51 protein-coding genes (1 of these 51 only partly in view) are annotated in these 54317 nt (G+C 68.6%); 27 read left to right on the top strand and 24 right to left on the bottom strand.

Features of this window, described 5'->3' with window-relative positions; genetic code table 11:
• Positions 1-738 carry the 5' portion of an IclR family transcriptional regulator gene (locus F3J18_RS04055; RefSeq protein ID WP_238145870.1) on the bottom strand. It extends 213 nt beyond the left edge of the window, so 738 of the gene's 951 nt are visible here — the first part of the coding sequence; it begins with the start codon at positions 736-738; the stop codon falls past the left edge of the window.
• A 275-nt stretch (positions 739-1013) separates the two neighbouring features.
• On the opposite strand from F3J18_RS04055, the gene F3J18_RS04060 reads away from it, so the two are divergent.
• Entirely contained in the window at positions 1014-2108 is a 1095-nt protein-coding gene (locus F3J18_RS04060) for a porin (RefSeq protein ID WP_103691792.1), read from the top strand.
• Between the two features lie 94 nt (positions 2109-2202).
• Here the strand turns inward: F3J18_RS04060 and F3J18_RS04065 are convergent, their stop codons facing one another.
• The 3 genes from F3J18_RS04065 to F3J18_RS04075 all read right to left on the bottom strand — a co-directional run bounded on the left by F3J18_RS04065 (position 2203) and on the right by F3J18_RS04075 (position 7728).
• Positions 2203-3684 carry an aminotransferase class V-fold PLP-dependent enzyme gene (locus tag F3J18_RS04065; RefSeq protein ID WP_166911472.1) on the bottom strand — a complete coding sequence of 494 codons (1482 nt, stop codon included), beginning with the start codon at positions 3682-3684 and terminating at the stop codon, positions 2203-2205.
• Between the two features lie 265 nt (positions 3685-3949).
• The gene (locus F3J18_RS04070; protein ID WP_013689664.1) at positions 3950-4240 is read right to left on the bottom strand and encodes a DUF1330 domain-containing protein; all 291 of its coding nucleotides are present in this window, start codon (positions 4238-4240) and stop codon (positions 3950-3952) included.
• 128 nt (positions 4241-4368) lie between these two features.
• Positions 4369-7728 (bottom strand): DEAD/DEAH box helicase, encoded by a 3360-nt coding sequence (locus tag F3J18_RS04075; protein ID WP_166911474.1) that lies wholly within the window; start codon positions 7726-7728, stop codon positions 4369-4371.
• Between the two features lie 336 nt (positions 7729-8064).
• On the opposite strand from F3J18_RS04075, the gene F3J18_RS04080 reads away from it, so the two are divergent.
• The 6 genes from F3J18_RS04080 (at position 8065) to F3J18_RS04105 (ending at position 12640) form a co-directional block, all read left to right on the top strand.
• Complete coding sequence (locus tag F3J18_RS04080) at positions 8065-9015, top strand: choline ABC transporter substrate-binding protein (RefSeq protein WP_166911476.1); 951 nt, start codon at positions 8065-8067, stop codon at positions 9013-9015.
• A 71-nt stretch (positions 9016-9086) separates the two neighbouring features.
• A complete protein-coding gene (locus F3J18_RS04085) occupies positions 9087-10016 on the top strand; it encodes a 3-keto-5-aminohexanoate cleavage protein (RefSeq protein ID WP_025100823.1) in 930 nt (309 codons plus the stop codon).
• 68 nt (positions 10017-10084) lie between these two features.
• Complete coding sequence (locus F3J18_RS04090) at positions 10085-11050, top strand: L-carnitine dehydrogenase (RefSeq protein WP_025100824.1); 966 nt, start codon at positions 10085-10087, stop codon at positions 11048-11050.
• Positions 11051-11052: 2 nt separating this feature from the next.
• Positions 11053-11553, top strand: a complete 501-nt coding sequence (locus tag F3J18_RS04095) for a thioesterase family protein (RefSeq protein WP_166911478.1) — start codon at positions 11053-11055, stop codon at positions 11551-11553.
• 14 nt (positions 11554-11567) lie between these two features.
• Entirely contained in the window at positions 11568-12509 is a 942-nt protein-coding gene (locus tag F3J18_RS04100; RefSeq protein WP_166911480.1) for an alpha/beta hydrolase, read from the top strand.
• A complete protein-coding gene (locus tag F3J18_RS04105; protein ID WP_161783312.1) occupies positions 12491-12640 on the top strand; it encodes a hypothetical protein in 150 nt (49 codons plus the stop codon). The genes F3J18_RS04100 and F3J18_RS04105 overlap by 19 nt, the downstream gene beginning before the upstream one ends.
• 37 nt (positions 12641-12677) lie before the next feature.
• On the opposite strand, the gene F3J18_RS04110 is transcribed toward F3J18_RS04105, so the two are convergent.
• The 8 genes from F3J18_RS04110 to F3J18_RS04145 all read right to left on the bottom strand — a co-directional run bounded on the left by F3J18_RS04110 (position 12678) and on the right by F3J18_RS04145 (position 19889).
• Complete coding sequence (locus F3J18_RS04110) at positions 12678-13592, bottom strand: hypothetical protein (RefSeq protein WP_166911482.1); 915 nt, start codon at positions 13590-13592, stop codon at positions 12678-12680.
• 271 nt (positions 13593-13863) lie between these two features.
• Positions 13864-14079, bottom strand: a complete 216-nt coding sequence (locus tag F3J18_RS04115; RefSeq protein ID WP_166911484.1) for a hypothetical protein — start codon at positions 14077-14079, stop codon at positions 13864-13866.
• A gap of 291 nt (positions 14080-14370) precedes the next feature.
• Positions 14371-14676, bottom strand: a complete 306-nt coding sequence (locus F3J18_RS04120; protein WP_013689671.1) for a DUF4148 domain-containing protein — start codon at positions 14674-14676, stop codon at positions 14371-14373.
• 400 nt (positions 14677-15076) lie between these two features.
• Positions 15077-15367 (bottom strand): DUF3331 domain-containing protein, encoded by a 291-nt coding sequence (locus F3J18_RS04125; protein ID WP_013689672.1) that lies wholly within the window; start codon positions 15365-15367, stop codon positions 15077-15079.
• Between the two features lie 311 nt (positions 15368-15678).
• The gene (locus F3J18_RS04130; RefSeq protein WP_152554501.1) at positions 15679-15930 is read right to left on the bottom strand and encodes a hypothetical protein; all 252 of its coding nucleotides are present in this window, start codon (positions 15928-15930) and stop codon (positions 15679-15681) included.
• Positions 15931-16249: 319 nt separating this feature from the next.
• Positions 16250-17503: an FAD-binding oxidoreductase gene (locus tag F3J18_RS04135; RefSeq protein WP_166911486.1), complete on the bottom strand. Its 1254-nt coding sequence runs from the start codon at positions 17501-17503 to the stop codon at positions 16250-16252.
• Positions 17504-17550: 47 nt separating this feature from the next.
• A complete protein-coding gene (locus tag F3J18_RS04140) occupies positions 17551-17868 on the bottom strand; it encodes a 2Fe-2S iron-sulfur cluster-binding protein (RefSeq protein WP_025100831.1) in 318 nt (105 codons plus the stop codon).
• Positions 17869-17936: 68 nt separating this feature from the next.
• A complete protein-coding gene (locus tag F3J18_RS04145) occupies positions 17937-19889 on the bottom strand; it encodes a sigma-54-dependent Fis family transcriptional regulator (protein WP_166911488.1) in 1953 nt (650 codons plus the stop codon).
• 501 nt (positions 19890-20390) lie between these two features.
• On the opposite strand from F3J18_RS04145, the gene F3J18_RS04150 reads away from it, so the two are divergent.
• Positions 20391-20678, top strand: coding sequence for a DUF1488 domain-containing protein (locus F3J18_RS04150; RefSeq protein WP_025100833.1), 288 nt, complete (start codon positions 20391-20393; stop codon positions 20676-20678).
• Between the two features lie 110 nt (positions 20679-20788).
• Here F3J18_RS04150 and F3J18_RS04155 read toward each other — a convergent pair whose 3' ends face one another.
• Positions 20789-21451 (bottom strand): transglycosylase SLT domain-containing protein, encoded by a 663-nt coding sequence (locus tag F3J18_RS04155; protein WP_025100834.1) that lies wholly within the window; start codon positions 21449-21451, stop codon positions 20789-20791.
• Between the two features lie 161 nt (positions 21452-21612).
• Positions 21613-22914 (bottom strand): NCS2 family permease, encoded by a 1302-nt coding sequence (locus F3J18_RS04160; protein WP_025100835.1) that lies wholly within the window; start codon positions 22912-22914, stop codon positions 21613-21615.
• Positions 22915-23370: 456 nt separating this feature from the next.
• Here F3J18_RS04160 and F3J18_RS04165 point away from each other — a divergent pair, with 456 nt between their 5' ends.
• A complete protein-coding gene (locus tag F3J18_RS04165; RefSeq protein ID WP_166911490.1) occupies positions 23371-23835 on the top strand; it encodes a TIGR02594 family protein in 465 nt (154 codons plus the stop codon).
• Between the two features lie 422 nt (positions 23836-24257).
• On the top strand, positions 24258-24545 hold the full coding sequence (locus tag F3J18_RS04170) for a hypothetical protein (RefSeq protein ID WP_025100837.1): 288 nt from the start codon (positions 24258-24260) through the stop codon (positions 24543-24545).
• A 113-nt stretch (positions 24546-24658) separates the two neighbouring features.
• Here the strand turns inward: F3J18_RS04170 and F3J18_RS04175 are convergent, their stop codons facing one another.
• On the bottom strand, positions 24659-25696 hold the full coding sequence (locus F3J18_RS04175) for an AraC family transcriptional regulator (protein ID WP_025100838.1): 1038 nt from the start codon (positions 25694-25696) through the stop codon (positions 24659-24661).
• A gap of 257 nt (positions 25697-25953) precedes the next feature.
• On the opposite strand from F3J18_RS04175, the gene F3J18_RS04180 reads away from it, so the two are divergent.
• The 6 genes from F3J18_RS04180 to F3J18_RS04205 all read left to right on the top strand — a co-directional run bounded on the left by F3J18_RS04180 (position 25954) and on the right by F3J18_RS04205 (position 33458).
• The gene (locus tag F3J18_RS04180; RefSeq protein WP_017920455.1) at positions 25954-27087 is read left to right on the top strand and encodes an acyl-CoA dehydrogenase; all 1134 of its coding nucleotides are present in this window, start codon (positions 25954-25956) and stop codon (positions 27085-27087) included.
• 86 nt (positions 27088-27173) lie between these two features.
• Complete coding sequence (locus F3J18_RS04185) at positions 27174-28865, top strand: AMP-binding protein (protein ID WP_166911492.1); 1692 nt, start codon at positions 27174-27176, stop codon at positions 28863-28865.
• Positions 28866-28989: 124 nt separating this feature from the next.
• Positions 28990-30519 (top strand): CoA-acylating methylmalonate-semialdehyde dehydrogenase, encoded by a 1530-nt coding sequence (locus F3J18_RS04190; protein WP_166911494.1) that lies wholly within the window; start codon positions 28990-28992, stop codon positions 30517-30519.
• A 40-nt stretch (positions 30520-30559) separates the two neighbouring features.
• A complete protein-coding gene (mmsB, locus tag F3J18_RS04195) occupies positions 30560-31462 on the top strand; it encodes a 3-hydroxyisobutyrate dehydrogenase (protein WP_166911496.1) in 903 nt (300 codons plus the stop codon).
• Positions 31459-32253 (top strand): enoyl-CoA hydratase, encoded by a 795-nt coding sequence (locus F3J18_RS04200; protein ID WP_046580346.1) that lies wholly within the window; start codon positions 31459-31461, stop codon positions 32251-32253. Before mmsB ends, F3J18_RS04200 begins: the two co-directional genes overlap by 4 nt.
• The gene (locus F3J18_RS04205) at positions 32250-33458 is read left to right on the top strand and encodes an enoyl-CoA hydratase/isomerase family protein (protein ID WP_166911498.1); all 1209 of its coding nucleotides are present in this window, start codon (positions 32250-32252) and stop codon (positions 33456-33458) included. Before F3J18_RS04200 ends, F3J18_RS04205 begins: the two co-directional genes overlap by 4 nt.
• 40 nt (positions 33459-33498) lie before the next feature.
• Here the strand turns inward: F3J18_RS04205 and F3J18_RS04210 are convergent, their stop codons facing one another.
• Both F3J18_RS04210 and F3J18_RS04215 read right to left on the bottom strand, forming a co-directional pair.
• Positions 33499-34611, bottom strand: a complete 1113-nt coding sequence (locus F3J18_RS04210) for an MFS transporter (RefSeq protein ID WP_166911500.1) — start codon at positions 34609-34611, stop codon at positions 33499-33501.
• A gap of 107 nt (positions 34612-34718) precedes the next feature.
• Positions 34719-35558, bottom strand: a complete 840-nt coding sequence (locus F3J18_RS04215) for an alpha/beta hydrolase (RefSeq protein WP_205195292.1) — start codon at positions 35556-35558, stop codon at positions 34719-34721.
• Between the two features lie 141 nt (positions 35559-35699).
• Here F3J18_RS04215 and F3J18_RS04220 point away from each other — a divergent pair, with 141 nt between their 5' ends.
• A complete protein-coding gene (locus F3J18_RS04220) occupies positions 35700-36629 on the top strand; it encodes a LysR family transcriptional regulator (RefSeq protein ID WP_166911502.1) in 930 nt (309 codons plus the stop codon).
• A 19-nt stretch (positions 36630-36648) separates the two neighbouring features.
• Here the strand turns inward: F3J18_RS04220 and F3J18_RS04225 are convergent, their stop codons facing one another.
• The 4 genes from F3J18_RS04225 to F3J18_RS38640 all read right to left on the bottom strand — a co-directional run bounded on the left by F3J18_RS04225 (position 36649) and on the right by F3J18_RS38640 (position 39441).
• A complete protein-coding gene (locus F3J18_RS04225) occupies positions 36649-37260 on the bottom strand; it encodes a hypothetical protein (protein ID WP_166911504.1) in 612 nt (203 codons plus the stop codon).
• 25 nt (positions 37261-37285) lie between these two features.
• Positions 37286-38464: an SDR family oxidoreductase gene (locus F3J18_RS04230; RefSeq protein ID WP_166911506.1), complete on the bottom strand. Its 1179-nt coding sequence runs from the start codon at positions 38462-38464 to the stop codon at positions 37286-37288.
• Positions 38465-38623: 159 nt separating this feature from the next.
• Complete coding sequence (locus F3J18_RS38055; RefSeq protein WP_240154542.1) at positions 38624-38833, bottom strand: hypothetical protein; 210 nt, start codon at positions 38831-38833, stop codon at positions 38624-38626.
• On the bottom strand, positions 38794-39441 hold the full coding sequence (locus F3J18_RS38640) for an alpha/beta hydrolase (protein WP_345892516.1): 648 nt from the start codon (positions 39439-39441) through the stop codon (positions 38794-38796). The genes F3J18_RS38055 and F3J18_RS38640 overlap by 40 nt, the downstream gene beginning before the upstream one ends.
• A gap of 537 nt (positions 39442-39978) precedes the next feature.
• Between F3J18_RS38640 and F3J18_RS04240 the strand changes: the two genes are divergently transcribed.
• Positions 39979-40779 carry an aldolase/citrate lyase family protein gene (locus F3J18_RS04240; RefSeq protein WP_166911508.1) on the top strand — a complete coding sequence of 267 codons (801 nt, stop codon included), beginning with the start codon at positions 39979-39981 and terminating at the stop codon, positions 40777-40779.
• Positions 40780-40822: 43 nt separating this feature from the next.
• Here the strand turns inward: F3J18_RS04240 and F3J18_RS04245 are convergent, their stop codons facing one another.
• A complete protein-coding gene (locus F3J18_RS04245) occupies positions 40823-41290 on the bottom strand; it encodes an Lrp/AsnC family transcriptional regulator (protein WP_025100506.1) in 468 nt (155 codons plus the stop codon).
• 707 nt (positions 41291-41997) lie between these two features.
• Here F3J18_RS04245 and F3J18_RS04250 point away from each other — a divergent pair.
• Both F3J18_RS04250 and F3J18_RS04255 read left to right on the top strand, forming a co-directional pair.
• Positions 41998-42486, top strand: coding sequence for a hypothetical protein (locus F3J18_RS04250; RefSeq protein WP_166911510.1), 489 nt, complete (start codon positions 41998-42000; stop codon positions 42484-42486).
• Between the two features lie 35 nt (positions 42487-42521).
• Complete coding sequence (locus tag F3J18_RS04255) at positions 42522-43448, top strand: DUF1571 domain-containing protein (RefSeq protein ID WP_166911512.1); 927 nt, start codon at positions 42522-42524, stop codon at positions 43446-43448.
• A 245-nt stretch (positions 43449-43693) separates the two neighbouring features.
• Here F3J18_RS04255 and F3J18_RS04260 read toward each other — a convergent pair whose 3' ends face one another.
• Positions 43694-45259, bottom strand: a complete 1566-nt coding sequence (locus F3J18_RS04260) for a PLP-dependent aminotransferase family protein (protein WP_345891738.1) — start codon at positions 45257-45259, stop codon at positions 43694-43696.
• A 20-nt stretch (positions 45260-45279) separates the two neighbouring features.
• On the opposite strand from F3J18_RS04260, the gene F3J18_RS04265 reads away from it, so the two are divergent.
• The 6 genes from F3J18_RS04265 (at position 45280) to F3J18_RS04290 (ending at position 51998) form a co-directional block, all read left to right on the top strand.
• Positions 45280-45525 carry a 4-oxalocrotonate tautomerase family protein gene (locus tag F3J18_RS04265; protein ID WP_025099896.1) on the top strand — a complete coding sequence of 82 codons (246 nt, stop codon included), beginning with the start codon at positions 45280-45282 and terminating at the stop codon, positions 45523-45525.
• 114 nt (positions 45526-45639) lie between these two features.
• Positions 45640-46587, top strand: coding sequence for a cysteine synthase family protein (locus F3J18_RS04270; RefSeq protein WP_025099895.1), 948 nt, complete (start codon positions 45640-45642; stop codon positions 46585-46587).
• A 233-nt stretch (positions 46588-46820) separates the two neighbouring features.
• Positions 46821-48947, top strand: a complete 2127-nt coding sequence (locus tag F3J18_RS04275) for a TonB-dependent siderophore receptor (protein ID WP_166911514.1) — start codon at positions 46821-46823, stop codon at positions 48945-48947.
• The gene (gene modA / locus F3J18_RS04280; protein ID WP_166911516.1) at positions 48944-49816 is read left to right on the top strand and encodes a molybdate ABC transporter substrate-binding protein; all 873 of its coding nucleotides are present in this window, start codon (positions 48944-48946) and stop codon (positions 49814-49816) included. Before F3J18_RS04275 ends, modA begins: the two co-directional genes overlap by 4 nt.
• A gap of 120 nt (positions 49817-49936) precedes the next feature.
• The gene (locus F3J18_RS04285) at positions 49937-50986 is read left to right on the top strand and encodes a glycoside hydrolase family 3 N-terminal domain-containing protein (protein ID WP_240156353.1); all 1050 of its coding nucleotides are present in this window, start codon (positions 49937-49939) and stop codon (positions 50984-50986) included.
• A complete protein-coding gene (locus tag F3J18_RS04290) occupies positions 50979-51998 on the top strand; it encodes a glycoside hydrolase family 3 N-terminal domain-containing protein (RefSeq protein ID WP_160638670.1) in 1020 nt (339 codons plus the stop codon). The genes F3J18_RS04285 and F3J18_RS04290 overlap by 8 nt, the downstream gene beginning before the upstream one ends.
• 148 nt (positions 51999-52146) lie before the next feature.
• Here F3J18_RS04290 and F3J18_RS04295 read toward each other — a convergent pair whose 3' ends face one another.
• Positions 52147-52923, bottom strand: coding sequence for a DeoR/GlpR family DNA-binding transcription regulator (locus F3J18_RS04295; protein ID WP_029950876.1), 777 nt, complete (start codon positions 52921-52923; stop codon positions 52147-52149).
• 258 nt (positions 52924-53181) lie between these two features.
• On the opposite strand from F3J18_RS04295, the gene F3J18_RS04300 reads away from it, so the two are divergent.
• Positions 53182-54317: MFS transporter (locus F3J18_RS04300; protein ID WP_166911520.1), on the top strand; the 1136-nt coding region annotated here is incomplete at its 3' end.

Below are 54317 nucleotides of genomic sequence, written 5' to 3' on the forward strand. Positions count from 1 at the left end.
GCGCACCTGGTCCAGCACCTTCATCAAGGCCGCCGAGCTGGTGTTGGTCTTCGGCGTGCGTGCCACCAGGCCCTCGCGGATCACCCGCGCCAGCGTCTCGGGCGCGCCGTGGGCGAGCAGCACCATGCCTTCCGAGGTGCAGAACGCGGGTTTGCGGTCGCCGATATAGGAGCGCATGCGGATCGCCTGATTGCTCTCTAGGTTGAAGAGGTAAATGATGCTGGTGCCGTCGAGAATCGCCAGGTGCACGGTCTCGTCGGTCTTTTCACGCAATTCATGCAGGAAGGGCAGCGCCTGCTTCGAGACATCGAGCCGGCGCCGCACCAAGGTGCCGAGCGCGAACAGTTCGATGCCGAGCCGGTAGCGACCGTTTTCCAGGTTCTGCTCGAGGAGACCTTCCGCGAGCAGCGTCGTCGCAAGCCGATGCGCCGTGCTCTTCGCCAGCTTCAGCCGCTTGGCCAGCGTGCTGATGCCGATTTCGGGCTCCTCCTCCGAAAAGGTCTTCAAGACCCGGATCGCCGCCGTCACCGAGGACAGCCTGCCTTCCGCCGGTGCCTCGTCCGTTGTGTTTTCCGTGGCCTGGGGTTCCGGTGCTTTCGTCACCATGGACTTTACCTCAAAAGTTATAAATTGGAACAACGTTCTGTATAGAGGAACATTCTCTCGAATTTTGCCCACCTTGTCCAGATCGCGCCGGGTTGTGGGCGCGGCGGGCATCGCGACGCCATCCACGATCATAGCCAGTTCTCCGGCTAGTCCCTGGTGAAACGCGATTTCTCCCGGCTTTCACGTGGTTTCTGGCGAGCTTTCCTGTGACAGGCATATTTTCATCGCTCATCCGTGCATACCCTGAGGCGGTATTTCTTGACACCGATGAGGGGAAATTGCCAAATACGATCCGCGTCAATTAAGGAACGATGTTCCATATAAAGGAACGATTGGCGAGAGCTTGAGAATCGCCGATTCGTTCCCGGCTGACGTCGAATCGACAATAACGGGAGGAGATAGGCAGCATGAGAAGGTGCATGTGGAGGATGTGCGCGGCGCTGGGCCTGGTGGTGTCCGCGGCCGCGCAGGCGCAGGGCAGCGTGACCCTGTACGGGGTGATGGACAACGGGGTGAGCTTCATCAGCAACGAGCACGGCCATGGGCTGGTGAAGGCGAACGACGGCGTGTTTACGCCGAATCTCTGGGGCATCCGGGGCAGCGAGGATCTGGGCAACGGGCTGAAGGCGATTTTCCAGCTGACCAACCAGTTCCAGGTGAATACCGGCAATATCACGCCGGGGCAGTCGCTGTTCTCGAAGACCTCGATCATCGGGCTGTCGGACGATCGATACGGGACGCTCACGCTGGGTAGTCAGTACGACTTCATGGCCACCTCGTTGTGGGCTTCGGGCATCGATACCGCGGACGACGGCGGGTTTTTCTTCGGCTTTCCCGCCGGTCCGTTCCAGAAACTCGGTATTCCTAACAACCCTACCGGCGAGCTGGACTGGGACCGCAGCGAGGGCACCCCGATCGCGAATACCGCCAAATACCAGAGCCCGGTGATCGCGGGCCTGTCGTTCGGCGCGATGTACGGCTTCGGCAACGTGGCCGGCTCGGTGGGGGCGGGGAATTCATCGAGTTTCGGCCTCAACTACGTGTCGGGCAATCTCGGCCTGGGCGCGGCCTACACGGACGTGAAGTACCTGGTGACAGGCAGCCCGCAGGTCAGCGTGCGCAACTGGGGCGCGGGCGCCAAGTACGAGTTCGGCAAGCTGATCCTGCATGCGGTGCTGTCGACCGTGCACAACATGGGCAATGGCGCGGCAGCCTACCAGATGTCAGGCGGGATTCGCTGGCGCTTCGCGCCGGCGTTGATGCTCAGCGGCGAGTACATGTACATGAAGGGCAATGGCTTCCTGGACAACAATCACGCGAACCAGGTCGGCGCGACGCTGTTCTATATCTTGTCCGCGCGCACCACCGTGTACGTATCGTCGATCTACCAGCGCGCGAATGCGGGCGCCTCGGCGCAGATCAGCGGGATCACCGACCCGGGGCCAGGCTCGAGCAGCAACAACCAGACGGTATTGCGAATCGGCCTGCATACGCGTTTCTGAGTGTGCCATGGGGAAACCTGCCGCTGCCTGCCTCGTGGCGGGACGGCGGCGCATGGCCCCGGCAGCATGCCGGGCCGGGAATGGCGTGAGCGGCTCAGGCGACGCGCAGCGCCGCCAGCCGCTCCCTCAGCAGGCTCGCCCGGCGCCCGCTGCGGCAATAGGCCAGCACCGGCTTCGGCAGTTCGTCGAGCAGCGCGCCGAATGTTTCGGCCTGCTCATCGCCGATCGGCTGCCCGGCAGCCACCGGCAGGTAACGCGCCTCGATCCCCAACTCGCGCGCCGCCTTCTCGATCTCCGCGAAACCGGGTTGATCCGCGCTCTCGCCGTCGGGCCGATTGCAGATCACCGAGCGGAAGCCCGCATTGCGGATCGCCTTCAGGTCCTCCGGCTGGACCTGCCCCGAAGCGGTAAACCCACTTTCAGCGGCCTCCCGACATCGCTCGATCGCCTCGCGAAAACGGGCGATCGCGAACTCGATGTCCTGCTCCGTGGTGAAGCGCCCGACGCTGATGCGCACGGTGCGTGCCGCCGCCTGCGCATCGAGGCCGATCGCGGTGAGCACATGCGAGGGCGTGCCGGCGGCCGAATTGCAGGCCGAGGTGGACGACACGGCCAGCGCCTCGCCGAGCATGAAGGGCTGGAAGCCCGGCGCGTTGACGGTCAGGCTCAGCGTGTGCGGAATGCGGCGCGCCTCGCGCGCGTTCTGCGTGACGTCGCCGATCGCGAGGATCGCATCGCGCAAGCCCTCGCTCAAGGTGGCGATGCGCGCCGTATCGCTCTCCAGCGCGGCGGCCGCCACTTCGCAGGCGGTGCCCATGCCGACGATCTGGTGCGTGGCCAGGGTGCCCGAGCGCAGCCCGCGCTCGTGTCCGCCGCCGTGCATCTGCGGGGCGATCCGCTCGGCGATCTCGCGCCGCACATACAGCGCGCCGATCCCCTTCGGGCCATACACCTTGTGCGCCGACATCGACAGCATGTCGATGCCGAGCGCGCGCACGTCGATCGCGGTCTTGCCGAGCGCCTGCGCCGCGTCGACGTGGAGCAGGGCGCCGGCCGCATGAACCACGCGCGCGATCGCGGCGATGTCGCTGAGCGTGCCGATCTCGTTGTTGACCAGCATCAGCGAGACCAGGCCCGTATCGGGGCCGATCGCCTCGGCCACCGCCTCGGCACCGATCTCGCCGTTGGGCGCGGGGCTCAGGTAGCTCACCGCGAAGCCGTGCTTCGCGAGGCTGGCCATGGTGTCGAGGATGGCCTTGTGCTCGATGCGGCTGGTGATCAGGTGGCGCCGCTCGCTGGCCTTGTCGGCATAACCCTTCAGCGCGAGATTGTTCGATTCGGTGGCGCCCGAGGTCCAGACGATCTCGTCGGCGTCGGCGCCGATCAGCGAGGCCACCTGCGCGCGAGCCTGTTCCACCTTCTCGCGCGCCAGCCGTCCCGCCAGATGCGAGCTCGAGGCCGGATTGCCGAAGATGCCGTCGGCGCCGAGGCACTCGGCCATCGAGGCGATCACGCGCGGATCCACCGGGGTGGTCGCTGCGTAGTCGAGGTAGTGGAGGTGGAGGTTCTCGCTCATGGTCGTTCGTTCATTGCCGCCGTGGAATGCGGAAATGATACGGGGAGCCATCAAGAAAAAGGCTCCAAATTCCGCCGTGATTCCGCGTTTGCATAGAAGATTTTTCTATTTGCTTAGCGTCGGGACGGAAATCGTGTGGCGAGGAGCGGGTTGGCGAGAACGACTTGCCGAGGCGGGTGAAACGGAAGATGGCTGAAGGCAATACGAAAGCAGGCGCTAGGAGCACCAGGCCCCGGCGGGCGCCGGAGCCTGCCGTGTCAAGGCCTCAGACGCCTTCGACCACGCGGAAATCGCGCTCGGCGCCGTCGCCGAGCTCCTTCAGCGCGGCCTGGTAGGCCGGGCTGTTGCGCGCGGCCAGCGCGGCTTCGAGGCTGTCGAACTCGATCACCACCGCGCGCTGCTGCAGGCCCGACTCGAACACTTCGGCCGGCGTGTTGCGCACCAGGTAGCGGCCGCCGGCTTCGGTCACGGCCGGCGCGGCCAGCTTGGCGTAGGCCGCCATCTTGTCGGGATCGGAGATATTGCGGTAGATGCTGAGCCAGTATGCTTTTGCCATGGATGTTGTCTCCGGGAGGGGCGATAGGCGAATGCGCTCGCGCGAGGCATTCTTCCAGCGCGATATTACGGGAATTCGGGGGCGGAAGTCGGCGCGCGGCCTATCCCGCCGATCGGTCGCCCGAGCCATCAGCCGGCGGCGGGTTCCTTCCTGCCGCGCCGGCGCGGTGCCGCCGAGGCGGGCGCGGCCGGGATCGGCTCGAACAGGGCATCGAGGTCGTCGGCCGAGAACTTGACGGCGCCGGCGGCATCCTCCGACAGGATCGCGCTGGCCAGCGCCGCCTTCTGCTCCTGCAGCACCAGGATCTTCTCCTCCACGCTGCCGGCCACGATCAGCTTGTAGACGAACACCGGCTTGTCCTGCCCGAGCCGATGCGCGCGGTCGGTCGCCTGGTTCTCGACGGAAGGGTTCCACCACGGGTCGTAGTGGATCACGGTATCGGCGGCCGTCAGGTTCAGGCCCACGCCGCCGGCCTTCAGGCTGATCAGGAACAGCGGCACCTCGCCTTGCTGGAAGCGCTGCACGGGCGTGACGCGGTCGGTGGTGTCGCCGGTCAGCATCACGTGGGCGATGCCGGCGGCGTCGAGCGCCTCGGCGATCAGCTCGAGCATGCCCGTGAACTGCGAGAACAGCAGCACGCGGCGGCCTTCCTCGATCAGTTCCGGCAGCATCTCCATCAACAGCGCCAGCTTGGCCGATTCCTCGACGCGCGCGGCCCGTTCGAGCTTGACCAGGCGCGGATCGCAGCACACCTGGCGCAGCTTGAGCAGCGCCTCGAGCACCACGATATGGCTGCGCGCCAGCCCCTTCTCGGCGACGGCCTTGCGCATCTTCTCGTGCACCGCGGCGCGCACGGTTTCGTAGAGGTCGCGCTGGGCGCCGTCGAGTTCCACGCTGCGCAGGATGGTGGTCTTGGGCGGCAGCTCGGTGGCGACCTCGTCCTTGCGACGGCGCAGCATGAAGGGGCGAATCCGCCGCGCCAGCAGCTCGCGCCGGATCGTGTCGCCGTGCTTCTCGATCGGCGTGCGCCAGCGCCGCGAGAAATCGCGCTGCGTGCCGAGGAAGCCGGGCAGCAGGAAATCGAACTGGGCCCAGAGTTCGCCCAGGTGGTTTTCGAGCGGCGTGCCGGTCAGGCACAGCCGATGCTGCGCGCGCAGCTCGCGGATGGTGGCGGCCGCCTTGGTGGCGGCGTTCTTGACGTACTGGGCCTCGTCGAGGATCAGCAGGTGGTAGTCGTGCTCGGCGAGCGCCGCCTGGTCGCGCCAGAGCAGGGCGTAGGTGCTCAGCACCAGGTCGTGCCGGGGGATCTCGTCGAAGCGCTCGCGCCGCTGCGGCCCATGCAGGTCGAGCACGCGCAGGTCCGGCGCGAAGCGTCGCGCCTCCTCGCGCCAGTTGTGCATCAGCGTGGTGGGCGCCACCACCAGGGCCGGCCGGTCGAGCCGCCCGGCTTCCTTCTCGGCGAGGATGTGGGCCAGCGCCTGCACGGTCTTGCCGAGCCCCATGTCGTCGGCCAGCACGCCCGACAGGTTCTGCTCGCGCAGGAACTGCATCCAGTTCAGGCCCTGGCGCTGGTAGGCGCGCAATTCGGCTTGCAGCCCGCGCGGCACCGGCGCCTCGTCGACGCCCTGGCCGCTCGCCAGCCGTTGCGCGAGCTGCCGGATCGAGGCGTCGCCGTGGAATTGCCAGCGGCCCGTCTGGTTCAGCGCCTCGATCCGGGCCGCGTCCCAGGCCGACAGGCGCAGGCTGCCGGCGCCGATCGTGTCGAACAGGTCGATCAGCACGCGCACCACCGGCTTGAGGCGGGCGGCGCGCAGGTGCAGCCGTTCGCGCTGGTCGGTCAGCAGCTCGATGATCTCGTCGTCGTCGATAGCGTCGAGCCGGCCCGACAGCCAGCGCGTGTCGCGCCGGAACAGCTCGGCCAGCAGCGGCTCCAGGCGCACGATCCGGTCGTTGACGCTGATGCCCATTTCCAGCTCGAACCAGCCTTCGCCGGCCTGCCTGAGCACGCCGTCGATCGACTCGACCTCGGCCACGTTGTGGCGGAACGCGTCGCTCATCACCACCTGCCAGCCGTCGCGGCGCAGGGCCGGCACGAGGTTCCTGACGAAGTCGGGCCAGTCGTCGGGATAACGTGGCGTGAGCATGCCGTCGGGGAACGGCTTGGGCCCATGCACCAGCTTCGAGGGCATCTTGCCGAGCCCGAGCCGGTGCAGTTCCGCCAGGCGTTTCTGCTCGGCCTCGAGCCGGCGGCGCACCTGCACCACCTCGCCGCTCGCGCTGCGCACCAGGGTGGTATTGCCTTGCGCGGCCAGCGCGTGGCCGTCGTACTCGAAGCTGACGGTGGCGAAATCCAGGGCGTTCTGCGTGTTGGGCGAGGAACGGCCGAAAGTCCACACCGGCAGCGTGTCGAGCGACAGCCGCGGCAGCGGCTCGGTGTCGATCACCTGCACGCTGGCCGAGACGGGCGCGGGCGGCGGGGGAAAGTCGGGCGCCACTTCCTGCATCACCTTGCCCACCAGCACGGCCTCGTCGAGCGTGACGGGCGGCATGGCCAGGAATTCCGCGAGTTCGTCGGCCGGCCAGGGCACCGCGATCGTGCCGGCCTCGCCGGTTTGCGCGTCGAGGTACCAACCGGGCTCGGTGGTGGTCAGCAGCAGGGTGGCGGGCGGCTCGGCCTGCAGGATCGGCTGGATCCGCGTGTCCGACAGCGTGTGCCAGTGGATCCGGCCCGGGCGCGTCGCGGCGAGTTGCAGGGCGCGCGGCTCGCTCGACGAGGCGAACTGCGCCGTGGACGAGACGAAGGCGCGGCCGGTGGCGATCATCTTGTCCATGATGGCGGCGCCGTTGCTGCCATTCAGCCGGAAGCCGCCGATGTAGGAGCGGCTGCGTTCCAGCCACAGGCCGCGCAGGATCGCCAGGTCGTCCTCCACGACGAACTTCGGCGGCTGGACCAGCGCGTTTTCCAGGTTGCGCCAGGGATCGCCGAACGAGCGGATCGCGCCGTCGGCGCCGATGCGCGCCTTGTAGAGGAAGATTTCCGGCTTGCCCTGGTAGGTGCCGGCGATCACATAGGCCAGCCCCTGCGTGGCCTTGGCCGCCGCTGGCTTGGCGCTGGGTCCCTTCGACGCCACGCGGGCCGTGCGAAAGCCTTCCAGCCAGGTCAGCAGTTCGGGACGCACGCCCGTGGCCGCGCGCTTGGGCTGTTGATCGAGGCCGGCCACCAGCACCGCCGCCACGTGCTTGCACAGATAGCCGACCGGGCAGGTGCATTCGTTGTCGATCCAGGTGTCCCCCTCCTCGTCGCCCTCGCGGAAGCTGATGCTCACCTCGTAGGGACGCGAGTGGGTGCCTTGCACCTTGGCGCTCAGCGTGCCGCGATCCTCCTGCCACTGCAGGTCCGAGACGGCGTTCTCATAGCTGCGGGCCTTGGCCATCGTGGCGGGACTCAACCAGTTGGTGATCTGCTTGCGGGTATAGGAAAAGGGCATGTCGAAGGGGTTCGGGGCAGCGGCGCGGTAGGTATTCTACGTGCGCCGCCTCGCTTCGACGCCGGCGCGGGCCGGCCGGCTTGGGCTGGATCATCCCGGCGCCGGCCGCCGTGCCGCATCGGGACAACCGCGCCGCGCCCGCGATGTCCCCCGAACCCCCGCCCTCCAAGCCGCGAGCCCCGGCCTCATGGTTTCCCCCCAAGGTCGCTGGCAGTCAACAAAACGTCGCCGGCGGTCGCCTCGGGCCGAATATGGCCCGTTATTTTTGCTTCCACGGTGCAGGCCTCGTCGTCCCCATCATCCGCCTGCGAGACAACCGCCGAACAGGGAGCCAACATGAAGTCGTGCAAGACCCTCGCGCTGGTCGTGGCCTTGGCCGCGGCATCCGCCTTGCCGTTGCCGTCGTTTGCCCAGGATGCCGCCGCCTGCCGCACGGTGCGTTTCTCCGATATCGGCTGGACCGACATCACCTCCACCACGGCCCTGGCCTCGATGCTGTTCGACTCGCTCGGCTACAAGCCGACCACCACCATCTCCTCGGTGCCGATCTCGTTCGCCGGCCTGAAGGCCAAGCAGATCGACGTCTCGCTCGGCTACTGGTGGCCGGTGCAGCAGAAGCAATTGCAGCCCTTCCTCGACTCGAAGTCGATCACGGTGCTGGAGCCGCCCAACCTGTCGGGCGCCAAGGCCACCCTGGCGGTGCCGGCCTATGAGTACCAGGCCGGCCTGAAGACCTTCGACGACATCGCCAAGCATCGCGCCGAGCTCGACGGCAAGATCTACGGCATCGAGCCCGGCAGCAGCGCGAACGCGACCATCCAGAAGATGATCGACACCAATCAATACGGCCTGGGCGGCTTCAAGCTGGTGGAGTCGAGCGAGGCCGGCATGCTGGTGACGGTCGAGCGCGCGGTGCGCGACAAGAAGTGGGTGGTGTTCCTCGGCTGGGAACCGCACCCGATGAACATCCAGCTGCAGATGAACTACCTGTCGGGCGGCGACGCCTCGTTCGGGCCGAACTACGGCGAGGCGCGCGTCTACACGCTGACCGCGAACGGCTTCGCCGAGCGCTGCCCGAACGCCGGCAAGCTGGTCTCGAACCTGCGCTTCACCACCGACATGGAGAACCAGCTGATGCTGGCCGTGGTGAACAAGACCCGCCCGGCCGACGCCGCCAAGGACTACATCCGCAAGCACCCGCAGGTGCTCGACGGCTGGCTGTCCGGCGTGAAGAGCTTCGACGGCAAGGACGGCGTGGCCACCGTCAAGGCGGCGCTGGGCATGTAAGGCCGCCGCCCGGCACGCGACATCGATCAACCGGACGCGAGGGCGTCCATGCAAGCAACGAGGCAATCGCAATGAACCATGAAGTGATCATCACCTGCGCCGTGACGGGCGCCGGCGACACGGTCGGCAAGCACCCGGCGATCCCCGTCACGCCGAAGCAGATCGCCGAGGCGGCGATCGAGGCGGCCCGCGCCGGCGCGACGGTCGCACACTGCCATGTGCGCGACCCGCGAACCGGGCGCGGCAGCCGCGACCCGAGCCTGTACCGCGAGGTGGTGGACCGGATCCGCTCGGCCGACGTGGACGTGATCATCAACCTGACGGCCGGCATGGGCGGCGACCTGGAGATCGGCGCCGGCGAGGAGCCGATGCGCTTCGGCCAGGGCACCGACCTGGTGGGCGGGCTGACGCGCCTGGCGCACGTCGAGGAGCTGCTGCCCGAGATCTGCACGCTCGACTGCGGCACGCTCAACTTCGGCGACGGCGACTATATCTACGTGTCGACGCCGGCCCAGCTGCGCGCCGGCGCGAAGCGCATCCAGCAGCTCGGCGTGAAGCCCGAGCTGGAGATCTTCGATACCGGCCATCTGTGGTTCGCCAAGCAGTTGCTCAAGGAAGGCCTGCTCGACGATCCGCCGCTGTTCCAGCTCTGCATGGGGATTCCCTGGGGCGCGCCGGCCGATACCGGCACCATGAAGGCGATGGTCGACAACCTGCCGCCCGGCGCGCACTGGGCCGGCTTCGGCATCGGCCGCATGCAGATGCCGATGGTGGCGCAGGCGATGCTGCTGGGCGGCCACGTGCGCGTGGGCCTGGAGGACAACATCTGGCTGGATCGCGGCGTGCCGGCCTCGAACGGCTCGCTTGTGCAGCGCGCGCGGGAGATCATCGAGCGCCTCGGCGCCCGCGTGCTGACGCCCGCCGAGGGCCGTGCCAAGCTGGGCCTGCCGCCGCGCGGCCAGCGCCTGCTGGAGCGCCGCGCGATCGCCGAATTCGCGTGACATCACGAGCGGCGGCGCGCGCACCAGGCGCCGCGCCGCCAGACATTCAGGAAAGCCAAGGATTCGACATGACTGTGATCACCGATATCAAGACCTTCGCCGCGATCGGCACCGGCGTGATCGGCAGCGGCTGGGTGGCGCGCGCGCTCGCCCACGGGCTCGACGTGGTCGTCTGGGACCCGGCGCCGGGCGCCGAGCAGCAACTGCGCGCGAACATCGCCAATGCCTGGCCCGCGCTGGAGCGCGTCGGGCTGAAGCCGGGCGCCTCGCCCGAGCGGCTGCGCTTCGTCGCGACCATCGAGGCCTGCGTGGCCGATGCCGATTTCATCCAGGAAAGCGCGCCCGAGCGCGAGGCGCTGAAGCTCGAATTGCACGAGCAGGTGAGCCGCGCGGCCAAGCCGGGCGCGATCATCGCCTCGTCCACCTCGGGCCTGCTGCCCACCGATTTCTACGCGCGCGCCACGCATCCCGAGCGTTGCCTGGTCGGCCACCCGTTCAACCCCGTTTATCTGCTGCCGCTGGTCGAGGTGCTGGGCGGCGAGCGCACCTCGGCCGAGGCCGTCGACGCGGCGATCGGCATCTACGCCGCGCTCGGCATGCGGCCGCTGCGGGTGCGCAAGGAAGTGCCGGGCTTCATCGCCGACCGGCTGCTGGAGGCGCTCTGGCGCGAGGCGCTGCACCTCGTCAACGAGGGCGTGGCGACTACCGGCGAGATCGACGACGCGATCCGCTTCGGCGCCGGCATCCGCTGGTCCTTCATGGGCACCTTCCTGACCTACACGCTGGCGGGCGGCGATGCCGGCATGCGCCACTTCATGAAGCAGTTCGGTCCGGCGCTGGAGCTGCCCTGGACCAAGCTGGTGGCGCCCACGCTGACCGACGAGCTGATCGACCGCGTAGTGGAAGGCACGGCCGAGCAGCAGGGCGAGCGCAGCATCAAGGCGCTGGAACGCTATCGCGACGAGTGCATCACCGAGGTGATCGAGGCGATCTCGCGCGTCAAGGCGCGCCACGGCATGCGTTACGAGGACTGAGCATGACGACGGCAACGGCCAGCGGCTTCACCGTGTATCGCGACCAGGTGCGCGAGGAATGGGTCGACTACAACGGGCACCTGCGCGATGCGTTCTACCTGCTGATCTTCAGCTACGCGAGCGATGCGCTGATCGAGCGGATCGGCCTCGACGACGCCACGCGCCGCGCGCGGCAGCGCTCGATCTACACGCTCGAGGCGCACCTGAACTACCTGCACGAGATCAAGCTCGGCACGGCGGTGCATGTCGACGCGCGCGTGCTGGCGGTCGACGCGAAGCGCATCCATCTGTACCTGGAGATGTTCGCCGAAGGCGTGGCGGGGCCCGTGTCGGCCAGCGAGCAGATGCTGATGCACATCGACACCAGCGGCCCGAAGGCCACGCCCTTCGATGCCGACGTGGCTGAGCGGCTGGCCGGGATGGTGGCGCGGCAGCAGGGGCTGCCGGCGCCCGCTCATGCGGGGCGCGTGATCGGCTTGCCGCCGGCGCGTCCCGCGCGCTGAGCGAGGCGCGGGCGATGGCGCTGGAAGCGGGAATCGCCGCCTTCGTCACGCGCGTGACGGCCGAGGGCGGCGATGGGGGCGATCCGCGCGCGCTGTCGATCGAGGCGCTGCGCGAGGCTTACGAGGCGTTCGCCGCGCGCTGGACGCCGGCCCGGCTGCCGCCCGGCGTGATCGTCGAGGATGCCGTGATGTTCGCGCCGGCGGGACATCGCCTTGCCTTGCGGCGCTACCGGGCCCGCGAGCAGCCGCGCGGCACGGTGCTGTTCTTCCATGGCGGCGGTTTCGTGCTCGGCTCGCTCGACAGCCACGCGTCGATCACGGCGCGGATCGCGGCCGATACCGGCCTCGACGTGATCGCCGTCGATTACCGGCTGGCACCCGAGCATCGCGCCCCGGCCGCGCACGAGGACGTGCGTGCCGTGACGCGCGCCGCGCTGGACGGCAGCCTGCCGTTCGGACCGACGGCGCTGCCGGTCGCCGTTGCCGGCGATAGCGCGGGCGGCACGCTGGCGGCCAGCGTGGCCGCCTGGTTCGGCGCCGAGCTCGCGGCCGTCGCGCTGGCTTACCCGATGCTCGGCCTCCAACCCGAATCGCCCGCCGCCGAAACCGAGGCGCATGCGCCGATGCTGACGCTCGACGAGGTGCGCCTGTACCGGCGTCTCTATTGGGGCGACGCCGCGCCGCCGGCCGGCACGGTGCCGCTGTTCGCGGCCCGCTTCGACGGCTTGCCGCCGCTGCTGGCGGTGGGTGCCGAGCACGATCCCCTGCGCGACGACGCGCGCGTCTACGTCGAGCGCATCGTCGCGGCCGGCGGCGAGGCGCATTTCCACTTCGGCTCCGGCCTCGTGCATGGCTGCTGGCGCGCGCTCGACCTCAGCCCGGGCGCGGCCCGGATGCACGCGACGATCTGCGAATTCCTGGAAGCCGGCGTGATGCGATGCGCGCGGCGCATGTGAAACATGCGAATGGCGCGTTGGTGCTCGAGACAGGCAGCGGGCAGTGCGCGATCGATTTCCTCGTGCTCGGTCGCGACGAGGCGGCGGCCCTGCATTTGCGCTGGACGGTCGCCATCGAGGTGGCCGGCTGATCGATCGGTGGCGTACCGGAAAGCGGCGGCGGTTCGCTCAGGCGCGCCGCAATAGCTGGCACATCGGCTCGTTTGCCATTTCCATGGTCACGCCGCTGCGCTCGTAGTTCTCGTTGCGATAGCTCGCATGCGATCCGACCGGCACATCCGAGCCGGGGATCATGCCCGCCCCCACGCCCGCCCGATTCAATTCATGTTCGCATTGCCCGACGAACGAACGCAGCGCATGGATCTGCTGCGCGTCGTACGAGCCCGTCGCCGGGTTCGGCTGGAGGTAGAGCGTGAACTGGGCGCCTTGCGTCACGCGATCGTTGGCCGGGCTCGGCGTGGCCGCACCCGCGCGCGCCATGTCGGTCAGCTTGAAGCGCGTGACCGGCGACTGGCTCGAGAACAACAGCGGAGCCAGGGCCGCATAGGCGCGCGCGAACTGTCTCGGGTCCACGCTCAGATGCACCTTGTGGCCGTCGAAGGGCGCATTGGGCGCTGCGTGCTTGGCGCGGACATTGATGAAGTAGTCATTGCCCAGGTTCGAGGTGCTGTGATGGGGTGTCTCGATGGTCGGCGAGCCGAGATCGTCGAGCGAGGGCGGCCGGCTGGTCGGCGCGATGGCCGTCGGCGAGACGCCATGCAGTTGCTGCCTGATCTGCGGCGCCTGCACGGCAAGGCGCTGGTTGGGGCCCATCACGGGGGAGCTCGGCGATGCGTGCGCATGGCCGCTCATTCCCAGGCCGCCGAGATTCAGCGACGGCGCCATCGGACGACGCAGGCCGCCGCCGGGACGCGAGGCGCGCTGGCCCGGCATGCCGGGGAAATTCTGCGCCGTGCCGGCGCTGCGATTGCTCGGCGACGGCGTGGCCACCGGTGCCGCGTGGCCGGTTTGCGACGGCGAGGCATGGGCGGTCTGGCCGGTGCTGGGCGTGGGGATGTTCAGTGACAGGGTGGGACGGGGCATGGCTCTTCCGCGGCGGTTCGAAAAACGGCCAAGCTTATCGGCGGGCCTCGCGCGAGGCATTTTGTTATACGAAGAAAACCGCCCTGATGCGAACCGGCAGGGCCGCTCGACGTTGGGTGAAAGCCCTGCCTGGCGTGACTTGTCGGTGCACCTGAGCGCGCCGTGCAAGCAAAAAAATACCCCGGACCGAAGCCGGACCGAGGTGGAGTGCACGCCGTCTGTTGGCACGAGAACAGCTGCGAGTCGAGTATAGAAAGCCGTTCGACGGCTTTCAAAATGAAAAACAGAAGGAATCTTCTGCGATTCGACTGGCAAAACGTCGATTTGCCGATATTGCGAGAGCGCCGGCGAATAAAGGCTCACGCTGGTGAGATTGCCCTTGGCTCGAGGAAACAATCGCCTTCCCGGGTCTGGAAATCGTCGGAGGATCCACCGAACCCGAAATGAAAAACGGCACGACCTCGTCGAGGATCGTGCCGTTCGTCATGGCTCGGGATCATGCTGGAATCCGGCGCGGCGAAACGCTGCTCGCGCCGCCGTATTCCACGATCCCCGAGAAACACATTGTTGCACCACCTGCAACGATGATGCGGGCCTTCTCCAGCTCGTTCCGATCGGGACGGGTGCCCCCGGATCGAAAAAAGGCCCGGGCGCCAGGCGCCCGGGCTAAGCCGTCCCTGATGGGGCGGCGGAGGTTTGGGGCCTGAAAACGGCAACGAGCCCGTGGTGGGCTCGTCGTCGAAACGGGCTGCCGCCGGGGCAGCCTCGCAGCTACTGCTTAGTGACCGAAGTAGATCGAGTCACGTGCCGTGGCAGCCGGTGCCACCGCGCTGCCCGAACGCACCACCGGCGCTGCCTGCGAGCCGTAGCCGCTGGTGTCCGTGCCCGCCACGCGGGCCTCGGCGGCCTGGATGTCTTCCGGGTAGTACGGGCTCGCGACGCCCGGATGATACCCGGCCTTCTCGAGTTGAACCAGTTGCGCGCGCACTTCGGCGCGGGTCACGGGCTGGTTCGTTTGCGCGAACGCGGCGACCGAGGCGGTAAGGGCAAGAGCGGCAACGACTGCTTGAGTGAGCGACTTCATGATATGACCTCCGTATCTTTGTTTGGTGTGTCGCCTTCGACTGGATGTCGTCAGCGAGTGATGTGAATCGTAGTCCTCGCGATACCTAGGGTAAATACTGGTTTCGGTGATAGATCGTTGCTTAAATCGATAAAATCGCGGGTTGTCAATGGTCGGAGGAATGCATGGGCGGCAACGATGCCGGGACGTCGCCCGAAGGCGCGCGCGGCAACTCGATTCGAGCGACCGAGGCAGAGGACCAGCGGGGTGAGCGAGCGGCAGACGTAAAAGCGAAAGCCCCGCGAATCGCAGGGGCTTTCAGGCATGGCGAGGCATGGAGCGCGTGTGGAAACGCCTGCGGCGGGCAGGCGCCGCAAAAGGAAACGCCGCGAGTGGATCGCGGCGTCTGGCTGGGGGCGGCTTACTTGCCGCTGTGCAGGCCCAGCACCTGGGCGGCGGAGATCATCGCGCCGGCGTTCGCGGGGGCGGGACGCTCGGCAGGGCGAAACACCTCTTCGCCGCGCTGGATGGTCTGTCGCGACAGCGCGCAGGTGCCGGTGCGCTGCGCGAAGCGGCGCCGCCAGCGCTGCTCGCCGTAGTGGCAGCGGCCGGGTTCGACCCAGCGAACCACCAGCAGCGTATCGGATTGTTCGAGAATTTCGACGTGAACGTCGGAGGCGTCGAGCACTGGCCTTGATTGGGAAGACTTCATTTGCCGTTTCCTAAAGCTCGTGCGGTATCGGCCTAGGCAGTATTTGCAACTGCGATTTGTCGATTCCGTAGCGGTTTCCAATAAGAATCTGGGGCTAAATGTAAGCGCCTGCGACAAGAAAAAACATCCTGTCTGGCTCGAATTACATTTTGCCGATTTAGAAACAATCGACGAGCCCTGTCGGGCGCACAAAGAAAAAACCCCGGAGGGGATCCGGGGTGGAAAAAGGAGCGAGCCACACGGCAGACGCCTTACTCGCATAGGCATCTGGGGTGAGGACCGTGTTGAGGTAGCTCGCCCTTGGAGACGGTTCAGTGCACGTCGTACATCGATCGGCCGTTGATCGTGAACGGGTCTTGGGCCCGTTTTCCTGCTTCGGCCGTGTAACGAGGCTGTGCACCATAGCCGGAATTCACGTTCTCGCTGTCCTGCGCCCGCGCCTGCTGGGCGGTGGCGCCGGCGGATTGCGACGGAGCCTGCGCGTCATCGCCGGCCGCGAAGGCGGACGAGGCGAATGCCAGCAGGGCGGACGCCGCGAGGATCGAATAAGGCTTGCGCATCATGATCGGCTCCTTGCGAAAGGTCGGCGGGCGACCGGCTGTTTCCACCGCGCCTGCCGTCGAACGTTTCCGGACAACAGGCGCAATGATGCAATGCGCAAGCCGCTAGCAGCGTGACGCGTGGATGGCAGTCCTGTCAGGAAAGGCAGGTCGGGAATGGATACGACGGCTAAGCGCTTGGACGATCGAAACGCAGTGTCGTCATTTCCTGAACACTGCGTTGCGCATTTGACGCTATTCACGGCGCGACGCAATGGATTTGCAATGCTTTATATGCCGGTTAATCGCGCGGTGACGAATGCCGATTCGAATCGGCATTGCCTCAGCGCGTGAAGCGTGTCGCGCTGAACGGCGCGAGATCGATCTCCGGCGTCTCGCCGCAGATCGCCTGCGCGAGCAGCCGGCCCGTGATCGGGCCGAGCGTCAGCCCGTGATGGTTGTGGCCGAACGCGAACCACATGCCGCGATGGCGCGGCGCCGCGCCGATCACCGGCCGCATGTCGGGCGTGCAGGGGCGAAAGCCGAGCCAGGGCGCCGAGTCGAGCCGCGCGCCCAGGCCGAAGCTCGGGCGCGCGATGCGTTCGGCGCGCGCCAGCTGGATGCCCGTGGGCGGCAGCGAGCGGGCCGCCAGCTCGATGCCGGTGGTCAGGCGCAGGCCGCGCTGCATCGGCGCGATCACGTAGCCGTGCTCGATGTCGACCACCGGCGCCGACAGGCGCGGCAGCCCGGCCGGCGGCGCGTAATGCATGTGGTAGCCGCGCTTGTCGCGCAGCGGAATGCGATAGCCGAAGCGCGAGAACACCAGGTCCGACCAGGGGCCGAGCGCGATCACCACCTGGCGCGCCGAGGCCTCGCCGTCGGCGGTGTTCACGCGCCAGCCGCCATCCACCTGGGCCAGCGTGGCCGCGTCGCCGCGCAGCAGGGTGCCGCCGTCGCGCTCGAATTGCGCGACATAGGCGGCCACCAGCGCGCCGGGGTTCGACACGGCCTTCGGATCGAGCCAATGGATGGCGCCCGCGAAACCTTCGCCGAGCGAGGCTTCGCGCGAGCGCAGCGCCGCGGCGTCGAGCGCCGTGTAGCGCAGGCCGTGGCTGCGCGCCAGTTCGGCGGCCTCGGCGACGCCGCGTTCGAGCGCGCGCGGCGAGCGGAACGCCTCGAGCCAGCCGCTGCCGTGGATCAGCTCGGCAGCGCCGGGGCTGCGCGCGGCCAGCGCCTCGTGCTCGATCACGCTGCGCTCGATCAGCGGGCGCAGGTCGCGCGCGGCCGCGGCATGGCGGGCCGGCGCCGATTCGTGCCAGAAGCGCAGCAGCCAGGGCGCGAAGGCCGGCAGCGAACGCGGATGCCAGTACAGCTCGGTGGCGCGGTTGGCCGCGTAGCGCAGCAGGGCCAGCGGGCTGCGCGGAAACGCATAGGGCATCACCGACGAGCGCTCGATCAGCCCGGCATTGCCGAAGCTGGTGCCCTGGCCGGGCTGCCGGTGATCGACCAGCGCGACGCGGCGGCCGCGCTCGCGCAGATGGCGGGCAATCGACACGCCGACGATGCCGGCGCCCAGAACGATATCGTCGAAATCCATGTCGGTCGATGAGTGAGGAAGAGTCGCTGAGGAAACCGAAACAGTGGCTAGCGCGAGGACGATCGGGACAGCTCGGCATCGGCCTCGTATTCGATCACCAGATCCGATTCGGCGATCGCCACGCAGGGCAGGATCCAGCCCTCGCGCTTTTCCTCGGCGCTGAGCCCCGGCCATTCGATCCGGTAACGGATCCGGCCTTCGCGCAGCCGGCACAGGCAACTGCGGCAGGTGCCGTTGCGGCAGGAGCGCGGCAGTGAGATGCCATCGAAGCCCGCTGCCTCGAGCAGCGACAGCGAATCGGGCGACTCGAAGCTGAGGCCGATCGGCTCGATACGGACCTGGAACGCGGATTCGGATTCGCTCATCAGGGGCGGCAGAGGGTTTGGGGCGGGATCGCCAGCATACCCGATGCGCGCCCGGTCCGGCGACGCGCTCAGGCCTCGCCGCGTCGCCGCCGCAGATGCCGGTAGACGGTATTGCGCGCCAGGCCCAGTTCGCGCGCGGCGGCCGAGATATTGCCGTGATGGCGGGCCAGCGTGCCGTCGATCAGCGCGGCCTGGTGCGCGTCGAGCGTGGTCGCGGCGCGCTCGGCGAGGGCGCCTGCCGGCGGCGCCTCGGCGATCGAGGGCCCCGGCTCGTCGGCCTGCCGCGGGCAGTCGAGCCAGAAATCCTCGGGCAGGTGTTCCAGGTCGATCTCAGGCGCGTCGTCGGCCAGCATGCCGGCGGTGCGCAGCACGTTGGCCATCTGCCGAAGATTGCCCGGCCAGCGGCAGCGCGCGAAGGCGGCCAGCACGGCCGGGGAGACCCGCCCCGGCAGCGCGTCGGTGCGCGCCAGCCGGGCCAGCATGCGCCGCACCAGTTCCTCCAGGTCGCCGCGCTGCGCGAGCGGCGGCAGCGTTACCGACAGCCCGTTGATGCGGTAGTAGAGATCCTCGCGGAAGTCCTGCCCGGCCATCATCGCGCGCAGGTCGCGATGGGTCGCGCAGACCACGCGCACGTCGACGGGCTGGGCGCGCCCGCTGCCCAGCGGCACCACCGCGCGCTCCTGCAGCACCCGCATCAGCCGCACCTGCTGCGCCAGCGGCATGTCGCCGATCTCGTCGAGGAACAGCGTGCCGCCGTCGGCCTGCACGATGCGCCCGGCGCTGCCGCGCCGGCGCGCGCCAGTGAAGGCGCCGTCCTCGTAGCCGAACAGCTCGGCCTCGATCAGCGAATCGGGCAGGGCCGCGCAGTTGACGGCCACGAAGGGGCCGTCGCGGCGCGGCGAGGCGTGATGCAGCGCGCGCGCCAGCCATTCCTTGCCGGTGCCGGTCTCGCCGAGGATCAGCACCGGCAGGTCGCGGCCGCGGATCTTGGCGACACGCTGCAGGATCGTCGCCATGCGCGCGTCGCCGGTGTCGAGCGTGGCCAGCGTGATCGCGTCGGGGCTCTCCTCGCGAGCGGCGGGCGCCGGCGCCGGCTGGCGGGCCGGCGTCGCCAACGGCGCGCGCGGCGCGATGCGGGTCTTGCGCGCATCGGCATAGTCGCAGCGCGCGATCACGCGCACGCCGCTGGCCAGCGTCAGCGCGAAGCTGGCGCCCGGTTCGCGCGCGGCCTGGTCGGCGAGCCGTGCGAAGGGCAGGCCGAACAGCTCGTCGCAAGCGCGATCCTGCAGCGCCTCGAGCGGCGCGCCGAGCTGGAACTGCGCGCTGCGGTTGGCGGCCAGCAGGCTGCCGTCGGCGCGGAACGCCACCAGCCCGCCGAATAGCGAGTCGACGAACTCGGCATGGGCATGGAACTGCACGCGCAGCGCCGCCTCGCAGGCGTTCGCGAACAGGTGGTTCTCGATCAGTTGCGCCGACATCTTCACCAGCGCCAGCGTGTGCGGGCCGAAGCCGCGCGGGTCGCCGCTCACGTCGAGCGCGCCGAGCGGGCGGCCGAAGGGATCGGCGATCGGCGCGCAGGAGCAGGACAGCACGTGGTTGGCGCGCAGGAAGTGTTCGCCGCCGTGCACGGTGATGGCTTGCTGCGCCGCCAGCGCGGTGCCGATCGCATTGGTGCCGCGCGCCTGCTCCGCCCAGGAGGCGCCGGGGCGCAGCGCGACGCGGTTGGCCTTCTCGACGAAATCCGCGTCGCCGATGCTGTGCAGGATCATGCCGTCCTGGTCAGTCAGGAGTACGAGGCTTTGGGTATCGGCGATCTGCGCGTGGAGCGCTTCCATCACGGGACGCGCGTGCGTGTAGAGCGAGCGGCTGCCGTCGATCAGTTCGCGCAGCGCGCCGGCCGACAGCGGCGTGTAGTCGGGCCGGTCCGACACGCGCAGCCCGACCGAGGCCGAGCGCGCATGGGCCTGCGCGAGGACGTCGAGTCGGCTGTCCGCGGCGGGCAGCACGGAGGATTGCGGCATGTCGTGTCTCCTGGGGCGCACTCGGCGCGCCCTTGTTGGGTTCGCGGGCCTTGGCCGAGGCGCCGCAGGTGCCCATCATACAAGCGCGAACGGGCCGGTGCGACGGCGATTCGCCTCGGCGTGCGATGCCTGCGCCCTCGCGAGGCGAGCGGCGCCGAACGGTTTTTTTGCACCGCAAGATGAGGCGACCGGCCCGGCGCGCAAGGGCGATCGCGGCACGGCTGCCATGCGGCTTGCGGCACGCGCGCATTAAGCAGCGGCTGCTGAATTGGGGCACCCCGCGACGCTGCCCGGCACCACCGCGGGGCACGGCTCGGGGTTTCTCCGAGCCGACTTTGCGTGTCGGCGCAAAGCGTCTACAGTGAATGCAACCGGCTCGTTCCGGGCGCGCCCCTCATGACTCGCGCGCCGCCTGCCGGCCGTCCCGCGTTCACCCCTGGCCCCGGAGGCCGTCCTGGTGTGCGCGGCCTTTTGCATTCTCGTCACGGCAGAGGCGGCGCCATGCAGATCCATTTCCCGAACGAAGCCCCCGAGTATTCGGGGCGTGAACTGACGCTGGCCTTCGCGGCGCTGGTCGACGGCGAGCGGGTGTGGTGCGAGATCACCGCCGAGGCGCTCGAATCGCATTTCGGCGCGGCGTCGCCGAGCTTCGAGGACATGCTGGGCGCCTTCGCGAACCACCGCCCGCGCATCGAGGCCGCCGCCCGGCGGCTGCTGGCCGATACGCACGCGCGCTGCGTGACGCTGCGCAGCGGCTACGTCCGCTTCCACGAGGCCCATCAGCGCTGAACGCGGCGCGCGCGGGGCCGGCGCTTCTCGCGGGTCGCGAGAAGCGTGCGTTTTCATTCCTTCGGATTGCAGACGGCCGGCTCGGCCGCTTCGGCGAGGCAAGCGCGCGCCTAGCGCGAGCGCGACATCGAGCGGCGCTCGCCGCCGTCCGCGCTGCTCGAGGAGGCTGCCGCCGCGGCGGCGGGCCGGTCGGTGTCGAGCGCGCGATCGAACTCCTGGGCGCGCAGGCGGATCTTCTGCGCATAGGCCTGCGAGCCGCCGTAACGGCGCATCGCCACGTCGAGGTCGCCGTTCGCGCCCTGCATGTAGCCATAGAGGATGGCCGAGCCGATCTTGATGTTGGTGGTGGGCTCGGTCAGGTCCTGGTTGCGCACCAGGCCGCGATGCACCGAGGGCACCACCTGCATCAGCCCGGTCGCGCCGTTGGCGCCCTTGGCCTTTTCCCGGAAGCGCGATTCGATCGAGATGATCGCCAGCAGCACGGCGGGCGGCAGCGAGTACTTGGCGGAGGCGAGCGTGACGGCGTCGGAGATCTGCTCGGCCTTCTGCCGGGCGACGCCGAACTTGCGGATCAGGTAGGTGGTGACGGGGCCGTGGCTCGCTTCGGCGCCCTGCGCCAGCGGCCCCGAGGCGGGCACGCCGGAGGCGGCGGAGGCCAGCGCGGGCGCGGCGGCCAGCACGGCCGCATCGCTGCGATCGGACGCAGCGGGATCCGCGAACGCCGTGGACGCGCAGCCTAGCAGGAAGACGATCGAACAGGTGAGCCGCCGCATGGATCTCGGGAACGATACCGGGGCGCATAGTATAGCCATCCCGGCCGGCCGGAACATATCGGCACGATCCAGGGGCCGGCGGGCCGCGCGAGGCGTTGGCCGGGCCGGAAACGGCGACGCCGCCCGAAGGCGGCGTCGCATGCCGGGGCGGGGCGCGAGGCTTATTCGCCGCCCAGGTAGAAGTAGCGGAACAGGAACACGATCGCGATGATCCACACGATTGCCTTGACCTCCTTCGCGCGCCCGGTCAGCAGCTTGAGGCCGGCATAGGCGATGAAGCCGAAGGCCACGCCGTTGGCGATCGAGTAGGTGAAGGGCATCAGCAGGGCGGTCAGCGCGGCCGGCACCGCCTCGGTGGCGTCGTCCCAGGGCACGTCCACCATGTCGCGCAGCATCAGGCAGGACACGTAGAGCAGGGCCGGCGCGGTGGCATAGGCCGGCACCACGCCCGCCAGCGGCGCGATGAAGAGGCAGGCCAGGAACAGCACGGCCACCGTCACCGCCGTCATGCCGGTGCGCCCGCCCGCCTGCACGCCCGAGGCGCTCTCGATGTAGGCGGTGGTCGACGAGGTGCCCAGCACCGAGCCGGCCACGATCGCGGTGCTGTCGGCCAGCAGGGCCTTGTTCAGGCGCTGCATCTTGCCTTCCACCAGCAGGCCGGCGCGGTTGGCCACGCCCATCAGGGTGCCGGTGGCGTCGAACAGCTCGACCAGGAAGAACACCAGGATCACGTTGATCACGCCGGTCGACAGCGCGGCCTTGATGTCGAGCTTGAACAGGGTGGGCTCGATCGAGGGCGGCATCGAGACGATGCCGTGGAACTGGTTGCCGCCGAAGAAGAACGACAGCACGGTGACCGCCACGATGCCGATCAGGATCGCGCCGCGCACGCGCAGCGCATCGAGCGTGACGATCAGGAAGAAGCCGACGATCGCCAGAATGGTGGTGGGCTGGTGCAGGTTGCCGAGCGTGACCAGGGTGGCCGGGCTGCCGGTGATCACGCCGGCCGTCTTCAGCGAGATGATGCCGAGGAACAGGCCGATGCCGGCGGTGATCGCCACCCGCAGCGTCTTGGGGATGCCGTTGATGATCGCCTCGCGCACCCGGAACAGGGTGACCAGCAGGAACAGGCAGCCGGAGATGAACACCGCGCCGAGCGCGGCCTCCCAGGTGAAGCCCATGCCCTTGACCACCGCGTAGGCGAAGTAGGCGTTCAGGCCCATGCCCGGCGCGCAGGCCACCGGGTAGTTGGCGTACAGACCCATGATCAGCGAGGCGAGCGCGGCCACCAGGCAGGTCGCGACGAACACCGATTCCTTGGGCATGCCGGCATCGCCGAGAATCGCCGGATTCACGAAGATGATGTAAGCCATGGTAAGGAAGGTGGTCACACCCGCCAGCAGTTCGGTGCGCAGGTCGGTTCCGGCTTCCTGGAAGCCGAAATACCGTTTGATCGAGTCCATGAAGAGGGTTCTCCGGTCGGTGGTCGTCTTGCTCGACGTTTCGTTCGTGTGACTGGTTTTCGTGGCGGCTCGCGCCGCGCGCGCGGCCCGTTGGGGACGGCCCGTTGGGGACGGCGACGGGCGGGATTGTAAACGCAGCACGAGCGCGCGCCTACGATTGCCGGGCACGGCACCGACCCGCTACGATGGCGGCTCATGCGCGCTCGCCCGGCCCCGGACGAACGCCGACATACGATAAGTCGCCAAAAATACCCGAGAGAGCATGTCGAACCATCCCGAACCGAGGCACGCGCGCCGGCTGCCGCGAGCCTGCCGCCAGGCGTTTCGAGCGCCGCGTCCGTCGACTTGCGCGGCGTCGTTGCCGGCCATCCCGGCGATCCTTTCGATTTCGTTGCGCGCGCATCGATTGGTGTCGAGACCGGCGCTGGCACGCGATGCACGCGAGGAGGGCCCGCGATGAAGCCCGAACGCCACCGCATCGATGCCGCAGCGCCGCCATGGATGCCGGTCGCCTTCGCCGAGGCAGGCATCGCGCGCTACGGCGCCGGCCGCAGCAATCCGCGCATCGTCGAATACAACGGCGCCACCAACCTGGCCGGCTACGACGACAAGATCTCCTGGTGCTCCTCGTTCGCGAACTGGTGCATCACGCGCGCCGGCCTGGCCGGCACCGGCTCGGCGCTGGCGCGCTCCTGGCTCGACTGGGGACGCGAGCTGGCCGAACCCGTTTACGGCTGCATCGCCGTGCTGATGCGCGACGATCCGAACAGTTGGAAAGGGCACGTCGGTTTTTATCTGCGCCACGAAGGCGACTCGATCGTGCTGTTCGGCGGCAACCAGCTCGACGAAGTGCGCGAGCTGGCCTATCCGCGCGCGGAACTGCTCGCCTATCGCTGGCCGCACGAGATGCAAAGCCGCTGAACGCGAGAAGCGATGGATTTCACGCGGCTGCAATGGCGGCGTCCATCGTTGCAGGCGGCTCGCACCGCGATTGTGCATCGCGTCGGGCACGAAAACTGTTCCGTATCGTCCACGCGACACCCGCCGGAAACGCGTTCGTGAAGCCATCCCTTGCCACGCCTGGATTCACGCGCTTTACACATCCGACAATTAACAATGGATCGGAAAGAATCGCATTTTGGATGTAAAAGATTGCAAGGTGCTATCGCGAAAAAGAGGATTGGACTCTAGGATGTGATGGTGGGTCGGACGACTTGGAGGACGCCGATGCAGCGACACGAGATTCGCCGCGTCGACGTCCCGGCAGCAGGCAAAACCGGTATTCGCCGGGCCATGGTGGCCTGGATTCCCGTTCGAATTCATCGGTCGATACGGAGGTAAGCATGTTGAACTGGATCAGTCGTTGGGCGATGCGGCATGCCCCCACTCCCGAGAAAACCGCCGCCTCGATGCTCGTCACGGCGCGCATGGAGTTGTTCACCGCCGAGCAGCGCGTGATCGACGCGAAACTGCAGGCCGACTACTGGCGCACGCGCGTGTCCTTCCTGGAAGAGGTGCAGAAGCAGGGCATCGATCCGTGGGTTACCGCTGCCGCGCATCCGGCCGCGGAACCCGCGCCGGCCGCTGCCGCGCGCGGCCAGGGCGGCCCGCGCCTGGCGGCCAGCACCTGACATGGCGGCCTGCTTCGCCGTCTCGCGCCAAGGCGTGATGGCGCGTCCATCCTGTCATTGCCGAATCGAACGGGCTCGCCACGCGGGCCCGTTCTCCTCGCGCATCGCTTCATTCAGCCGGGCCGGTTAGCCCTGGCCGCCAGTTCGCGCTCGCGATAAGCGGCCGGGCTCAGCCCGCTCCATCCCTTGAAGGCTCGATAGAACGCGCTCGGCTCCGCGAAGCCGGCCGCGCTCGCCACGTCGGCCACCGTCAGCTCGCTGTCGGCCAGCGCCGCGCAGGCGATCTCGTAGCGCAGCGCATCCTTGATCTCCTGGTACGAGGCGCCTTCCTGGCGCAGCTTGCGCCTGAGCGTGGCCTCGGCCACGTGCAGGCGCGCGGCGATGCCGGCCGCGTCGGGCCAGTCGGCCGGCAAGGCTGCGCGCAGCACCGCGCGCACGCGGCTCGCCAGCGAATCGGGGTTGCGGTACTTGACGATGAAGTTGCCGGGCGCGTTGCGCAGGAAGGTCTTCAGCGAGGCGCCGCTCTGTACCACCGGCAGCGTCGCGAAGGCCGGATCGAACTCGACGCAGGACTCGGCCTGGTCGAAGCGCAGGTCCTCGCAGAAGATCTGTTGATAGTCGCGTGCGACCTCGGGCGGCGCGCTGCGCAGCTGCGCGCGCAGCACCGGGATGCGCCGCCCGATCAGCCAGCAGGTCAGCCCATACACCACGATGAAAAAAGTCGCGTAGGCGAACACCGGCGGCCTCGCGTCGGCCTCGCGATGCACGAAGCGCAGCCGCACGCGCTGCGCGTCGACATCGAGTTCGGCGTGCAGGTCGTCGAGCACGCCGCGCATCACGTTGAGCGCGCGCGACAGCGCGCTCAACCCGCTGCGCGCGCCCAGCGCCGCCTGGCTCATGGCGATGAAGGTGCCGCTGCGCATCGGGTGAGAATCCTGGCCGAAGAACTCGTCGTCGAGCGTGCGCGCGATCGCGTTCCAGAGCGCGCCGTACTGGCGCGCGCTCACATGCGCCTCGGGATCGGCCAGCGCATCCGGCGCGATGCCGGCCTGCGCGAGCAGCGCGTCGGGGTCGGCGCCGCCCTGGCGCGCGAGCGCGATGCTGGTGGCGACCAGGCGGATCGAGACGGTTCCTTTGTCGGCGGCTTTCATGCGGGGTAGGTCCGAGGTGCGGGCGGCGCGGCCCCTGGCGGCGAGGCACGCGCTTGGAGGCGTGATTCGGGGCGAGATTCGGGGCGAGATTCGGGGCGATATGGCACGCACGAACCTGCTATGGCAAAAACGATCATTGTAATTGAGTGCGGCGAGCATCGAAACACCGGCCGGCCTTGCCTACACTGAGGTCATCGACGAACGAATCAGTTACCGGCTGCCGCGGCGCGGCACCGGATCAGGAGACAGGCCCCGCCATGGATGCGCTCTATACCGAAGACCAGCGGATGATTCGCGACAGCGTCCGCGATTTCTCCACCGAAGTGCTCGCGCCGAACGCGGCGCAATGGGACCGCGAGGGCGCGCTGCCCGATCGCGTGGTCGCGCAGATGGGCGAGCTGGGCCTGCTCGGCATGGTGGTGCCGGCCGAGTGGGACGGTTCGTATACCGATTACACCGCCTATGCGCTGGCGGTGGAGGAAATCGCCGCCGGTTGCGCGTCCTGCGCCACGCTGATGAGCGTGCAGAATTCGGTGTGCTGCGGCCCGATCCTGAACTACGGCACCGACGCGCAGCGCGATCGCTGGTTGCGCGAGCTGGCCTCGGGCCGGATGGTCGGCTCGTTCTGCCTGACCGAGCCGCAGGCCGGCTCCGAGGCGAACAACCTGCGCACCCGCGCGGTGCTGCAGGACGGCCGCTGGGTGCTGAACGGCAGCAAGCAGTTCATCTCGAACGCCTCGCGCGCCGGCGTGGCGATCGTTTTTGCCATGACCGATCCCGAGCAGGGCAAGCGCGGCCTGTCGGCCTTCATCGTGCCGACCGACACGCCCGGCTTCAACGTCGGCAAGCCCGAGAAGAAGCTCGGCATCCGCGCCTCGGACACCTGCCCGATCACGCTGGAAAACTGCGCGATCCCCGAGGAGAACCTGCTCGGCGCGCGCGGCGAGGGCCTCAAGATCGCGCTGGCGAATCTCGAGGGCGGACGCATCGGCATCGCCGCGCAGGCGGTGGGCATCGCGCGTGCCGCCTTCGACAAGGCCTGCCGCTACGCCGCCGAGCGCACCCAATTCGGCAAGCCGATCAAGGAGCACCAGGCGATCGCCGAGAAGCTCGCCGACATGGCCACCCAGCTGAACGCGGCGCGCCTGCTGGTGCATCACGCCGCGCGGCTGCGCACCGAAGGGCTGCCCTGCCTGTCGGAAGCCTCGCAGGCCAAGCTGTTCGCCTCGGAGATGGCCGAGAAGGTCTGCTCCGATGCGATCCAGGTCCACGGCGGCTACGGCTACCTGGCCGATTACGAAGTCGAGCGCCATTACCGCGATGCGCGCATCACGCAGATCTACGAAGGGACCAGCGAAGTGCAGCGCATGGTGATCGCGCGGCAGCTCTGATCCGGCACGCGAGGCCGGCGTATGATCACCACCACACGACGACGCACGAACCAACGTTGCGCGACGAGACGGAAGGAGACGAAACGATGACGGCACAGGCTTTCCTCGATGCCCGCGATTTCCTGCTGCGGCACCGGACCGACTACGACACGGCTTACCGCGATTTCCGCTGGCCGCAGCTCGAGTCGTTCAACTGGGCGCTCGACTACTTCGACGCGATGGCGCACGGCAACGAGCGCCCCGCGCTGTGGATCGTCGATGCCGCGACGGGCGCGGGCGAGCCGGTTTCGTTCGCGCGCATGTCGGAGCAATCGTCGAGGATTGCCAATCATCTGCGCCGGCTCGGCGTGGGCCGCGGCGACCGCCTGCTGCTGATGCTGCCGAACCGCGTCGAGCTGTGGGAGACCATGCTGGCCGCGATGAAGCTCGGTGCGGTGGTGCTGCCCGCCACCACCCAGCTGCCCGCCGAGGAGATCCGCGATCGCGTGACGATCGGCGGCGCGCGCTACGCGGTGATCGACGCGGCCGAGGCCGCGAAATTCGACCAGGCCGGCGTGGAGGTGACGCGCATCATCGTCGGCGGCGCGCGCGAGGGCTGGCTGCGCTACGACGAGGGCTACGCCGCCCCGGCCGAATTCGCGCCCGACGCGCCCACCCACGTCGACGACACGCTGCTGCTCTATTTCACCTCGGGCACCACCTCCAAGCCGAAGCTGGTCGAGCACACCCATCGCACCTACCCGGTCGGCAGCCTCTCCACGCTGTACTGGATCGGCCTGCAACCGGGCGACATCCACTGGAACATCAGCTCGCCGGGCTGGGCCAAGCATGCCTGGAGTTGCTTCTTCGCGCCCTGGAACGCGCAGGCCTGCGTGTTCGCCTTCAACTACACGCGCTTCGATCCCAAGCAGGCGCTCGACGCGCTGGTGCGCTACGGCATCACCACGCTGTGCGCGCCGCCGACGGTCTGGCGCATGCTGGTGCAGCAGCCGCTGGCCTCCTACGCGGTCAAACTGCGCGAGATCATCGGCGCGGGCGAGCCGCTCAACCCCGAGATCATCGAGCGCGTGCGCCGTGCCTGGGGCATCACCATCCGCGACGGTTACGGCCAGACCGAAACCACCTGCCTGATCGGCAATTCGCCGGGCCAGCCGGTGGTGGCCGGCTCGATGGGCCGCCCGCTGCCGGGCTACCGCGTGGCCCTGCTCGATCCCGACGGCGCGCCGGTGGAGGAGGGCGAGATCGCGCTGCCGCTGGACGGCGAGCGCCCCGCCGGCCTGATGACCGGCTACGCCAACCACGCCGAGGCCACCGCGCGCGCGATGCGCGACGGCTACTACCGCACCTCCGACATCGCGCTGCGCCGCGACGATGGGTATTACCTCTACATCGGCCGCGCCGACGACGTGTTCAAGTCCTCCGACTACCGCCTGAGCCCGTTCGAGCTGGAGAGCGTGCTGATCGAGCATCCGGCGATCGCCGAGGCGGCCGTGGTGCCGAGCCCCGATCCGCTGCGCCTGTCGGTGCCCAAGACGGTGGTGATGCTGCGCACGGGCTACGAGCCCGATGCGGCGCTGGCCCGCGAGATCTTCCGCTTCTCGCGCGAGAAGCTGGCGCCCTACAAGCGGATCCGCCGGCTGCAGTTCGCCGAGCTGCCCAAGACCATCTCCGGCAAGATCCGCCGCGTCGAGCTGCGCCGCCGCGAGCTGGAGCGCGATGCCGATCCCTCGCTGCGCATGCCCGACGAATACTGGGAGGAGGATTTCCCCAACGAGTGAAGCGGGGCCGGCCGGCCCACGAGGATTGCCGATCGCCGTCGCGCGCGCCGTATCGAACGGCGCGCGTGCGTCATTCACCGGCCGCCGCGCGTTTCGCGCGACGGCCTTCAAGGAGAGCCGAACCATGAACGCAACGCCGATGCCCCGCGCGGGGCAGTCCCTGCCGACGGTCAAGCTGCTGATCGACGGCGAATTCGTCGAGTCGGGCACCCGCGAATGGCGCGAGATCGTCAACCCGGCCACCCAGGAGGTGCTGGCGCGCGTGCCCTTCGCGACCGTCGCCGAGGTGGATGCCGCCGTGCGCGCCGCGCATGCCGCGTTCGCGCAATGGAAGAGCACGCCGATCGGCGCGCGCATGCGCATCATGCTGAAGTACCAGGACCTGATCCGCGCCAACCAGCAGCGCATCGCCAGGACGCTGACGGCCGAGCAGGGCAAGACCCTGCCCGATGCCGAGGGCGACATCTTCCGCGGCCTCGAGGTGGTCGAGCATGCCTGCTCGATCGGCTCGCTGCAGTTGGGCGAGTTCGCCGAGAACGTGGCCGGCAGCGTCGACACCTACACGCTGCGCCAGCCGCTGGGCGTATGCGCCGGCATCACGCCGTTCAACTTCCCGGCCATGATCCCGCTGTGGATGTTCCCGATGGCCCTGGTCTGCGGCAACACCTTCGTGCTGAAGCCTTCCGAGCAGGATCCGTTGTCGACCATGGAACTGGTCGAGCTGGCGATCGAGGCCGGCGTGCCCAAGGGCGTGCTCAACGTGGTGCACGGCGGCAAGGACGTGGTCGACGCGATCTGCACGCACGAGCTGGTGAAGGCGGTGTCCTTCGTCGGCTCGACGGCGGTCGGCACCCACGTCTACCGGCTCGCCGGCGAGCACGGCAAGCGCGTGCAGTCGATGATGGGCGCCAAGAACCACGCGGTGGTGCTGCCCGACGCGAACCGCGAGCAGACCCTCAACGCGCTGGCGGGCGCCGCCTTCGGCGCGGCCGGCCAGCGCTGCATGGCCACCTCGGTGGCGGTGCTGGTGGGCGCCGCGCGCGACTGGGTGCCGGACCTGGTGGCGCGTGCGAAGACGCTCAAGGTCAATGCCGGCGTCGAGCCCGGCACCGACGTCGGCCCGCTGGTGTCGAAGGCGGCCAAGGCGCGCGTGCTGTCGCTGATCGAGGAGGGCGTGGCCGCCGGCGCGACGCTCGCGCTCGACGGCCGCGGCGTGACGGTGCCCGGCTACGAGGACGGCAACTTCGTCGGGCCCACGGTGTTCACCGACGTGAAGACCGACATGAGCATCTACACCAGGGAGATCTTCGGGCCGGTGCTGGTGGTGCTGAGCGCCGACACGCTCGACGAGGCCATTGCCCTGGTCAACGCCAATCCGTTCGGCAACGGCGTGGGCCTGTTCACGCAGAGCGGGGCGGCGGCGCGCAAGTTCCAGAGCGAGATCGACATCGGCCAGGTCGGCATCAACATCCCGATCCCGGTGCCGGTGCCGTACTTCAGCTTCACCGGCTCGCGCGGCTCCAAGCTCGGCGACCTCGGCCCCTACGGCAAGCAGGTGGTGCAGTTCTACACGCAGACCAAGACCGTCACCGCGCGCTGGTTCGACGACGACGCCACCGCCGGCGCGGTCAACACCACCATCCGGCTCGGCTGAGACGGGACAAGACAGCGATAGCTACATCGGGAGACACGTCATGAAGATCGGATTCATCGGCCTCGGCCACATGGGCGCGCCGATGGCGCTCAATCTCGTCAAGGCCGGCCACGAGGTGCGGGCCTTCGACCTCAGCGAGGACGCGCTGCGGCTGGTGGCCGACGGCGGCGCGAAGCTGGCGGGTTCGGCGCGCGAGGCGGCCGAGGGCGCCGAGTTCGTGATCACCATGCTGCCGGCCGCGGTCCACGTGCGCTGCGCGCTGACGGACGAGAACGGCGTGCTGGCCGGGCTCGCGCCGGGCGCCACGGTGATCGACTCGAGCACCATCGACCCGGCCAGCGCGCAGGCCTTCGGCGAGCTGGTGCGCGAGCGCGGCGGCGCCTTCGTCGATGCGCCCGTGTCGGGCGGTACCGGCGGCGCCGCGGCCGGCACGCTGACCTTCATGGTCGGCGGCAGCGTGGCCGAGTTCGAGCGCGTCACGCCGGTGCTGACCGGCATGGGCCGCAACGTGGTGCATTGCGGGCCGACCGGGATGGGACAGGTGGCCAAGGTCTGCAACAACCTGGTGCTCGGCATCTCGATGGCCGGCGTGGCCGAGGCGATGTCGCTGGGCGTGGCGCTCGGCATCGACCCGAAGGTGCTGGGCGGCATCCTCAACACCTCGACCGGCCGCTGCTGGAGCGCGGACACCTACAACCCCTATCCGGGCGTGATCGAGACCGCGCCGTCCTCGCGCGGCTACACCGGCGGCTTCGGAACCGACCTGATGCTGAAGGACCTGGGCCTGGCCAACGACGCCGCGAAGCAGGTGCGCCAGCCCGTCTATCTCGGCGCGCTCGCGCAGCAGCTCTACCAGACCGTGAGCAGCCGCGGCGATGGCCGGCTCGATTTCTCGGCGGTGATCCGCCTCTACCAGATGCCCGCTTCCAAGGACTCCCGATGATCGAACTCACCGAAATCGACGGCGGCGCGATCGCGCTGCTGACACTGTCGCGGCCGCCCGCCAACGCCTTCACGGCCGAGGGCCTGGCCGAGCTGGAGCGCAGCGTGGCGCGGCTCGAGGCGACGCCCGCGCTGCGCGCGCTGGTGATCACCGGCGCCGGCCCGAAGTTCTTCTGCGGCGGCGCCGACCTCGACACCTTCGCCAGCGGCGATCATGCCGTGGCGCGCGCCATGGCCGCGCGTTTCGGCGCCGCCTTCGCGAAGCTGCAGGCCGCGCGTTTCGTGACGATCGCCGCGATCAACGGTTATGCGATGGGCGGCGGCCTGGAGTGCGCGCTGGCCTGCGATATGCGGATCGCCGAGCGGCATGCGCAGATGGCGCTGCCCGAGCCGGCGGTCGGCCTGCTGCCCTGCGGGCTCGGCACCCAGACGCTGCCCTGGCTGGTCGGCGAGGGCTGGGCCAAGCGCATCGTGCTGGCCGGCCTGCGCGTCGATGCCGAGACGGCGCTGCGCATCGGCCTGGTCGAGGAACTGGTGGAGACCGGCGCCGCGCGCGAGGCCGGCATCGAGCTGGCGCGCCGCGTGGCCGCTCTCGCGCCGCGCGCCACCGAATCGAGCAAGGCGCTGATCGCGCTGGCGCGGCAGGGCGTGCCCTTCGATGCCGCCGTCGCGCTGGAGCGCGAACGTTTCGTCGACCTGTTCGACACCGGCGAGCCGCGCGAAGGCGTGGCCGCCTTCTTCGGCAAGCGTCGCCCCGACTGGCACGCTGCCCATCACGGAGACAAGCAATGAGCATGGCGCTACAGGCATCCATGGTTTCTTCCGCCTCGGCGCCGGCGGCCGAGGCGTCAACGGCGTCCACCCCGGCCGGCGCGGCTGCTGCGGCCAGCAAGGGCCCCGACGTGACGATGCGCGTGATCAATCGCGTCGCCGTCATCACGCTCGACCGGCCGGCCGCGCTGAACGCGCTCTCGCACGCGATGGTGCGCGAGCTCGCGGTGCTGGTGGAGCGCTGCCGCGCGGACCAGCAGATCCTTGCCATCGTGCTGCGCGGCGCCGGCGAGAAGGGCTTCTGCGCGGGCGGCGACGTGCGCGCGCTGTATCACGAGGCGAAGGCCGGCTCACGCGACTGGCTGCAATTCTTCGTCGACGAATATCGGCTCGACTACGCACTGCACACCTTTCCCAAGCCGGTGGTGGCGCTGATGGACGGCATCACCATGGGCGGCGGCATGGGGCTCGCCCAGGGTGCCGCGTTGCGCGTGACCACCGAGCGCAGCAAGCTGGCGATGCCGGAAACGCGCATCGGCTTCGTGCCCGACGTGGGCGCCACGCACTTCCTGTCGGCGCTGCCGGTGGAGCTGGCGCTCTACATCGGGCTGACCGGCGTGACCTTGTCGGGCGCCGATGCGCTGGTGGCGCGGCTCGCCGATCTCTGCGTGCCGGCCTCGTGGCTGGAGACCTTCGAGCAGCGCCTGGAACGCGCCGAGCTGGGCGGGCCCGACCTGCCGGGCGCGCTGCGCGCGGTGTTCGAGCCGCCCTGCAACATCGTTCCGCATGCCACGCTGGATGGCCAGCTACCCTGGATCGTCCGGCACTTCGACCGGCGCTCCAGCGTCGAGCGGATCGTCGCCACGCTGCGCCACGATCTCGGCCGCGACGAGAGCAGCCGCGAATACCGGCAATGGCTGCAGGCCACGCTCGATGCCCTGACCAGCCATTCGCCGACCATGCTGCTGGTCACGCGCGACGCGCTGCTGCGTGGGCGCCAGATGACGCTGGCCGAATCGTTCCGCATGGAACTGTCGATCGGCTCGCGCGCGATCGAGGACGGCGATTTCGTCGAGGGCGTTCGCGCGCACCTGGTGGACAAGGATCGCCGTCCGCGCTGGGCGCCGGCCACGCTGACGGAAGTGCGCGGCGAGCGGGTGCGGCATTTCCTGAGCTCGCCGTGGAAGCTGGAGGCGCATCCGCTGGTGGACCTGGGGCAGGAGTGAGAGGGTATCGGCCGACCGGCGAAGCCGGGGAAGCGGCCTGCTAGCGCCGGCCGCGTCCGCATCCGAGCCACGCGATGGCGACCGGAATCACGCCGAGCGCGCAGACCGCGGGCCATCCGCCGAGCGACCAGCAGAAGCCGACCAGGACCGACATCGTGGCGCCGCCGCAGAACATCGCGATCTGGTAGATCGCGTTCAGGCGCGTTCTGAAGTTCGCATCGAGACCATAGAGGATGGTCCGGTTCGAGATGTCGACCAGGGTCGCGCTGATGTCGAGCGCGATCAGCGCCGGCGCCATCCAGGCCAGGTGCCCCCTGAGGAGCACGAGCAGCAGCCATGACAGCGCCATGCCCGCCAGCGCCAGGCGCCGCATGCGATGCGGCCCGGACCGGTCGATGGCCCGGCCGAACCACGGCGCGACGCCGGCCGCCGCCGCTCCGACCAGCGCCACCAGGCCGACCGCGCGCGGCGTCCAGCCGAAGCCGGGGCCTTGCAGATAGAGCGTCGCCCCCAGCCAGAAAACGTTGAACGAGCCGAAGCCAAGGGCCTGGCACAGCGCGGCGATACGCAGCTCGGGCAGGGTGCGAAGCAGGCGCGGCAGCGAAGCCATCAGGTCTCGATAGCGCTGCTCGCCACGACCCGCCAGGCCGGGTTCATGCTCGAGGACGCGTGACAGGAAGATCAGCAGCAGCGTCATGCCGAGCGCGGCGAGGCCATAAACGGCGCGCCAGCCGAACTGCGTGCCGATCATGCCGGATGCGGTCCGCGCCAGCAGGATGCCGATCACTACTCCGCGCGTCAGCCTGGCCGTCACGTGACCGAGCCGCGAAGGCGGTACGCGCAGGCTGACATAGGGCGGCAAGACGTAGGGGGTGATGCCGAACAGGCCTATCAGCAGCGAGGCGGCCGCGATGGCCGGGCCCGACCCGCTGGCGGCGAACAGGATCAGGGCGGCGATCTGCAAGGGAACGATCGTCAGGAGCAGCCTGCGCGCCGGGACCATGTCGCCGAGCGGCAGCAGGAAGGCCAGCCCCAGCGCCAGGCCGACCTGGCTCAGCCCGGGCAGGATTCCCACCATCCCCGGCGCGATCGACAGCGCGCGGCCCACCTCGACGAGCAGCGGCTGGATGTAATAGGCGTTCGCCACGGCCACCGCGCAGGCCGCGGCCAGCCGGCCGACGGTGCGATCCTCCAGTGCGGCGGCGTGATCGGCTTGCGGGCACGGCGTCTGGCCGTGGCCCTGGCTTGCGATCGGCGCGCTCACCAGGCCAATCCCTCGAAAAACGCCGCGATCTCCGCGGCGGCGCGCTCGGGGTCCTCGCGATGCGGGAAATGCCCGACGCCGGGGAACAGGGCGAGGTCCAGGTCCGGAAACGTTTCGTGAAGGCGGTCGGTCCAGGCGTAGTCGAACATCGGATCGTGCTCGGCCCAGCGCACGCAGGTGGGAAGCATGATGGGCGGCGGCAGGGGCGCGGCGCCGTTCAGCATGGCGAGCCGCGAGGCCGCCGACGCGCGATAGTGCGCCAGGCCCCCCGCCACGTTGCCCGGCTTCTGGAAATTCTCGACGAAGCGGTCGAGCACCGCGTCGAAGGCCTCCCTTCGATAGGACCAGTGCCGCAGGAAATAACTGATGTAGCGCTCGATCGTCTCGGGGCTGGCGCCGATCAGGGCCGGCGCGAGGTCGGTCTCGTGAAAGGCCATGTACCAGATATTGCGCAGCCGCTCGGGCGTGCCGAAGCGCGGGCCGATGCCGGGGTGGACGAAGTCGAAGAAGAACAGCCCCGCGAAGCGCTCCGGGGCGGTCCGCGCCAGCGCCTGCATCACGGCGCCGCCGATATCGTGTCCGACCAGGCCGACGCGCCGGCAGTCGAGCGCGTCCAGCAGCGCGAGCAGGTCCCGCGCCTGGTCGTTGGCGCCGAAATCGCCAGCGGGCTTGTCGCTGTCGCCGGAGCCTCGCAGGTCCGGGACGATCAGGCGGAAGCGGCTGGCCAGGCGCGTCATGACCGGCTCCCAGGTCAGCCAGAATTCCGGCCAGCCGTGCAGTAGCATCAAGGGGCGACCGGTGCCGGTCGAGGCGATATGCAGGGTGGCGCCATTCACCTTTTGAAAGCCATGGTCGATCGCGCCTTGAGCGGGGTGGGATGAGTTCGAGATCATGCCCAATCATGGCGCGATCCGATGCTTGCCATTAGCCCGGAAATTACGTATGAATCGTGAAGTCGAACTTCAAGATCCAGCAACGTGGGACAGAAAAATTTCCTCGATGGCGTGCCGGTGTTCGTGGCGGTGGCCGAGGCCGGCAGCTTTTCGGAAGCGGCGCGGCAGCTCGGCATCTCGCCGTCGGCGGCGAGCCAGGCGATCCGCAATCTCGAGACCCGGCTCGGCACGCCGCTGCTGCGCCGCTCGACCCGCAGCCTCAGCCTGACCGACGAGGGGGCTCGTTATTTCCAGGCCGCGGCACCGGCCCTCTCGCAGTTGCGGCGCGCCGCGGAGGAAGCCGCCGGGCACGGCGGCCGTCCCACCGGCGCGTTGCGCCTGAGCATGCCGCGCGTGCCGTTCGATCGATTCATCGCGCCGTCGCTGGCCGCGTTCCAGCAGGCCTGTCCCGAGGTGGAGATCGAGATCGCCGTCGAAGGGCGCATGATCGACATCGTCGAGCAAGGCTTCGACGCGGGGCTGCGTTACGGCAACCTGATCGCGAAGGATATGGTGGCCGTGCCGGTCGGCGCCGCTTCGGAGGCGATCCTGGTCGCGTCCCCCGGCTACCTGCGGACACGAACCACGCCCGAGCGGCCGGACGACCTGCTCGTGCATCGCAGCGTGGCTTGCCGCAGCCAGAGCACCGGCCTGATCACGCCGTGGGTGCTGCAATCGGCCGGCCGGACGGTGCAGATGGTGCCGCCGGCGGTCACCGTGGTTCACGATTTCGCCTCGCAGATCGCGCTGACCGTCAGCGGCATGGGAGTCAGCTGCGCGCCGCTCGGGAGCGTGGCGACGCTGCTGGATGCCGGCAAGCTCGCGCGCGTCCTGAGCGACTGGTCGACGCCTCTGGAGGCGTTGTATCTCTACTTCCCGAGCCGTCGCCACCAGACCGCCGCCTTGCGCGCTTTCATCGCCTTCCTGAAAACGCGGCCGTGGGAGAGCGGCGGCGACACCATCGCCATCGAATGAAATCCAGCATGGGGGGCGCTTACCACCGGCACCCGGATTGATTCATGGCGTCGGCGGCGAGCATCGGAATCGCCAGCAGCCCCATGCCCGCATATCGGTTTCGGCAGTCGCCGCGAGCCGCCTTCGAGATGTCTCGATCTAGCTGAGCGGCGGTTCCCTGGGCGGGTTTGACGGGCTCTCGCGCGGCCGCGTCGCCGCGCGTGCCGCCGCCGCCACCGCGCGCGAACGGCGGTTTGCCGATACCGCGGAGGTCGGCCTGCCAGTCGAGATTCGCTGGCGGCGCCTGGCTGGCTACGGCAGCGCCGCCAGCGAAGGCTTGGTGCCGGTGTTCCGTGTCGGGAGGCCGCGCAAGGGATGCGTGAACACCGGCCGGCCGGGCTGGAATCGACGCCGTGCCGGCGCGCCAACGGGATGGCGCGGCAGCTCGGAAAGCGCTCGAAACGCGGCTCGATGGCGCGGCCTGCGGGCGCGGCGCCTCGAGCGGGATCAGCCTCACGGTCAGTGCCCGGCGTTCCTGCTGACGCTGGCCTTGACTCGGCCGAGCGGGAATCTGGAATGCCAGCAGCGCCAGCGCATGCAGCAGCGCGACCATCGCGAATGCCGTGATTGTCACGCGAAGGTCTTGCGACATCGATACCGCCCGGCATGGCCGAGTTTCATTTGAAATCCCAGCGCATCTGCTCCAGGATCCCGACCTGCTCCGAGGTTCGTATGCACTCCTGGACATAGTCGACGAAGGGCAGGGGAGAAAAGCCGATCTCCTGGCACAGCCGCCGATTGTCGAACCGGTAGTTCAGGCCGGCGAAGCCCGCGTACAGTTTCAGCGCCTGTTCGATCAGGCGGGCCACGCCCTTGCCTTGCCGCTGAGCCAGTTCCCGGGCGATCGATTTCAGCTCGCGCGGCGTGCATACCGAGTATCGCGTCCCGGCGGTGCCGGCGGCCTTGTCCATGGCCCGAATGATCTGCTCGATGGACGCGGCGTTCGGGCCGGCGGAGATGTGATAGACGTCGTATTCGAGCCTGGCCTTGAACGACAGGGATATCAGCGCACGGGCGCAATCGTCCACCGAGACGATGTCCAGCCGGCTGTCCGGGCTGGCGGTGAAGCGGCGGGCGGCATGGACGATACGAAATACCCAATAGATGCTCGCGGACGCCGACGTGCCCAGGCTCGTGTGTCCGACCACGATCGAGGGGCGTGCCACCACCAGCGGCAGCTCCGGATTCTGCAGGCGCAGCCGTTGTTCGACATCGCGCTTGCTGCGCGTGTAGGGCACGAGGTGCGTCGCGTCCTGTCCGGAGAAGGTCGATTCGGACACCACCTCGTCGCATTGCGTGCCGCATGCCATCGCCGTACCGACATGCAGGAAGCGCCGAAGCGTCCTGCTGTTGTCGAAGCGGGAGGCAAAGCGCAGGGTGTCTTCCACATTGGTCGAGAGGATTTGCGGATTGGCGGAAAACGATGCCATCGCGGCGCAATTGATCACGTGCGAGGCTGCTCTCAGGCGTGCCAGGTCCGATTCGGGAAAGTCGTCGCCCAACTCGCCCACGATGACATTCGCTTCCGTCAGCGCTTGGGCCAGCTCGTGGCGCAAGCCGCATCGCACGGCGCTGGCGCGCAGGCGGGATAGCGCTTCGGCCCGGTCGGCCGCGCGCACGAGGCACAGCAAGGGCGCGACGATGCCCGCATTGACGAGGGTGACCAGCACGGTGCCGCCGATGAAGCCGGTGGCGCCGGTCAGTACCAGGCACTCGAGCGCCGTGGCGTGCCATGGTGCCGAATCGAGGGGGCCGCTTCGCCGGTCGACCGACTGCACGGTGAGCCGTGAAACCATACTGCTTCTCCAATCAGGAACGGAAAATCCAGGCTCGGCGCATCGAGGCCTGGTTTCATCTTGAATCAATCGCGGTGTATTCGGATGCGCGGCAATCCAGCCGGGATCACCCTGCTCCGGGCCTCGGCGGCGGCGCGTGGATGTTGGGCACGGCCTGATTCAGGCCGCCTTCACCCATTGCAGAACCTGTCGCCAATGCGCCGCGCTCATCGCATCGAACCAGTTGTCGTGGTCCGCGTCGGGCAGCACCATCAGCTCGCTTCCCGGATGAGCATCCGCCAGTTGCCGTGCGTGCCGGATCGGGATCAGCGTGTCGCGTGCCGACCCGATCACCACCAGTGGCCCGTCGTAGGCAGCCAGCGCAGCCACGGAGTCGAACGGATCGTGGAGAATCCAGTGGATCGGAAAGATCGGATATTTTCCTGCGCGAGCGAGGCGAGCGTATCCCAGGGCGTGATCAGCATCACGCCTTCCAGCGGATTTCGGTTGCCTCGCACCGCTTGCGCCGCCATGCCGGCACCGAGCGATTCGCCCACCACCCAGATCCTGCCCGGCCAGCGCAGGAAGCTTTCCGCCAGCGCCTCGCGTGAGGCGTTGAGCGCCGCGCGCATGGTCCTCGCGCCGGGGCGCTTGCCGTGCCCCGGATATTCGACGATCGCGACGCGATAGCCGGCGCACGTGAACACGTTCGCGAGTGGCAGTTTGGTTTCGGCGGACTCCTCGTTACCGTGATAGAGCAGCACGGTGCCGGTCGGCACTTGCGCCAGCGGCGTGATCACGTATCCGGCGAACTCTCCGCCGATTTCCCAGCGATCGATGCGCTTGCCCGTGGATTGCCGGCTATCGGAGAGGGCCGCCGGCGGCGCCGAGGGCAGCAGCAGCCAATCCTGCAGCAGGTACAGGGCGGCGGCCGCGATGGCATAGGCGCTGACGCCCGTGATGAGGCATGTACAGAGGATTCGTATGGCGGGTGTCACGCTTGCGGCAAAGGAGGTAGGGGTCGACACGACGACGAGGGATAGGGCCGACCTTCGGCGGGGCGACCTTGCGGCGATCCGTGGAAGGGCGAGGATCCGATATTGTTCGCGACCTCGAGGACGGCCGGTAGGACCAGTTTCCGGAAGATCGATGGGAGAAACGGGAGGCGCCGCACGCTGTATTCCCCATTGGATGGAAGCAGATGCGCGGTGGCGCGCCTGGCGCCGGGGCCAGGGGACGGTCGCGTTCGAGGCGCTGGGCCCCAGCTTGCCGTCGATGTCGGTGGCTTTCGAATCACTTTCATAGTGGCGGCGAGGATGCGATCGGTTCCATTGGTTCGTTTTCCCAATGAAGCCGCCGGATTCGAAGGTTCGTGCGAAAAACGTCGATTCCGCTGGGAAAGATTGGCCCGAGTCGCGAGCGCGCGCGCCCTAGCATGAAGGCTCGACACATCGCTGACGGAGCGCGGCGGCAAAGGCCGCCGCGTGCTTCCCGCGCGGTGATGTTCGCTTTGGCCTACCTGTCACGGAGCTTTCATGCTGAACAGTCCTGCAAACCCGTCCGCCTATGTCGGACAACGGCTCAACAAACCCGAAGGCACGAAGATCGGAGTCGGCGTGACCTCGCCATCTCCGGAACTGGTGCAGATGTTCGCGGCCGCCGGCTTCGATTTCATCCTGATCGACATGGAGCACGGCCCGATCTCGATCGAGACGGCCTACCGGATGGTCATGGCGACCATCGGCACCGCCGCCGAACCGTGGATTCGCGTCACCCACAACGATCAGGCGCAGATCAAGCTCGCGCTGGACGCCGGCGCCAGGAACATCGTGGTGCCGATGATCACGAGCCGGGAAGAGGCGCGGCAGGCCGTGTCGTATGCGAAGTATCCGCCGCAGGGCGTGCGCGGCTGGGGACCGTTTCGCACGCAGTACCAGTGGCAGACCAACATGATCGACTATTCGAAGCGTGCCAATGCCGAGACCGGCGTGATCGCGCTGATCGAGCATCCCGACGCGGTGCGCGACATCGATGCGATTCTCGATGTCGAAGGCCTGGCCGGCGCGATTCCCGCGCCCTTCGATCTCGCGGTCAACATGGGCTTCAACGACGGCCCCGCTCACGACGAGGTCCGGCAGGCCATCGAGCACGTGATGAGCCGGATCAAGGCGAAGGGCATGGCGCTCACCTCGTTTGCCGTGACGCCGCCCCAGGCCGTCGAGGCGTTGCGGCTCGGCGTCGACAATCTGTTCCTCGGTTTCGATCCGATGTATATCCAGGCCTCGCTGCAGCTGTTCCTCGGCACCGTCGATCAGATGCGCGCGTCGGCCTCGTAGGCGCCGCGGGCCTGCCCGCGCAAGCCCGCGGCATGGGCCGCTATTACCCGGCGGCCCTGACCGGCAGGATCGTCTTGTACTGCACGCGCCGCATGGTGATCGAGGTGCTGACGTCCCGCACGCCCTCGATGGTGGCCAGCCGCGTGGTGACGAAGCGCTCGATGCCCGCGATGTCGCTCGCGACCACGCGCACCATGTAGTCGAACGCGCCCGTCATCAGGTAGCACTCCATCACTTCCTCGCAGCCGAGGATGGCGCGCTCGAACTCGGCCAGCCGCGGCGCGGACTTTTCCATCTTGACCGACACGTAGGCGTTGATCGGCAATCCGACCTTGTCCTGCTCCAGCAGGCAAACGTATCTCGCGATGATGCCCGCTTCCTCCAGTAGCCGGATGCGTCGGTAGAGCGGTGACACGGAGAGATTGAAGGCGGTGGCGAGGTCGGTCGCCTTGGCATGGGCATCTCGCTGGAGCGCATGCAGGATGTTGACGTCGGTCTGGTCGATCTTCATTGGGCTGTCTGGTACCGGGAATGTAGGGAAAGCCAGGCAATGAAGACCGGGGGAAATCGGGGATCCTTCGTGGTGCCTGTGCTGCCGGCAGGCGAGCCAGGCGCAAGCCGGGGGAGATCGATGCTCCCTCGGCAATGTCACGTATGGCCGCCCCCATTCATGCAACGTCCGGGCACCGGGTTTTATTCCATCGAGGCGTGGCGGGACTCGGCCCACGCGAAGGCGAGGGCGCCGAGGACGCGAGCCGGCGGACCCACGCGGACCTAGGGTTCGCCGGCCGATCGCCAGTCGCTGCCGTCGGTGGCGAGCAGCAGGGCGTGATCGCGTACATCGGGCGGCCAGTGTTCGCGCATCCGGATTGATTCCTCTCGCGCCGAATTTCCGCCTGATCCGCCCGCATTGCCTGCCGCCGCCTTGGTTTTCAATATGCGGGCAAGGGCGTTCGCCGTGCTCGCGGATGCGTGAAGCGGCCGGCCGAATCGGAAACGCGATGCCTGCTGCATCGCGGCACGGCCCGTCGCGCGGCGCCGAAACCGCGCGTAACAAACCCGACCTGAAAGATGGAATAGCGCCGATCGGCAAGCTGTTCTGGTAGGGCAGGCACACATGCTTCGGCCGTGCTTCCTGCCAGGCGAACCGATGGCGTCTTCAAGGTGCCGGCGCGATGCTCCGCGTCCCGCCACCCGCCCGTCGAACAGGACGAAATCATGCGTACTCTCATTGGACTCGGCATCGTGCTCGCCAGCTGCGCGGCCTGCACCACGCCGGTTGCCTCGCCATCCTCCCTGGCGGATCCCTCGCTCGGCACGGCGGGAACGGCGGCGCCTCCCGTTTGCCGGAGCGTCAACACCAGCGCGGTGATCGACGGCGCCACGCAGAACCTGACCGGCCTGGCATGTCGCCAGCCCGACGGCAGTTGGCGGATCCAGCAGCCGGATGCGGCGATCGATGGGGATGCCGCGGTCCTGCCCGCCTACGCGGATTACGCGGTCTTCCCGTATTACGACCCCTGGTTCTACGGGCCCTGGACCTTCGGCTTCGGCGGCTCGTTCGTGTTCGTCCACCACTTCCACCATGTCGACCACGGTCACTTCGGCGGCTACGGCGGTTTTCACAACGGGTTCCATCACGGCGGCGGTTTCCATGGCGGCGGCTTCCACGCAGGCGGCAGCTTCCATGGCGGCGGGCGGCATTGATCCGTGATGTCGCGTCCGCGCGGCGGGAGCCCGCGATGAGGTTCCCCGCCTTCCTGAGGATCGCCGCGTGGCTGGCCATCGCGGCATGCATGTCGCCGCCGTTCGCGCACGGCGAGGCGGCAAGCGAGGTGTCGAGCGCGGCGGCGAGCGAGACCGCCGCGCCCGTCGGGCAGCCCGATGTTTCGCCGGCGCAGGTCGGCGCGCTGCCGCTCGATCGGCAGGTGCGCTGGCTGCGTCGCGCGGCCGAAACGGGCGCGCTGGAAAAGCTCGACGACGCGGCGCTGCTCGCGCTGTTCCAGTCGCTCGATGCGTCCACGGTGCCGCGCTACATCGAGCAAGGGCCCAACGCCTATGCCTCGTACGAATTCACGATGCGGCGCCAGGAGCGCATCCGCGGCACCTGGCCGAGCCGGCCCGATCACATGCTGGTGCGTTTGAGCAGCAAGCCGCTGCGGATCTACGCGAAATGGCTGCCCGACGGCGCGCATGCCGGGCAGGAAATCATCTATGACGAGTCGCGCCGCCGCGACCAGTTGTATGGCCATCTCGGCGGCTTGCTGAACGTGCTGCCCGTGTGGGCCTCGTTGAACGGCGCGCTGGCGCGCACGCAGTCGCGCCATCAGGTGCGCGATATCGGCACGGCCTTCATCGCGGGCCAGTTCCTGGCCGAGGGCGCGAAGCTCGGGGAGGCGGGCGGCCAGCATCCGGCGCGCATCGAGGTGAAGACCATCGACGGCGTGCGTGTTGTCGCGTTCACCTACGAAACGCCGACCGGCCAGCCCGAGTACTACGCGAAGAAGGAAACGCTGGGGCTCGATCTGCGGCATCCGTGGTTCCGGACCGCCGAATCCTATGACAACGACGGCCGCCTCTTCGAGCAGGTGGTGTTCGAGACGATCACGCCGCGGGACTTCGACGATTCGGCGTTCGATCCCGCCAATCCCGCATACCGGTTCCACTGAACCGGGCAAGCCGCGCCGCCGGATTGGCCGACGGCATGTCGGGGCGTTCCCGGCCGGGCTATTTCAGAGGATGTTCGGTACCTGCGCCGCTCAGGTCATTCATAGGGTCGCGAAGCACTCGGTGGCGGAACACTTCGCTGCCGGACGGTGGCCCATGATGCCGTGAAGAGGGGCGGCGTGCTTGCCGACGGGTATCGCGGTGTTTTCGGGGAGGGGCGCGCGCGATTCATCGTCCCGCCAATCCGTCATGCCTTCGCCTGGCCCATTCGCTGAAAGAAAATCAATGCACGGGGATCTTGAGCGAAGGCGACATTGATACGGACCCAGGGAGTCGGCTGTGCGCTCGGCCGGCACGACGCGCCGGGAGCCAGCGTGATGCCGCATTCGCTGGCGTGTTGCACGAGGATCCGTGAGTCGTCGATGCCTGGAACGCGGGCCCAGATGAAACTGCCGCCGTCCGGCGATCCGAAGACACACCAGCCGGCATCGGAGAGTGTGCGCAAGGTCGCGGCCAACGCCCGATGCATTCGCCGCTGTAGTTGCAGGAGATGCCTGGAATAGGTGCCGCGCTCGATAGCCGCGGCGGCCACGGCTTCGGCCAGCCGGTTGCCGCCCAGGCTGGTGAGTACCTTGACGTTGACCATCTCGCGGATGCGGCGAGGGTTGGCGATCATGTAGCCGATTCTCAGTGACGACGACAATGTCTTGGATAAGCCGCTGATGTAGATCACCCGATCCAGGTTGTCGAGTGCCGCCATTCTCTGTGACGGTTCGGCCTGCAGATCCGCGTAGACATCGTCCTCGACGATGGTGAAATCATGTGAGTGAGCGAGCTGCAACAATCGAAACGCGACAGGTGGCGCGAGGGTGCTCCCGGTGGGGTTGTGAAATACGGTGTTGATAAACAGCAGCTTGGGCCTGGTGCTTTTCAACAGTGATTCGAGCGTGTCGAGGTCCGGACCTTCCTCGGTGCGCGGTATCGCGACCAGGTTCACGTGCTGCAGTTTAAGCAGGCCGAACAGGTTGTAGTATCCGGGGTCCTCGACGAAGACCGTGTCGCCGGGGCGCAGCTCGGAGCGCACCACCAGATCGAGCGCCTGGCTGGCGCCGTTCGTCACCATGATATTCGGCAGGTCCGCACGCAGGCCAACGCGTCTGGCGCGGTCGAGCAAGGCTTGCCGCAACTTGAACATGCCTTCCGGAGCCGCATAGTCCGTGAGATTTTCCGCATTGTCCCGGCGCGCAATGCCAATCGCCTTCGCAATACCATCGACATCACGCCACGATTCCGGAACGAAACCGCTGCTGAGCTTCAGCATTGGCCCACCCGGGTTGAATTGCTGCAGGATTTGCAGGGAGGCCTCGGTTGCCAGCGTGGATTGATTGCTCGTCTGTTTGGTACGAGATTCCTCCGGATCATCGGCGACATAAAAACCCGACCCGTGACGTGAACGAACGAGTCCTTGCGCGACCAGCCGTTCGTAGGCTTCCACCACGCAAAAGCGGCTGACATGGTGGCTGACGGCCAATTGGCGAATCGAGGGCAGGCGCGTGCCGGGTAGCAATGTTCCGGAGCGTATTTTTCTTTTGATCTCGGTTGCCAGTTGCCCGGATTTCGAGGCGCCCTTCGCTGCATGCGGTGTGGATTTCATGACGCGACTGTTTGCAATTTTTGTGCAGACACTTTGGTGTGGCTGCTGCGAAGTGTACATGGCTTCGAGGAGCGCCTGCGCGAATACTTGATGCAGGAAAACGGCGGTGATGTCGGCCGGGAAGGCCGCCCTTTTCTTGTCTGCATCCCGGTCATTCACAAGCCAATCAGGAGGCCGATGTGCCATTCGTTACCGTCAAGGCGATCGAGGGCGTGTTCACGCTCGAACAGAAGCAAACCATCATCAAGAAGGTCACCGACGTGCTCGTCGAAATCGAGGGAGAGGCCATGCGGCCGATTACCTGGGTCGTGTTCGAGGACGTATCGAGCGATGCCTGGGGAATCGGTGGTCGAGCGTTTGGCACCGAACACGTCAAGGCCTTGCAGAGCGGTGAGGTCAAGCTCGCGGACGCGCTCGGAATCTGAACAGTCGGGCGCACACGAACGCTTGCTGTTGCAGGATGCGTTGCCGGGGCACGGGAATATCTTCCGAAGCCCTTGTTCCCAAGATCAAATGTAAAACGACTGGCAAGCTGATCCATGTCGCTATCCATGCCCTTTACCTGCGCACTCGACGCTATCGGCAACACGCCGGTGGTGAAGTTGCGCAAGGTGGTACCGAGGCATCACGCATCGGTGTATCTGAAACTGGAGTATTTCAATCCTTCCGGCTCGTACAAGGACCGGATGGCTCGTTCCATGATCGAACAGGCCGAGTTGCGTGGTGACTTGCGGCCGGGCATGAGCGTCGTGGAGGCGAGTGGGGGGAGTACGGGCGCCTCCCTGGCTCTCGTCTGCGCGATCAAGGGCTATCGATTCAGGATCGTGTCGTCCGACGCATTCGCGCCGGAAAAGATACGGATGATGCACTCGCTGGGTGCCGAGGTGGAGATTGTCTCGAGTCCAACGGGAAAAATCGGCGCGGATCTCATCCCGGCAATGATTTCCCGCGCTCGCGCGATCGCCTCCCAGGGCAACAGTTACCTGACCGATCAGTTCCGGAATCGTGATGCCTTGATCGGTTACGAACAAATCGGCGTGGAGTTGATTCGACAGTTTCCGGAAGGCATCTCGGCGTTCTGCGGTGCAGTCGGCGTTGCCGGTATGGTCATGGGGGTCTCGCGGGCATTCAGGGCTGCGCGATGGAACACACGGGTCGTCGTGCTGGAGCCTGCCACGTCGCCTGTCATTACGCTCGGACGTGCCGGGGAGCATCACGTCGAGGGGATCGGAATCGGCTTCGTGCCGCCTTTGCTGGACGAGTCTCTTTACAACGAGGCTTGGGCGATCTCCGAGGACGAAGCGCGCATGATGTGCCGACGGCTGGCGAGCGAGGAAGGCCTGTTTGTCGGAACCTCGACCGGGCTCAATGTCGTGGCGGCCATACGACTTGCCCAGGAGCTTGGACCCGAGGCCAATGTCGTGACCGTGGCATCGGATACCGGCTTGAAATACTTGAATACCGCGCTTTACTCGAGTCCGGAATAGCCTGGGCCGGCCGATGTCGCGCAGGGCCGGAATCCGCTCGCGGTTCGTCGACTGACGATCGACGAGGTTCGTGGCGCGCAGGCTGCCACGCCTGTGAAGACAGGCTTGTCTCACCCCAGCACACAGTGCCGGCGGCAACTGTGCTCTGCACAACTGTGTTCGGTGTTACGGATTATTTCGTTATATATTTCGAAGCATAACGACTTGATCCGCTGACACCGTCCTCTCGCCCCATGTCTTTCCGCCGCCCCCGTTTCAGGGCGCTCTCGCTGGCCTGCGCCGGCGCGAGTGCTTCGTTCGCCGTTCATGCGCAGGATCCCGAGCTGCTGCTCGCCCCGGTCGTGATCAGCGGCCCCGCGCCGAGCGCGCTGCCGTCCTACCAGGTCGAGCGGATCCGCGTCGGCCCGCTCGGCGAGAAGGCCCTGCTCGACACGCCGTATTCGATCAGCGTGGTGCCCACGGCGCTGGCCACCAACCAGCAGCTCGAAAGCGTGCGCGAGGCGTTCCGCTTCATTGCCTCGGTGCAGGGCGAGAACATCCGCCCGCAGACGCGCGGCCTGCAGGCCGGCGTGGTGCAGAACACGCGCGTGGACGGCCTGAACGTGGCGGCCACCACCGACTATCCGATCGAGGAATTCGAGCGCATCGAGGTGCTGGGCGGGCTGTCGGGCGCGCTTTATGGCCCGGCCAATCCGGCCGGCACCTTCAACTTCGTGTTCAAGCGGCCGACCGATGCGCCGCTGCGCCAGTTCACGATCGGCTACGCCTCGCGCCAGTCGCTGCTGGAGCATCTCGACCTGGGCGGGCATTTCGGCAAGGACGACACCTTCGGCTACCGGCTCAACCTGCTGAACCAGAACGGCGAGAGCTACGCGCCCGGCAGCCGGCTGCGCCGCGAGCTGGCCAGCCTCGCCTTCGACGTGCGCTTCAGCCGCGACACGCGGCTGGAAACCAACTTCAGCACCTATCACTACCTCGACACGGGTTTCCCCGGCACCTTCGCGCTGGCGCGCGGCGTGCCGTTCCCGGGCGCGCTCGATCCGACGCGCCAGGGTTACGGCCAGACCTGGGCCGGCGACGACAACGTCACCAACATCTACAGCGCCACGCTCAAGCACGACTTCGGCGAGGACTGGCATCTCACGGCGGGCCTGCTGCGCGAAACCAGCGATCGCGCCTCGACGGTGCCGACCTTGACGCTGGCCAACGCGGCCGGCGCCTACACGGCGACCACCGCCACCACCACCTTCAGCCTCGATTCGATCGTCAGCAACAACCTGGCGCTGAACGGCCGGACCTGGCTGGCGGGCATGTCGCACGACCTGGTGATCGCGAACACGGGTTTCTTCTGGAACCGCTACACGCCGTTCCAGACCGGCGCGATCACGCTGGGCCGCGGCAACCTCGCCGATCCGGCCAGCTTCGCCGAGCCGCCGCTGCCCGATTTCTCGAACCGCTTCCGCGCGGTGCGCACCATCCAGCAATCGCTGACGCTGGGCGACACGATCGGCTTCAATTCGCAATGGTCGGCGCTGCTGGCCGCGAGCCAGAGCTGGATCAGCGTGCGCAACTTCAACCGCAGCGGCTCGACCACCAGCCGCTACGACGCGAGCGGCATCAGCCCGACCGCGAGCCTGATCTACAAGCCGCGGCCGAACATGACGGCCTACCTGACCTATGCCGACAGCCTGCAGCAGGGCGACAGCGCGCCGAGCGGCAGCGCCAACGCGGGCGAGAGCCTCGCGCCCTATCGCAGCCGCGAGTGGGAGCTCGGCTACAAGCTCGAGATCGACACCATGAACCTCGGGCTGGCCCTGTATCGCATCCAGCGTCCCTATGCCTACGTGGGCGCGAACAACGTGTTCGCCAATGGCGGCGAGCAGGTCAACCGCGGGCTGGAGCTGAGCGCGAACGGCGCGGTGAGCCGCGATCTTCACGTCTACGCGGGGCTCTCGCTGCTCGATCCGCGCCTGTTCGACACCGGCTCGGCCGCCACCAGCGACAAGCAGATCCTCGGGCTCTCGAAGCTGGTGTTCAACGCGCTGTTCGACTACAGCGTGCAGCGCGTGCCGGGCCTGGCCTTCAACCTGAACGTCAATCACGCGAGCCGGCGGCCGGGCAACTACAGCGACACGGATTTCGTCGACGGCTACACCGTGCTCGATCTCGGCGCCCGCTACCAGACCCGCATCGCGGGCCGCAAGGTGGTGCTGCGCCTGGCCGTCGACAACCTGACCAACCGCCAGTACTGGGCCAACATCGCCCCGACCGGCCAGAACGGTTTCAACAGCACGGACAACGGCACCGGCACGCTCGGCGCGCCGCGTACCGTGCGCGCTTCCATCCAGGTGGACCTATGACTTCCCGATTCACGCATCAACTCACATTCCGACCCGCATTCCGACCCGCATCCCGCTCGCTCGCCGCCGCGCTCGCGGCCTCGGCCCTGCTGGCCTTCACGATCCCCGCCGCGCGCGGCGCCGAGGCGCTGACGGTGTTCGCGGCCGGCAGCACCGGCGGCGCGCTGGCCACCATCGCGCACGACTACACCGCGGCCACCGGCCAGCCGGTCAAGCTGGTGACGGGCCCGGCGGGCCTGCTGCTGGAGCGCATCGAGGGCGGTGCCAGGGCCGACCTGTTCATCTCGGCCAACCTCGCGCATCCGCGGCGGCTCACGGCCGAAGGCAAGGCCGGGCCGACCGTGGTGTTCGCGCGCAATCGCGTGTGCGTGAGCGCGCGCCCCGACGTGGGCCTGACCAGCGCCAAGCTGCTCGACAAGCTGCTCGATCCCGGCGTGAAGATCGGCACCTCCACGCCCAAGGCCGACCCCGGCGGCGATTACGCCTGGCTGCTGTTCGAGAAGGCCGGCACGCTGCGCGCGGGCGCCACGGCGACGCTGGAGGCCAAGGCGCGGCAACTGGTGGGCGGGCGCAGCGCGCCCGAGGTGCCGGCCGGCGCCAACCCCGTCAAATACTTCATGCAGACGCATGTGGTTGACGTGTTCGTCGGGTATTGCAGCTCGCACGACACGCAGCCGGACCCGGCCTTCGTGCAGGTGGAACTGCCGCCCGAGCTCGCGATCCAGGCCGACTACGGCATGACCGTGCTCGAGGGCCGTCACGACGAGGCCGCCTGGCGCTTCGCGATGTACCTGATGAGCCCGGCCGCGCAGGCCGTGCTGCCGCGCTACGGCTTCGGCGCGGTGGGGCTGGCCGATCCGGGATCCTGAACGAGCGGCTTGTTCAAATCGAGCAATATCGAGCATAATTCGGCTATAGTGAGCGCCACGCGGTGATGCATGGCGGCGCCTGCTCCATGCCGATGGCCTCGCTCCTCCAGGAGAATCGATTTGAACCCATTGCTCGAAGACGCGCACGCGGTCCTGCTGCCGGCGTTCGCGGGACTGTCGCTCGACGACGCGGTGCTGCGCCACCTCGACGGCGGCGGCCTGTCCGTCCTGCTCGGCGAGCGCCGCGAGGAATATCTGGGCCGCCGCATGAGCGCCGAGCGGCAGGCCAACGAATCCGCCGGGCAGTTCCGTCGCCTGACGGAAACCGCGCGCCGGCGGGCCGGGCGGGCCACGATCGTCGCGGTGGACCAGGAGCCGGGCGGCATCCAGCGCCTGCATCGACTGGTGCCGGCGCTGCCCGATGCGGGCGAGGCGCGCGTGTTGTCGTCGACTGAAATCGAGCGCCGCGCCGCCGCCACGGCGCGCGCCGCGCGCGAGCTGGGCGTCAACCTGTTCCTCGCGCCGATCGTCGATCTCGTCACCGGCGCGAACCCCTGGCTCGAGGGCCGGCATGCCGGTTCGGACCCGGCGGGGGTCGCCCACCTGGCCTGCTCGTTTGTGCGCGGTGTGCAGGCCGCGGGCGTGGCGGCGACGGCCAAGCATTTTCCGGGGCACCCGGTCACCGAACTCGATCCGGCCTTGCACGAGGCGGTCGTCCCGGCTTCGCTGGTGGCGCTGCAGCCGGGCATCGGCGTGTTCCGCGAGCTGATCGCGGCGGGGGTGAAGGCGGTGATGGCCGGGCCGGCCCTGGTGCCCGCGATCGACGACGTGGAGCCGTCGAGCACCTCGCGCGAGACGCTCGCCTACCTGCGCGGGCCCCTGGCTTTCGATGGACTGGTCATTTCCGACGATCTCGACGCGCCGGGCATCCTGCGCGGGCGCAGCGTGGCCGCGGCCGCGGTCGCCTCGCTCGCGGCCGGCGCCGACCTGCTGCTGGTCTCCAGCGAGGCCGGGCTGGCGACGATCACGGCCAGCATCGTCGCCGCCGTGGAGCGCGGGGCCCTGCCTCGCGAGCGGCTGGCCGACGCGGCCCGGCGCGTGCGCGCGTTCGCGAGCGAACTCGATGCCGGCGCGCAGGGCGGGACGCAGGACGAGGCACGACATGACTGAGCGTTCGCGGCAGGCGCATGCGGTGCTGTTCCCGGTGCTGGAGACACTCGAGATCGACGATCCGCTCGCGCGCTTTCTCGATCGCGGCGGCCGCAGCCTGTTGTTCGGCGAGACCGGGCCCGAATACGAGGCGGGGCGGATGAGCGCATCCCGGCTCGCGATCGAGACGGCCGAGGCCTGGCAGCGCGGCGTCGAGGCGGCGCGCTCGCGTGCCGGCGGCAGCCTGATCCTGGCCGCCGATGCCGATATCGCGGCGGTCCATCGGCTGGAGGGCGTCGCCGGTCGGTTGCCGTCGCGCGAGGCCGCGGCGGCGCTCGCGGAGCCGGAGCTGGAACGGGTTTGCGAGGCGATGGCGCGGCGCGTGCGCGAGACCGGCATCAACCTGGTGCTGTCGCCGACGGCGGACGTGCTGACCGGGCCGAACCCCTGGCTGCGCGGCCGCACCTTGGCCGACGATGCACCGGGCACGGCGCGCCAGGTGAGGGCCTATGTGCGCGGCGCGCTACGCGCGGGCCTGGCCACCACGCTGAAGCATTTCCCCGGGCACCCGGTGCTGGATGGGCATCCCGCGCGCGATCCGCGGGCCAGGGTGCCGCTAGCGCTCGACGCGCTGCGCGCGCAATGGGCGCCGTTCCAGGCCGGCATCGCGGCCGGCGCGAGCGCGGTGATGATGGGCCCCGCCAGCTTCGATGCCGTGCAGCCGCCGACCGCGGGCTCGCTGTCCGCGGCCCTGATCGGCTTGCTGCGCGACGAACTCGGGTTCACGGGGCTGGTGATGACCTGCGACCTCGACCATCCGGCCACGCTCGGCGATCGCTCGCTGGCCGATACCGTCGTCGCGGCGCTCGGTGCCGGGGCCGATCTGCTGCTGGTGTCGCCGCGCGCGGTGCCGCAACTGGAGACGCTCGCGCAGGCGATCGTGGCGGCGGTGGAGCGCGGCGTGCTCGACGCGCAGCGACTGGAGGCGGCGGCTGCGAAGGTGCGGGGGCTGGCCGAGCGGCTGTCGCGCTAGCGCTCGCGCGTCGGGGCGATGCTGGAGGCGAGGCGGGTTTGCCTCGTCGAGCGAGGGCCGGGCCCGATCGCCAGCCACGCGAGCTTGCCCGCGCGGGCCGCGGCGCGAGGGCGGCCGTCCTGCCGCGGCGCGCCGCCGATGCGAAGCCTCAACGGCCGGCCAGCACCAGCTGGACGCCGGCCTTCTCGAAGGCCCGCTGCGGTTTGGCCGGCGTGTCGTGCTCGACGATCAGGGTGGTGATCTCGTCGATCGGCGCCGCGTTGTGGGTCGCCACGCTCAGCAGCTTCTCCTTGACCGCGGCCACCGCCGTCGCGCCGCTGCGCGTGATCACGGCGCGCTTGAAGGCGGCATCCTCGAGATCGAAGGCCGTGAGTCCTTCCTGAGGATCGATCGCGCAGGCGCCGAGGAAGGCCAGGTCGAAGGACAGCCGCCGGACGGCATCGACCGCCGTGGCGCCGACCGCGCCGCCGACGGCGCGATCGACCTGGCCGCCGAGCATGATGATCGACAGGCCCTCTCGCTCGATCAGGGCCGCCGCGATGGCCGGGGCATTGGTGACGACGGTCAGCGCGAGATCGGCGGGCAGCGCGCGCGCGATCGCGAGGTTGGTGCTGCCGGCATCGAGGAACAGGCTCTGGCGCCGGTCCAGCAGCGAGATCGCGGCCGCCGCGAGCGCCTGCTTGCGCTCGGGCTGCTGCGCCGAGCGGTGCTGCAGCGTGCCGCCGTCGGGGGCCAGCGCGACCGCGCCGCCATAGACCTTGCGGCAGGCGCCGGCCCGGGCGAGGTCCGCGAGGTCGCGCCGGATGGTGTGCTCGGATACGCCGAACTTCTCGGACAGCTCGGTCGCGATGACCTTGCCGTGCGTGGCGAGAAGCGAGCGGATGTGCTGCTGCCGTTCATCGGGCAGCGCGTCGTAGGTCAGCATCGACGGTTCCTGGAGCAGGCGGGAAGGGAGCAAAACGGGCTGCGGGCATTATAGAGCGGCGCCTCGCGGCCGGGCCTCGCGTGCTCGCGTCGGCGCGCGGGCGAGAAGACCTGCGAAGACGCAAGACGCGAGACGCGAGACGCGAGGGCGGGCGCGGCGCGGCAGTCGCGCCGCCACGCATCGGTCCATGTTTGCCGCGGGCGCGGGCCGTCGCCTTCGGCTTCCGGCTTCCAGCAACACCATCCCTTCGACGAGATCATGCCGTCCACTTCGCTTGCGTATCCCGATTCCCTGCGCCGCCGCCAGTCGGCCACGCGCGCCGTGTTCTTCATCGCCGGCTACGGCCGCGCCTCCTGGGCGCCGCTGGTGCCCTTCGTGAAGGCCGGCATCGGCCTGGGCGACGGACAGCTCGGCCTGCTGATGCTGTGCCTGGGCGGCGGCTCGATCACGGCCATGCCGTTCGCGGGCGGGCTGGTGGCGCGCTTCGGCTGCCGCCGCGTGATCGCCGCGGCGACGCTCCTGCTCGCGCTGTCGCTGATGCTGCTGGTGGCGCTGGCCGGCCCCGGCAGCCTGGCGGCGGCCGCGCTGGCGCTGGCGGTGTTCGGCATGTCGGCGGGGGTGCTCGACGTCGCGATGAACATCGAGGCGATCGATGTCGAGCGCGCCATCGGGCAGCCGGTGATGTCGGGCTTCCATGCGTTCTACAGCATCGGCGGCATCGCCGGCTCGGCCGGCGCGAGCGTGTTGCTGACCATCGGGTTGTCCGCGGGCGCGGCGGTGGCCTGCGCCGCGATCTCGATGGCGGTGGCGCTCGCGCTGGCGGTGCCGGCGCTGAGCACGGCCGCGCCGCCCGGGCCGCCGAGCCTGTTCGCGGTGCCGCGCGGCGTGGTCTGGCTGCTCAGCGGCTGCACCTTCATCGTGTTCCTCGCTGAGAGCGCGGTGCTGGACTGGAGCGGCGTGCTGCTGACCTCGTCGCGCGCGATGCCGCATGCCTATGCCGGTTATGGTTATGCCGCGTTCGCCGCGGCGATGAGCTGCGGGCGCCTGTTCGGCGATCGGATCGTGGCGCGCCTGGGCGGCGCGCGGGTGGTGACGGCGGGCAGCCTGTGCGCGGCGGCCGGGTTCGCGATCGCGGCCCTGGTGCCGTCCTGGCCGATCGACCTGGCCGCCTATGCGCTGGTCGGCGCGGGCTGCGCGAACATCGCCCCGGTGCTGTTCTCCTCGGTGGGCCGGCAATCGCGCATGCCGACCGGCGCCGCCGTCGCGGCCATGACGACGATCGGTTATGCCGGCGTGTTCGTCGGCCCGGCCCTGATCGGCGCGATCGCGCGCGTCACGGCGCTGGCGCCGGCCATGCTGTCGCTGGTCGCGCTGCTGGCGGTGGTCGCCGCCTG

This window comes from Burkholderia sp. Ax-1720 (genome assembly GCF_011753035.1).
GTDB lineage: Bacteria > Pseudomonadota > Gammaproteobacteria > Burkholderiales > Burkholderiaceae > Burkholderia > Burkholderia gladioli.

Bases quoted from the DNA above. Each gene is read 5' to 3' on its own strand.
- F3J18_RS04060 (WP_103691792.1), top strand. From the start codon at position 1,014: ATGAGAAGGTGCATGTGGAGGATGTGCGCGGCGCTGGGCCTGGTGGTG.
- F3J18_RS04065 (WP_166911472.1), bottom strand. From the start codon at position 3,684: ATGAGCGAGAACCTCCACCTCCACTACCTCGACTACGCAGCGACCACC.
- F3J18_RS04070 (WP_013689664.1), bottom strand. From the start codon at position 4,240: ATGGCAAAAGCATACTGGCTCAGCATCTACCGCAATATCTCCGATCCC.
- F3J18_RS04075 (WP_166911474.1), bottom strand. From the start codon at position 7,728: ATGCCCTTTTCCTATACCCGCAAGCAGATCACCAACTGGTTGAGTCCC.
- F3J18_RS04080 (WP_166911476.1), top strand. From the start codon at position 8,065: ATGAAGTCGTGCAAGACCCTCGCGCTGGTCGTGGCCTTGGCCGCGGCA.
- F3J18_RS04085 (WP_025100823.1), top strand. From the start codon at position 9,087: ATGAACCATGAAGTGATCATCACCTGCGCCGTGACGGGCGCCGGCGAC.
- F3J18_RS04090 (WP_025100824.1), top strand. From the start codon at position 10,085: ATGACTGTGATCACCGATATCAAGACCTTCGCCGCGATCGGCACCGGC.
- F3J18_RS04095 (WP_166911478.1), top strand. From the start codon at position 11,053: ATGACGACGGCAACGGCCAGCGGCTTCACCGTGTATCGCGACCAGGTG.
- F3J18_RS04100 (WP_166911480.1), top strand. From the start codon at position 11,568: ATGGCGCTGGAAGCGGGAATCGCCGCCTTCGTCACGCGCGTGACGGCC.
- F3J18_RS04105 (WP_161783312.1), top strand. From the start codon at position 12,491: ATGCGCGCGGCGCATGTGAAACATGCGAATGGCGCGTTGGTGCTCGAG.
- F3J18_RS04110 (WP_166911482.1), bottom strand. From the start codon at position 13,592: ATGCCCCGTCCCACCCTGTCACTGAACATCCCCACGCCCAGCACCGGC.
- F3J18_RS04115 (WP_166911484.1), bottom strand. From the start codon at position 14,079: ATGACGAACGGCACGATCCTCGACGAGGTCGTGCCGTTTTTCATTTCG.
- F3J18_RS04120 (WP_013689671.1), bottom strand. From the start codon at position 14,676: ATGAAGTCGCTCACTCAAGCAGTCGTTGCCGCTCTTGCCCTTACCGCC.
- F3J18_RS04125 (WP_013689672.1), bottom strand. From the start codon at position 15,367: ATGAAGTCTTCCCAATCAAGGCCAGTGCTCGACGCCTCCGACGTTCAC.
- F3J18_RS04130 (WP_152554501.1), bottom strand. From the start codon at position 15,930: ATGATGCGCAAGCCTTATTCGATCCTCGCGGCGTCCGCCCTGCTGGCA.
- F3J18_RS04135 (WP_166911486.1), bottom strand. From the start codon at position 17,503: ATGGATTTCGACGATATCGTTCTGGGCGCCGGCATCGTCGGCGTGTCG.
- F3J18_RS04140 (WP_025100831.1), bottom strand. From the start codon at position 17,868: ATGAGCGAATCCGAATCCGCGTTCCAGGTCCGTATCGAGCCGATCGGC.
- F3J18_RS04145 (WP_166911488.1), bottom strand. From the start codon at position 19,889: ATGCCGCAATCCTCCGTGCTGCCCGCCGCGGACAGCCGACTCGACGTC.
- F3J18_RS04150 (WP_025100833.1), top strand. From the start codon at position 20,391: ATGCAGATCCATTTCCCGAACGAAGCCCCCGAGTATTCGGGGCGTGAA.
- F3J18_RS04155 (WP_025100834.1), bottom strand. From the start codon at position 21,451: ATGCGGCGGCTCACCTGTTCGATCGTCTTCCTGCTAGGCTGCGCGTCC.
- F3J18_RS04160 (WP_025100835.1), bottom strand. From the start codon at position 22,914: ATGGACTCGATCAAACGGTATTTCGGCTTCCAGGAAGCCGGAACCGAC.
- F3J18_RS04165 (WP_166911490.1), top strand. From the start codon at position 23,371: ATGAAGCCCGAACGCCACCGCATCGATGCCGCAGCGCCGCCATGGATG.
- F3J18_RS04170 (WP_025100837.1), top strand. From the start codon at position 24,258: ATGTTGAACTGGATCAGTCGTTGGGCGATGCGGCATGCCCCCACTCCC.
- F3J18_RS04175 (WP_025100838.1), bottom strand. From the start codon at position 25,696: ATGAAAGCCGCCGACAAAGGAACCGTCTCGATCCGCCTGGTCGCCACC.
- F3J18_RS04180 (WP_017920455.1), top strand. From the start codon at position 25,954: ATGGATGCGCTCTATACCGAAGACCAGCGGATGATTCGCGACAGCGTC.
- F3J18_RS04185 (WP_166911492.1), top strand. From the start codon at position 27,174: ATGACGGCACAGGCTTTCCTCGATGCCCGCGATTTCCTGCTGCGGCAC.
- F3J18_RS04190 (WP_166911494.1), top strand. From the start codon at position 28,990: ATGAACGCAACGCCGATGCCCCGCGCGGGGCAGTCCCTGCCGACGGTC.
- mmsB (WP_166911496.1), top strand. From the start codon at position 30,560: ATGAAGATCGGATTCATCGGCCTCGGCCACATGGGCGCGCCGATGGCG.
- F3J18_RS04200 (WP_046580346.1), top strand. From the start codon at position 31,459: ATGATCGAACTCACCGAAATCGACGGCGGCGCGATCGCGCTGCTGACA.
- F3J18_RS04205 (WP_166911498.1), top strand. From the start codon at position 32,250: ATGAGCATGGCGCTACAGGCATCCATGGTTTCTTCCGCCTCGGCGCCG.
- F3J18_RS04225 (WP_166911504.1), bottom strand. From the start codon at position 37,260: ATGTCGCAAGACCTTCGCGTGACAATCACGGCATTCGCGATGGTCGCG.
- F3J18_RS04230 (WP_166911506.1), bottom strand. From the start codon at position 38,464: ATGGTTTCACGGCTCACCGTGCAGTCGGTCGACCGGCGAAGCGGCCCC.
- F3J18_RS04240 (WP_166911508.1), top strand. From the start codon at position 39,979: ATGCTGAACAGTCCTGCAAACCCGTCCGCCTATGTCGGACAACGGCTC.
- F3J18_RS04245 (WP_025100506.1), bottom strand. From the start codon at position 41,290: ATGAAGATCGACCAGACCGACGTCAACATCCTGCATGCGCTCCAGCGA.
- F3J18_RS04250 (WP_166911510.1), top strand. From the start codon at position 41,998: ATGCGTACTCTCATTGGACTCGGCATCGTGCTCGCCAGCTGCGCGGCC.
- F3J18_RS04255 (WP_166911512.1), top strand. From the start codon at position 42,522: ATGAGGTTCCCCGCCTTCCTGAGGATCGCCGCGTGGCTGGCCATCGCG.
- F3J18_RS04270 (WP_025099895.1), top strand. From the start codon at position 45,640: ATGTCGCTATCCATGCCCTTTACCTGCGCACTCGACGCTATCGGCAAC.
- F3J18_RS04275 (WP_166911514.1), top strand. From the start codon at position 46,821: ATGTCTTTCCGCCGCCCCCGTTTCAGGGCGCTCTCGCTGGCCTGCGCC.
- modA (WP_166911516.1), top strand. From the start codon at position 48,944: ATGACTTCCCGATTCACGCATCAACTCACATTCCGACCCGCATTCCGA.
- F3J18_RS04290 (WP_160638670.1), top strand. From the start codon at position 50,979: ATGACTGAGCGTTCGCGGCAGGCGCATGCGGTGCTGTTCCCGGTGCTG.
- F3J18_RS04295 (WP_029950876.1), bottom strand. From the start codon at position 52,923: ATGCTGACCTACGACGCGCTGCCCGATGAACGGCAGCAGCACATCCGC.